At 71.9% G+C, this 55,906-nt stretch carries 54 protein-coding genes and 4 tRNA genes (2 of these 58 running past the window's edge); 34 read left to right on the top strand and 24 right to left on the bottom strand.

Annotated elements, in window-relative coordinates; all coding sequences use genetic code 11:
- From BKA00_RS13360 to BKA00_RS13325, 8 genes are all read left to right on the top strand, one after another.
- Nucleotides 1-688 carry the 3' portion of an extracellular solute-binding protein gene (locus tag BKA00_RS13360; RefSeq protein WP_185025200.1) on the top strand. It extends 671 nt beyond the left edge of the window, so only the last 688 of its 1,359 coding nucleotides appear in the window; its start codon lies off the left edge, out of view; it ends in the stop codon at nt 686-688.
- Nucleotides 689-778: 90 nt separating this feature from the next.
- Nucleotides 779-1,750: a carbohydrate ABC transporter permease gene (locus BKA00_RS13355; protein ID WP_185025199.1), complete on the top strand. Its 972-nt coding sequence runs from the start codon at nt 779-781 to the stop codon at nt 1,748-1,750.
- Entirely contained in the window at nt 1,747-2,538 is a 792-nt protein-coding gene (locus tag BKA00_RS13350; RefSeq protein WP_185025198.1) for a carbohydrate ABC transporter permease, read from the top strand. Before BKA00_RS13355 ends, BKA00_RS13350 begins: the two co-directional genes overlap by 4 nt.
- 19 nt (nt 2,539-2,557) lie before the next feature.
- The gene (locus tag BKA00_RS13345) at nt 2,558-5,248 is read left to right on the top strand and encodes a sugar-binding protein (RefSeq protein ID WP_185025197.1); all 2,691 of its coding nucleotides are present in this window, start codon (nt 2,558-2,560) and stop codon (nt 5,246-5,248) included.
- 166 nt (nt 5,249-5,414) lie between these two features.
- Nucleotides 5,415-6,533 carry a trypsin-like serine protease gene (locus BKA00_RS13340; protein WP_185025196.1) on the top strand — a complete coding sequence of 373 codons (1,119 nt, stop codon included), beginning with the start codon at nt 5,415-5,417 and terminating at the stop codon, nt 6,531-6,533.
- Nucleotides 6,534-6,644: 111 nt separating this feature from the next.
- The gene (locus BKA00_RS13335) at nt 6,645-7,211 is read left to right on the top strand and encodes a G5 domain-containing protein (protein ID WP_185025195.1); all 567 of its coding nucleotides are present in this window, start codon (nt 6,645-6,647) and stop codon (nt 7,209-7,211) included.
- Between the two features lie 93 nt (nt 7,212-7,304).
- On the top strand, nt 7,305-7,874 hold the full coding sequence (locus BKA00_RS13330) for a TerD family protein (protein WP_185025194.1): 570 nt from the start codon (nt 7,305-7,307) through the stop codon (nt 7,872-7,874).
- Nucleotides 7,875-7,880: 6 nt separating this feature from the next.
- Nucleotides 7,881-9,521 carry a TerD family protein gene (locus tag BKA00_RS13325; RefSeq protein WP_185025193.1) on the top strand — a complete coding sequence of 547 codons (1,641 nt, stop codon included), beginning with the start codon at nt 7,881-7,883 and terminating at the stop codon, nt 9,519-9,521.
- Here the strand turns inward: BKA00_RS13325 and BKA00_RS13320 are convergent, their stop codons facing one another.
- Entirely contained in the window at nt 9,522-10,001 is a 480-nt protein-coding gene (locus tag BKA00_RS13320; RefSeq protein WP_185025192.1) for a DinB family protein, read from the bottom strand.
- A gap of 18 nt (nt 10,002-10,019) precedes the next feature.
- Nucleotides 10,020-10,823, bottom strand: coding sequence for an ArsR/SmtB family transcription factor (locus BKA00_RS40425; RefSeq protein WP_338072123.1), 804 nt, complete (start codon nt 10,821-10,823; stop codon nt 10,020-10,022).
- 142 nt (nt 10,824-10,965) lie between these two features.
- On the opposite strand from BKA00_RS40425, the gene BKA00_RS13310 reads away from it, so the two are divergent.
- Nucleotides 10,966-12,450, top strand: coding sequence for a glycoside hydrolase family 71 protein (locus BKA00_RS13310; RefSeq protein ID WP_185025191.1), 1,485 nt, complete (start codon nt 10,966-10,968; stop codon nt 12,448-12,450).
- Nucleotides 12,451-12,633: 183 nt separating this feature from the next.
- Here the strand turns inward: BKA00_RS13310 and BKA00_RS39845 are convergent, their stop codons facing one another.
- From BKA00_RS39845 to BKA00_RS13295, 4 genes are all read right to left on the bottom strand, one after another.
- Nucleotides 12,634-12,759: a hypothetical protein gene (locus BKA00_RS39845; protein WP_268248235.1), complete on the bottom strand. Its 126-nt coding sequence runs from the start codon at nt 12,757-12,759 to the stop codon at nt 12,634-12,636.
- Nucleotides 12,760-12,973: 214 nt separating this feature from the next.
- A tRNA-Val gene (locus BKA00_RS13305) sits at nt 12,974-13,045 on the bottom strand.
- A 31-nt stretch (nt 13,046-13,076) separates the two neighbouring features.
- Nucleotides 13,077-13,147: transfer RNA gene (locus tag BKA00_RS13300), tRNA-Cys, on the bottom strand.
- A 40-nt stretch (nt 13,148-13,187) separates the two neighbouring features.
- Nucleotides 13,188-13,259: transfer RNA gene (locus BKA00_RS13295), tRNA-Gly, on the bottom strand.
- Nucleotides 13,260-13,386: 127 nt separating this feature from the next.
- On the opposite strand from BKA00_RS13295, the gene BKA00_RS13290 reads away from it, so the two are divergent.
- The 9 genes from BKA00_RS13290 (at nt 13,387) to BKA00_RS40420 (ending at nt 24,209) form a co-directional block, all read left to right on the top strand.
- Nucleotides 13,387-14,091 (top strand): ArsR/SmtB family transcription factor, encoded by a 705-nt coding sequence (locus BKA00_RS13290; protein ID WP_185025190.1) that lies wholly within the window; start codon nt 13,387-13,389, stop codon nt 14,089-14,091.
- Nucleotides 14,088-15,104 (top strand): chorismate-binding protein, encoded by a 1,017-nt coding sequence (locus tag BKA00_RS13285; RefSeq protein ID WP_230299019.1) that lies wholly within the window; start codon nt 14,088-14,090, stop codon nt 15,102-15,104. Before BKA00_RS13290 ends, BKA00_RS13285 begins: the two co-directional genes overlap by 4 nt.
- Nucleotides 15,055-15,891 (top strand): aminotransferase class IV, encoded by an 837-nt coding sequence (locus BKA00_RS13280; protein WP_230299018.1) that lies wholly within the window; start codon nt 15,055-15,057, stop codon nt 15,889-15,891. Before BKA00_RS13285 ends, BKA00_RS13280 begins: the two co-directional genes overlap by 50 nt.
- A gap of 80 nt (nt 15,892-15,971) precedes the next feature.
- The gene (locus BKA00_RS13275; protein WP_185025189.1) at nt 15,972-17,396 is read left to right on the top strand and encodes an extracellular solute-binding protein; all 1,425 of its coding nucleotides are present in this window, start codon (nt 15,972-15,974) and stop codon (nt 17,394-17,396) included.
- Nucleotides 17,368-18,354 (top strand): carbohydrate ABC transporter permease, encoded by a 987-nt coding sequence (locus BKA00_RS13270; protein WP_185025188.1) that lies wholly within the window; start codon nt 17,368-17,370, stop codon nt 18,352-18,354. Before BKA00_RS13275 ends, BKA00_RS13270 begins: the two co-directional genes overlap by 29 nt.
- Nucleotides 18,351-19,178, top strand: a complete 828-nt coding sequence (locus tag BKA00_RS13265) for a carbohydrate ABC transporter permease (RefSeq protein WP_185025187.1) — start codon at nt 18,351-18,353, stop codon at nt 19,176-19,178. Before BKA00_RS13270 ends, BKA00_RS13265 begins: the two co-directional genes overlap by 4 nt.
- Nucleotides 19,178-20,305, top strand: a complete 1,128-nt coding sequence (locus BKA00_RS13260) for an ABC transporter ATP-binding protein (RefSeq protein WP_185025186.1) — start codon at nt 19,178-19,180, stop codon at nt 20,303-20,305. The genes BKA00_RS13265 and BKA00_RS13260 overlap by 1 nt, the downstream gene beginning before the upstream one ends.
- Nucleotides 20,302-21,498: a CehA/McbA family metallohydrolase gene (locus tag BKA00_RS13255; protein ID WP_185025185.1), complete on the top strand. Its 1,197-nt coding sequence runs from the start codon at nt 20,302-20,304 to the stop codon at nt 21,496-21,498. Before BKA00_RS13260 ends, BKA00_RS13255 begins: the two co-directional genes overlap by 4 nt.
- Entirely contained in the window at nt 21,489-24,209 is a 2,721-nt protein-coding gene (locus BKA00_RS40420) for a glycoside hydrolase family 38 N-terminal domain-containing protein (protein ID WP_185025184.1), read from the top strand. The genes BKA00_RS13255 and BKA00_RS40420 overlap by 10 nt, the downstream gene beginning before the upstream one ends.
- Here the strand turns inward: BKA00_RS40420 and ppgK are convergent.
- From ppgK to BKA00_RS13235, 3 genes are read right to left on the bottom strand one after another with little or no spacing between them, the layout of a single operon-like run.
- On the bottom strand, nt 24,206-25,009 hold the full coding sequence (gene ppgK / locus BKA00_RS13245; RefSeq protein ID WP_185025183.1) for a polyphosphate--glucose phosphotransferase: 804 nt from the start codon (nt 25,007-25,009) through the stop codon (nt 24,206-24,208). The genes BKA00_RS40420 and ppgK overlap by 4 nt on opposite strands.
- Nucleotides 25,010-25,037: 28 nt before the next feature.
- Nucleotides 25,038-25,358: a DMT family transporter gene (locus BKA00_RS13240; RefSeq protein ID WP_185025182.1), complete on the bottom strand. Its 321-nt coding sequence runs from the start codon at nt 25,356-25,358 to the stop codon at nt 25,038-25,040.
- On the bottom strand, nt 25,358-26,101 hold the full coding sequence (locus BKA00_RS13235) for an SDR family oxidoreductase (RefSeq protein ID WP_185025181.1): 744 nt from the start codon (nt 26,099-26,101) through the stop codon (nt 25,358-25,360). Before BKA00_RS13235 ends, BKA00_RS13240 begins: the two co-directional genes overlap by 1 nt.
- 109 nt (nt 26,102-26,210) lie before the next feature.
- On the opposite strand from BKA00_RS13235, the gene BKA00_RS13230 reads away from it, so the two are divergent.
- Nucleotides 26,211-26,888, top strand: a complete 678-nt coding sequence (locus BKA00_RS13230; protein ID WP_185025180.1) for a TetR/AcrR family transcriptional regulator — start codon at nt 26,211-26,213, stop codon at nt 26,886-26,888.
- Here the strand turns inward: BKA00_RS13230 and BKA00_RS13225 are convergent.
- Nucleotides 26,820-27,407: a TetR family transcriptional regulator gene (locus BKA00_RS13225; RefSeq protein ID WP_221493141.1), complete on the bottom strand. Its 588-nt coding sequence runs from the start codon at nt 27,405-27,407 to the stop codon at nt 26,820-26,822. The two genes, BKA00_RS13230 and BKA00_RS13225, sit on opposite strands and share 69 nt — an antisense overlap.
- Nucleotides 27,408-27,502: 95 nt before the next feature.
- Here BKA00_RS13225 and BKA00_RS13220 point away from each other — a divergent pair, with 95 nt between their 5' ends.
- Nucleotides 27,503-28,375, top strand: a complete 873-nt coding sequence (locus tag BKA00_RS13220) for an SDR family NAD(P)-dependent oxidoreductase (protein WP_185025179.1) — start codon at nt 27,503-27,505, stop codon at nt 28,373-28,375.
- An 89-nt stretch (nt 28,376-28,464) separates the two neighbouring features.
- Nucleotides 28,465-29,868 carry a Si-specific NAD(P)(+) transhydrogenase gene (gene sthA, locus BKA00_RS13215; RefSeq protein ID WP_185025178.1) on the top strand — a complete coding sequence of 468 codons (1,404 nt, stop codon included), beginning with the start codon at nt 28,465-28,467 and terminating at the stop codon, nt 29,866-29,868.
- On the opposite strand, the gene BKA00_RS13210 is transcribed toward sthA, so the two are convergent.
- A complete protein-coding gene (locus BKA00_RS13210; protein ID WP_185025177.1) occupies nt 29,865-30,278 on the bottom strand; it encodes an SsgA family sporulation/cell division regulator in 414 nt (137 codons plus the stop codon). The genes sthA and BKA00_RS13210 overlap by 4 nt on opposite strands.
- Nucleotides 30,279-30,565: 287 nt before the next feature.
- Here BKA00_RS13210 and BKA00_RS13205 point away from each other — a divergent pair, with 287 nt between their 5' ends.
- Nucleotides 30,566-30,991, top strand: coding sequence for a TIGR02611 family protein (locus BKA00_RS13205; protein ID WP_185025176.1), 426 nt, complete (start codon nt 30,566-30,568; stop codon nt 30,989-30,991).
- A gap of 85 nt (nt 30,992-31,076) precedes the next feature.
- Nucleotides 31,077-31,148 (top strand) — tRNA-Val (locus tag BKA00_RS13200).
- 417 nt (nt 31,149-31,565) lie between these two features.
- Here BKA00_RS13200 and BKA00_RS13195 read toward each other — a convergent pair.
- The 9 genes from BKA00_RS13195 to BKA00_RS13155 all read right to left on the bottom strand — a co-directional run bounded on the left by BKA00_RS13195 (nt 31,566) and on the right by BKA00_RS13155 (nt 39,796).
- Nucleotides 31,566-32,453 carry a fumarylacetoacetate hydrolase family protein gene (locus BKA00_RS13195; RefSeq protein WP_221493139.1) on the bottom strand — a complete coding sequence of 296 codons (888 nt, stop codon included), beginning with the start codon at nt 32,451-32,453 and terminating at the stop codon, nt 31,566-31,568.
- Nucleotides 32,450-32,866 carry a RidA family protein gene (locus BKA00_RS13190; RefSeq protein WP_185025175.1) on the bottom strand — a complete coding sequence of 139 codons (417 nt, stop codon included), beginning with the start codon at nt 32,864-32,866 and terminating at the stop codon, nt 32,450-32,452. The genes BKA00_RS13195 and BKA00_RS13190 overlap by 4 nt, the downstream gene beginning before the upstream one ends.
- 61 nt (nt 32,867-32,927) lie before the next feature.
- Nucleotides 32,928-33,461 carry a cupin domain-containing protein gene (locus BKA00_RS13185; protein ID WP_185025174.1) on the bottom strand — a complete coding sequence of 178 codons (534 nt, stop codon included), beginning with the start codon at nt 33,459-33,461 and terminating at the stop codon, nt 32,928-32,930.
- Nucleotides 33,454-33,846 carry a cupin domain-containing protein gene (locus BKA00_RS13180; RefSeq protein WP_185025173.1) on the bottom strand — a complete coding sequence of 131 codons (393 nt, stop codon included), beginning with the start codon at nt 33,844-33,846 and terminating at the stop codon, nt 33,454-33,456. The genes BKA00_RS13185 and BKA00_RS13180 overlap by 8 nt, the downstream gene beginning before the upstream one ends.
- Complete coding sequence (locus tag BKA00_RS13175) at nt 33,833-35,470, bottom strand: FAD-dependent monooxygenase (protein WP_185025172.1); 1,638 nt, start codon at nt 35,468-35,470, stop codon at nt 33,833-33,835. The genes BKA00_RS13180 and BKA00_RS13175 overlap by 14 nt, the downstream gene beginning before the upstream one ends.
- 4 nt (nt 35,471-35,474) lie before the next feature.
- Entirely contained in the window at nt 35,475-36,206 is a 732-nt protein-coding gene (locus tag BKA00_RS13170) for an SDR family NAD(P)-dependent oxidoreductase (RefSeq protein WP_185025171.1), read from the bottom strand.
- A 28-nt stretch (nt 36,207-36,234) separates the two neighbouring features.
- A complete protein-coding gene (locus tag BKA00_RS13165; RefSeq protein ID WP_185025170.1) occupies nt 36,235-37,869 on the bottom strand; it encodes a phytoene desaturase family protein in 1,635 nt (544 codons plus the stop codon).
- Nucleotides 37,862-38,956: an Ldh family oxidoreductase gene (locus BKA00_RS13160; protein WP_185025169.1), complete on the bottom strand. Its 1,095-nt coding sequence runs from the start codon at nt 38,954-38,956 to the stop codon at nt 37,862-37,864. The genes BKA00_RS13165 and BKA00_RS13160 overlap by 8 nt, the downstream gene beginning before the upstream one ends.
- Before the next feature lie 105 nt (nt 38,957-39,061).
- Complete coding sequence (locus BKA00_RS13155; protein WP_221493138.1) at nt 39,062-39,796, bottom strand: SDR family oxidoreductase; 735 nt, start codon at nt 39,794-39,796, stop codon at nt 39,062-39,064.
- A 104-nt stretch (nt 39,797-39,900) separates the two neighbouring features.
- Here BKA00_RS13155 and BKA00_RS13150 point away from each other — a divergent pair, with 104 nt between their 5' ends.
- The 9 genes from BKA00_RS13150 (at nt 39,901) to BKA00_RS13110 (ending at nt 50,902) form a co-directional block, all read left to right on the top strand.
- Nucleotides 39,901-40,842: a LysR family transcriptional regulator gene (locus BKA00_RS13150; RefSeq protein ID WP_185025167.1), complete on the top strand. Its 942-nt coding sequence runs from the start codon at nt 39,901-39,903 to the stop codon at nt 40,840-40,842.
- A gap of 424 nt (nt 40,843-41,266) precedes the next feature.
- The gene (locus BKA00_RS13145; RefSeq protein WP_185025166.1) at nt 41,267-42,382 is read left to right on the top strand and encodes a sugar ABC transporter substrate-binding protein; all 1,116 of its coding nucleotides are present in this window, start codon (nt 41,267-41,269) and stop codon (nt 42,380-42,382) included.
- Nucleotides 42,375-43,880: a sugar ABC transporter ATP-binding protein gene (locus BKA00_RS13140; RefSeq protein WP_185025165.1), complete on the top strand. Its 1,506-nt coding sequence runs from the start codon at nt 42,375-42,377 to the stop codon at nt 43,878-43,880. Before BKA00_RS13145 ends, BKA00_RS13140 begins: the two co-directional genes overlap by 8 nt.
- Nucleotides 43,877-44,929 (top strand): ABC transporter permease, encoded by a 1,053-nt coding sequence (locus BKA00_RS13135; protein ID WP_185025164.1) that lies wholly within the window; start codon nt 43,877-43,879, stop codon nt 44,927-44,929. The genes BKA00_RS13140 and BKA00_RS13135 overlap by 4 nt, the downstream gene beginning before the upstream one ends.
- A gap of 123 nt (nt 44,930-45,052) precedes the next feature.
- On the top strand, nt 45,053-46,405 hold the full coding sequence (locus BKA00_RS13130; RefSeq protein WP_185025163.1) for a cytochrome P450: 1,353 nt from the start codon (nt 45,053-45,055) through the stop codon (nt 46,403-46,405).
- On the top strand, nt 46,402-47,409 hold the full coding sequence (locus BKA00_RS13125; protein ID WP_230299017.1) for a PDR/VanB family oxidoreductase: 1,008 nt from the start codon (nt 46,402-46,404) through the stop codon (nt 47,407-47,409). The genes BKA00_RS13130 and BKA00_RS13125 overlap by 4 nt, the downstream gene beginning before the upstream one ends.
- A 42-nt stretch (nt 47,410-47,451) precedes the next feature.
- Nucleotides 47,452-48,240 carry an alpha/beta fold hydrolase gene (locus BKA00_RS13120; RefSeq protein ID WP_185025162.1) on the top strand — a complete coding sequence of 263 codons (789 nt, stop codon included), beginning with the start codon at nt 47,452-47,454 and terminating at the stop codon, nt 48,238-48,240.
- Between the two features lie 100 nt (nt 48,241-48,340).
- Nucleotides 48,341-49,279: an amidohydrolase family protein gene (locus BKA00_RS13115; protein ID WP_185025161.1), complete on the top strand. Its 939-nt coding sequence runs from the start codon at nt 48,341-48,343 to the stop codon at nt 49,277-49,279.
- Nucleotides 49,280-49,291: 12 nt separating this feature from the next.
- Nucleotides 49,292-50,902 (top strand): phytoene desaturase family protein, encoded by a 1,611-nt coding sequence (locus BKA00_RS13110; RefSeq protein ID WP_185025160.1) that lies wholly within the window; start codon nt 49,292-49,294, stop codon nt 50,900-50,902.
- Nucleotides 50,903-50,950: 48 nt separating this feature from the next.
- Here the strand turns inward: BKA00_RS13110 and BKA00_RS13105 are convergent, their stop codons facing one another.
- The gene (locus BKA00_RS13105; RefSeq protein WP_185025159.1) at nt 50,951-52,075 is read right to left on the bottom strand and encodes a glutamate ligase domain-containing protein; all 1,125 of its coding nucleotides are present in this window, start codon (nt 52,073-52,075) and stop codon (nt 50,951-50,953) included.
- 180 nt (nt 52,076-52,255) lie between these two features.
- Nucleotides 52,256-53,806: a sensor histidine kinase gene (locus BKA00_RS13100; protein ID WP_185025158.1), complete on the bottom strand. Its 1,551-nt coding sequence runs from the start codon at nt 53,804-53,806 to the stop codon at nt 52,256-52,258.
- A 52-nt stretch (nt 53,807-53,858) separates the two neighbouring features.
- Between BKA00_RS13100 and BKA00_RS13095 the strand changes: the two genes are divergently transcribed.
- Nucleotides 53,859-54,557, top strand: coding sequence for a response regulator (locus BKA00_RS13095; protein ID WP_185025157.1), 699 nt, complete (start codon nt 53,859-53,861; stop codon nt 54,555-54,557).
- Between the two features lie 235 nt (nt 54,558-54,792).
- Here the strand turns inward: BKA00_RS13095 and BKA00_RS40415 are convergent, their stop codons facing one another.
- Nucleotides 54,793-55,005: an aromatic-ring hydroxylase C-terminal domain-containing protein gene (locus BKA00_RS40415; RefSeq protein WP_338072198.1), complete on the bottom strand. Its 213-nt coding sequence runs from the start codon at nt 55,003-55,005 to the stop codon at nt 54,793-54,795.
- Nucleotides 55,006-55,187: 182 nt separating this feature from the next.
- Between BKA00_RS40415 and BKA00_RS13090 the strand changes: the two genes are divergently transcribed.
- Nucleotides 55,188-55,502, top strand: a complete 315-nt coding sequence (locus BKA00_RS13090; RefSeq protein ID WP_185025156.1) for a hypothetical protein — start codon at nt 55,188-55,190, stop codon at nt 55,500-55,502.
- Nucleotides 55,503-55,560: 58 nt separating this feature from the next.
- Here BKA00_RS13090 and BKA00_RS13085 read toward each other — a convergent pair whose 3' ends face one another.
- A protein-coding gene (locus tag BKA00_RS13085; protein ID WP_185025155.1) for an aldehyde dehydrogenase family protein crosses the window boundary here: on the bottom strand, nt 55,561-55,906 show its 3' end. 1,091 nt of this gene lie beyond the right edge of the window; only the last 346 of its 1,437 coding nucleotides appear in the window; its start codon lies off the right edge, out of view — the gene reads right to left on this strand; it ends in the stop codon at nt 55,561-55,563.

Here is a 55,906-nt window from a genome sequence, read left to right as displayed (position 1 = left end):
CGCGATGCAGCTGTACGGCATCCTCCAGGACGGCGCGGCCGACAAGGAGGCCGTCCGCAAACTCGTGTTCGGCAGCGGCGGCTCCTGGACCGACGCCCCGAACGTCCAGGCGGCGCAGAAGCTCGCCGACTGGTCGAAGAAGGGCTACTTCACCAAGGACGCCAACGCCGTCAAGTGGGACGACACCCCCGTCAACTTCGCCAAGGGCGACGGCGTGTTCATGTTCGGCGGGACCTGGTGGGCCTCCGAGCTCAACGACAAGATGAAGGAGAAGGTCGGCTTCATGGCGCCGCCCCCGGCGCAGGCCGGGTCGCCGTCGGCGACCATGGGCGGCGAGAGCCTGCCCTGGTCGATCACGTCCAAGAGCAAGAACCCGGACGTCGCCGCCGCCTACATCAACTTCATCACCTCCCCGGAGGCGATGGACGTCTCGGTCGAGACCGGCAACCTGCCGGCGCTCGCCGCCCCCTCCAAGCAGCCGGCCGAGCCGCTGCTGAAGGAGGTGTCGACGGCGTGGGCCGAGCTGAGCAAGAACGACGGCATCACCCCGTACCTCGACTACGCGACACCGACGTTCACCGACGCGTTCGGCGGGCCGCTGCAGGAGCTCATCGCCGGGCGCAAGCCCGCCGACGAGGTCATGAAGGCGGCCCAGGACGACTACTCCGCCTTCCAGAAGAAGAAGTAGGGATCGGCCTTGCCCGCCCCCGGCCGCGCCTCGCCCGCGGCGCGGCCGGGGAGCGGGACGGCGCCGGACGCACGACCAAGGAGCCCGCACATGACGACCGTCGCGCGGCGTAAGACCCCCAAGACCAGGCGCGAGGCATCGGCCCCGCGCGCGGCACGGCGGCCCGGCCGCGCCTTCTCCGGGTCTCCCGGGGAGCCCGGCCGGATCGGCTGGCTCTACACCCTGCCCGCCCTGCTCGTCTACGGCGCGTTCCTGCTGTGGCCGCTGGCGCGGGGGGCGCAGTTCTCCCTCTACCACTGGGACGGCCTGGGCGAGGCGACGTGGGCGGGGTTCTCCAACTACACCGCCACCTGGTCGGACCCGTCGCTGCGCGGCGCGTTCGGGCACCTGCTCGTCCTCGTCCTGTTCTACTCCGTGCTGCCGTGCTGCATCGCGTTCGTGCTGGTCGGCGCCATGTCGCGGACGAAGATCCGCGGCCTGACGTTCTTCCGGACCGTGCTTTTCCTGCCGCAGGTGGTCGCGATGGTCGCGGTGGCCGTGGCGTGGCAGTGGGTGTACTCGGCGGACGGGCCGGTCAACACCGTCCTCGGCTGGCTGCACGCGCTCGGCCTGCCGGACTGGCGGCGCGGCTGGTTCGGCGACTTCACCTTCGCGCTGCCCGCGGTCGGGGCCGTCGGCACGTGGGTGGGGATCGGCCTGGCGATGGTGCTGTTCCTCGCCGGTGTCCAGAAGATCCCGCGGGAGCTGTACGAGGCCGCGCGGATCGACGGCGCCGGGCCCGTCCGCGAGTTCTTCGCCGTCACCCTGCCGGGGCTGCGGCGCGAGCTGGCGGTGGCGCTCACGCTGACGACCATCATGGCGATCCGCAACTTCGACCTCATCTACATGGCCACCGCCGGGGGGCCGGGCAACGCGACGAAGGTCCCCGCCTACGAGGTCTACAACCGCACGTTCAACACCGGCGAGGTCGGCCTCGGCTGCGCGATCGGCGTCACGCTGGCGGTGCTGGCGTTCGCCGTCACGGCCGGCGTCCGGCGGCTCGTGGAAGGGAAGGACGCATGAACGTCCGGGCGGAACGGTTCGTCAACCACGCGATCCTCGTCCTCTTCTCGGTCATCGCGGTGTTCCCGATGGTCGGGGTCGTCGCGCAGGCGCTCCAGCTGCCGCACGCGGACCTGTCCACGTTCGGCACGGCCTGGCGCGAAGGCCACTTCGCGACCTACCTGCGCAACAGCGTCATCGTCACCACCGTCACCGTCGTCGCGTCCGCGGTGCTGTCGATCATGGCGGGGTACGCGCTCGGCACCATGCGGTTCCGCGGCTCCGGCGCGCTGTTCCTGCTGTTCGTGGCCGGGCTGACGATCCCGACCGAGGCGATCGTCGTCCCGCTGTACTTCGACCTGAGGTCGGCCGGGCTCGACAACACCTACGCCGGGCTCATCCTCCCGCAGGTGGCCATGTCGGTGGCGTTCGGGACGTTCTGGATGCGCGCCTACTTCCGCAGCGTCCCCCGGTCGATGCTGGAGGCGGCGCGCATCGACGGCGCGTCCGGCTGGACGACGCTGTGGCGCGTGCTCGTGCCGATCGGCCGCCCGGCCATCCTCACCATGGTGCTGCTGACCACCATGTGGACCTGGAACGAGTTCCTGCTCCCACTGGTGATCGTCAACTCCGACGAGGCGCTGCGCACCGCACCGCTCGGGCTGTCCTTCTTCCAGGGCACCCACAAGACCGACTACTCACTGCTCATGGCGGGCGCGCTGATCATCGCCGCGCCCATCGTGATCGTCTATGTCTTCCTGCAGCGCCAGTTCATCGCAGGAATGCTCTCGGGGGCCGTCAAGGAGTAGGGAAAGAACAGGAGAGTTCATGCGAAGACTCGCCCTACCCGCAGTACTGTCCGCCGCGCTCGCGGCCATGTCCGTCGCCTTCGCGGGCCCGCCCGCGCAGGCGGCCGGCCCGGGCGGCGCCGGTTCCGCCGACGGCCGGCTCGACGTCCTGTTCGTCGGGGCGCACCCCGACGACGAGGCGGGCGCCCTGTCGACCCTCGGCCAGTGGAACGAGTACGACAAGGCGAAGATCGGCGTCCTCACCGTCACCCGCGGCGAGGGCGGCGGCAACGCCTCCGGAACCGAGGAGGGCCCGGCGCTCGGGCTGCTCCGCGAGAACGAGGAGCGCCGCGCCGTCGGCAAGGCCGGCGTCACCGACATCCACTACCTCGACAAGGTCGACTTCTACTACACGGTGAGCACCCCGCTCACCGCCGAGACCTGGGACCACGACAAGACCCTGGAGAAGGTCGTCAGGCTCGTCCGCGAGACGCGCCCGAAGGTGATCGTCACCATGGTCCCCGCGCCGCTGCCGGGCCAGCACGGCAACCACCAGCAGGCCGCGCGGCTCGCGACCGAGGCCTACTTCGCCGCGGCCGACCCGAAGGCCTACCCCGCGCAGCTCGGCCGCGAGGGGCTGGGCACCTGGGCGCCGGGCCGGCTGTTCCAGACCGGCGGCGCGTCGGGGCCCGCCGGCTCCGGCTGCGCCGCCGCGGGGACGCCGTCCGCCGCGGGGTCGGTCGCCTACGGGGTGTGGGGAGGACGCGCGTCCGCCCGCAACGGCGGCAAGACGTGGGCGCAGGTGGAGCGCGAGGCCCAGCGGACGTACGTCAGCCAGGGCTGGGGCGGGTTCCCGGACGTCCCGTCCGATCCCGCGCAGATCGGTTGCGACTACTTCCGGCAGATCCACAGCCGGGTCCCGTTCACGCTCGGCGGCACCGCGCCGTCCGCGATGCTCGAAGGCGCGGTGGTGCCCGCGAAGGGCGGCCTGCCCCTCGGCAGCCGGTTCTCGCTGACGACGGACGCGTTCGGCGTGACCGCGGGACGCCCCTTCACGGTGACCGCGCACGCGAGCTCGCCCGAGCGGCTGCGGGCGGCGAGGGCGACGCTCGCCGCGCCGACGGGTTGGAACGTGACAGGCTCCGGTGAGCTGGGAGCGGTCGGCACATCCGAGCGCACCGCGACCTTCACCGTCACGCCCCCGCCCGGCGTCAAGGCCGGGCGCGCGCAACTCGCGGCGACGCTCACGTCCGGCGCCGCCAAGGGCCAGACGGCCACGTCCGTGGAGGTCCGGCCCGCCGTCACCGGCGTCCTGGAGCCGCTGCCCCGGGTGTCGGACTTCGACACCTGGGCGGACAAGACGGGCGTGCCGGAACTGACGGGCCAGGTGAAGCGGGTGCTGACGCTGGGGTCCGGCGCGTCCCGCCAGGTGCGCGTGGACCTGTCCAACACGACCGCGTCGGCGCAGTCCGGCGCGGTCAAGCTGGGCCTCCCGGCGGGCTTCACCGCCGACGCCGCGTCCAAGCCCTACTCGCTCGACGCGGGCAAGACGGGCTCGGCCACCTTCACCGTCACCAACACCGACAAGTCGCTGCCCACCTCCAACGAGGGCGGGACCGACGGCGACTACGGCCTGACCATCACCACGACCTCCTCCTCGGGCGACACCGACGTGCAGAACGGCGCCCTGGAACTGGTCCCGGTGGCCGAACTGCCGAAGGCGTCCGCCGCGCCGGCGGTCGACGGAAAGGAGTCGCCCGGCGAGTACCCCGGCCCCGAGCTGAACCTGTCCCGGCGCTGGGAGGGGTCGGCGTGCGAGTCCGCCGACGACTGCTCGGCCACCGGCAAGGTCACCTGGACCGACAAGGCGCTGCACGTGCTGGTCAAGGTCCGCGACGACAAGCAGGGCACGGTGCTCGGCGCCGACGACTGCAAGCGTCACTGGCGCACCGACTCGGTCGAGATCGGGATCGACCCGCGCGGCGACTCCGAGAACACCTCCACCACGTTCAAGACCGGCATCTTCCCGAAGATGTCGGACGGGAAGCCGTGCTTCGAGCGCGACGCGGACGCGCGGCAGGGCCCCGGCGAGGAGACCGCGCCCGGTATGCGGGTCGCCTCGACGGTCGCCGACCCCTACGACGGATACGTCATCGAGGCGGAGATCCCGTTCACGGCGCTGCCCACCGCGGTGGACCCGCGGCGCATGGGCCTGAACGTCTTCGTCTACGACTCCGACACCCAGGACAGGACCGGCCAGACCCGGATCGGCTGGTCGACCTGGGGCGGCGTCCAGGGGGACCCGTACCGGTGGGGCCTGGTGTCCCTGCCCGGCCACACCCCGCCGTCCGGCATGCCGACCACGCCCCCGCCGCCGGTCATGCCGACCGACGCGACGCGGTCGGTGAACGCGCCTGAGTCGATCATCCAGGCCGTGCGCACGGGCGTCCCGCTCGCCGCCGGTCCCGCGGCGCCGCGCTCGGACACGGCGAAGATCGCGGGCCGACCCGCGGTCTCGGGCGGCTCGACCACCGTCAGGCTCCTGGCGACCGGGCCGGGCACCGCGCACGTCCACGTGTGGGACGGCAGGCTGCTCGGCACCAAGGAGGTCCGGATCCGCAATGCGGGCACCACCACCGTGACCGTGCCGGGCGCGACCGGCACCCTCACCGTGGCCTTCGAGGCGGCGAAGGGAGGAACGGCGAGCAGCGCCGTCCGCCTGGGCGGCTGATCAGACCCCGCCGGGCCGGGGGAGCGGACACGCCCCCCGGCCCGGCGGCATGCCGCATGAACACACGGGCACCGGGGCCCGTTGAACTCCGTCCCGCCGGGGCGCGTACCCCCACGCGTAGATCGACACCCCGGAACCGGGAGGGTTCATGAGGCGCCGGAAGAGCGTGAGGAACAGTCGGCTGCGCACCGCGGTCACGACGACCGCGGTGGCGGCCGGGTCCGCCGGGCTCCTGGCCGGCTCGCTGTACGTCGTGCACGCCGAGGGACGGTCCGGCGGCCGGGAGGCCAGGCTCGCGGGCGACGCGCGGACCGGCCGGAGGACCGCGCCGCCGCCCGCGGGCGAGGCCGCCGCGAAGGCCGCCCGGATCGCGGGGCGGCTCGGCGATCGCACGACCGGCGCCTACGTCGACTCCGCGGGGCGCCCCGTCGTCACGGTCACCAACGCCGCGGACGCCGCCGCGGTGCGCGCCGCCGGGGCCGTCCCGAAGACGACGCGGCGCAGCCCGGCGGCGCTCAGGCGGGTGACCGGCGCGCTGCGCGCCTCGGTGTCGGACATACCCGGCACCGGATGGGCGGTGGACCCCGCGACGTCCAGCGTCACGGTGTGGACGGACGCCACGGTCACCGGCACGCGGATGGCCGCCGTCCAGCGCACCGTCCGCCGGATGGGGGCCGCCGTCCGGATGGTCCGCGTCCCGGGCAGCCTGCACACGCTCGCCCTCGGCGGCGACGCGATCTTCGGCCAGGGCGCGCGCTGCTCGCTCGGCTTCAACGTCAGGCGCGGCGGGGAGGACTTCTTCCTCACCGCGGGGCACTGCGGCAACGAGGTGCGGAACTGGGCCGCCGACCAGCAGGGCGCCGAGGCCCTCGGGACGACGGTGGACAGCGACTTCCCCGGCAACGACTTCGCGCTGGTCCAGACCGAGCAGGGCGGGGCGGGCCAGAGCGCGGTCAACCTCTACGACGGCCGGGCGCAGCAGATCACCCGGGCGGGCGAGGCCGTGGTCGGCCAGCGCGTGTTCCGCAGCGGCAGCACGACCGGCGTCCACTCCGGCAGCGTCACCGCCACGGGAGCCACCGTGAACTTCGCGGAGGGGACGGTCACCGGCATGATCCAGACGACGGTGTGCGCGGAGCCGGGCGACAGCGGCGGCCCCCTGTTCGCGGGCGGCACCGCCCTCGGCCTCACCTCCGGCGGCTCGGGCGACTGCCGGACCGGCGGCGTCACCTTCTTCCAGCCCGTCTCCGAGGCCCTCCAGGTCCTCGGAGCCCAGATCGGTTGACAGCCGCGTCGAAGAATCCCGGGCCGGATCCGGCCCGGGATTCTTCGACGGTGCCGTTGACGCGGATTAACCGGCAGGCGGACGATTTTCCCCTACATCTGGGGGGAAATCATGAACCGCGCCATTCTTGTCGTGCTGGCGTCCGCCGTGCTCGTGCCGCTCGGCGCCTGCGGGACAAAGGACGCCCCGGTCGAGGCGGGCCCGTCGAAAGCCGCGGCGAACGCGGCCCCCTCCACCGGCGCGAGCACGAGCGCCGCGGCCGCTCCGGCGGCGACGAAACGCACGGTCACGCAAACGCGGAAGATTCCGTTCAGGACGAGAAAGGTGAACGACGCGTCCCTCGCCAAAGGCGCGACCAAGGTGCGCACTCACGGGGCCGCGGGACTGAGGACCCTGACCTATGAGGTCACCGTCACCAATGGCGTCGAGACGAATCGGAAACTGATTCGCGCGGTGGTCACCAGGCGCGCGGTCGCCCGCGTCGTCGCCGTGGGCACGAAGCGGGCGCGGCGGTGCGACCCCAACTACACCGGCGCGTGCGTGCCGATCGCGAGCGACGTCGACTGCGCGGGCGGCAGCGGCGACGGCCCCGGCTACGTGGCGGGGCCCGTCCGCGTGGTGGGCAGCGACATCTACGACCTGGACCGTGACGGCGACGGCATCGCCTGCGACACCTGAGCCGCGAATCGGATGACAACGAGCGGATCGGCTGAAAGGCTGTGCGCGCACCGTGTTCGGGGTGCCTTCAGGAACAGCGAGGAGGCGACGGTCGTGACCGTCTCAATGGTGAAGGGTCAGCGGATATCGCTGGAGAAGCCCGGTGGCGCGCTCAGCATGGTCCGGATGGGCCTCGGCTGGGACGCGGTGAAGAAGAAGGGCTTCTTCGGCTCCCGGGAACGGGAGATCGACCTCGACGCGTCCTGCGTGCTCTTCGCCGACGGCACCCTCGCCGACGTCGTCTACTTCGGCAAGCTGGTCAGCGACGACGGCTCCGTCCGGCACACCGGCGACAACCTCACCGGGGCGGGCGACGGCGACGACGAGTCGGTCATCGTCGACCTGGGCAGGCTGCCCGTGCACGTCACCTCGCTGGTGTTCACCGTCAGCTCCTTCAACGGGCAGACGTTCAACGAGGTGGAGAACGCCTTCTGCCGCCTCGTCAACGAGATCGACGGCGGTGAGCTGGCCCGCTACACGCTGACCGGCGGCGGCGCCCACACCGCCATGGTGATGGCCCGCCTCTACCGGCACGGCGAGACCTGGAAGATGAACGCGATCGGGGAGCCCTGCCACGGCCGCACCTTCCAGGACATGCTGCCCACGATCACCGGTCTCGCCTGACCGCCCATGGCCGAACTGTCGCCCGGCGCCAACGCACCGCTGCCCGCCCGGCGTGTGACCGCCACCGCGTCCTGCGCCGTCCCCGTCGACGTCAGCGCCCTGCTCGTGGGTCCCGGCCTGCGGGTGCGCTCCGACGCCGACCTGGTGTTCTACAACGCGCCCGAGGCGCCCGGCGTGCGATGGTCCGGCGACGGACGCCAGCGCGTCGAGGTCGATCTGGACGCGGTCCCCGCCGACGCCGCGGCGGTGCTGATCGCGGTCAGCCTGACCGGCGCGACGACCTTCGGCACGATGCCGCCGCCCCGGCTCTGCCTGGCCTCCTCGACCGGCGACCCGGTCGTCGAGTTCACCGTCCCGGGCCTGGGCCCGGAACGGGCCATCATCGGGCTGGAGCTCTACCGCCGCAACGGCCGCTGGAAGGTGCGGGCCGTCGGCCAGGGCTACGCCGGCGGCCTGGCCGAGCTGCTCGAGGCGCACGGCATCGAGGTGGACGACCCGGGCGAACCCGAGCCCGCCCCCGCCGTCGGCCCGCCCCCCGCGGCGCCTTCGCCCCCAGTGCCGCCGCCCCCAGTGCCGCCGCCCGCGGTCCCGCCGCCCGCGGTTCCGCGGCCCGCGGACGCGCGGCCGCAGTCCCCGCCGTCCTCCGAGGTCGGCTACGTCGAGCGGTGCTGGCTCGTCTGGGAGGACGCGAGCCGCTCACTGGCGGCGTTCCGGTCCTCGACCGAGCACGCGCTCGTGGTGCGCAACGAGGAGATCGCCGGACGCAAGCCGCCCGGCGGCTTCCAGCGGCTCATGGAGGCGGCCGACCAGCGGCTCCGCGCCGACGCCGCGCAGCTCCGCGACGAGCTGGCCCGGGTGGAGCCGCAGGTGACCCCGGAGGCCGCGCCCTTCGACGCGCCGGCCTGGCTCACCTGGCAGCCCCGCGCCGACCTGGCCGAGGGGATGCTGCTGGGCCGCCTGTCCACCGCCGAGCTGCCCGCCCTGCGGGTGCCTCTCGTCCTCCGGCTGCCGCTGCGGCGCGCCGTCTGGATCTCGCGGGGGACCATGCCGGGCGACTCGGCCGCCTACGCGTGGTCGCTGGTGACGCGGTTCCTGGCGGCCGTCCCGCCGGGCCTGGCCGGCCTGGAGGTGATCGACGCCGCGGGCCTGTCGGGCGCCGGCTGGCTGCACGGGTTCGACCCGTCCACGACCGCCCGCCTGCTCGGCGGCGGCGTCGCGACCGGCCCCGCGGCCGCAGAACGCCTCCGCCGCCTCCTCGACCTGGTCGACCTGCGCCGCATCGGCGGCGACGACGCGCCGGCGGCGGGCCCGCCGCTGCGCATGGTCGTCGTCCTGGACGCCGGCGCCGCGCTCGACGGCGAGGAGGCCCACCACCTCCTGCGCCTGGTGGAGGACGGCCCCCTGGTCGGCGTCCCGGTGCTCCTGGTGGAGACCGACACCCCCGCGGCGGATTCCGTGCGCACCATGCGCGTCCGGCAGTCCTGCAACGACCTGCCCTCCAGCGAGGGCTCCCTCGGCGACTCGTGGGTGGGCGCTGAGTGGACGCTGACCCCCGACGTGCTCCCGGACACGGTGGGCGGCTCCCGGGCCCCTGCCCTGTTCGCCCACGTCCTCGGCATCCACGCCCGCACCGGCACCGCGCCGTAGTCAGCCGGGGCCGCTCGGCGCCAGGGCGAGAATCTGCCGGGTGTGGCCGGGCAGTTCCGTCTCCGCGAGACCGCCGAGCAGGTCGCGCAGAGGAACGGGCTGATCGACCAGCAGGTCGCCGTTGGACACCAGCCGGGTGGGCACCGGCGTGTCGAGTTCGGCGTCGCCGAGCATCGGCCCGAGCACGCAGAGAGCGTCCGCCTGGAGGGCGATGCGGTCGCGGAGCCCCGCGCCGCCGCCGGCCTGCGCGATGACGCGCTCGATGGTCCAGGGCTCCTGGGCCATGCGGTTGTCGTAGGTCGCGATCGCGGCCGAGGCGACGGCGGAGACGGCGCTGATCGTGACGGCGCTGACGATGCTGACGTGCGCCAGGGTCTGCTCGACGCTCCACTCGCCCGGCGGCGGCACGGCGCCGGATCCGGCCGTCGCGGCGGCGTCCAGCAGGTCACGGTAGGCGTCCCGCAGCGGAGCGGTGTCCATGATCTCTTCCTTCCCGGCTCAGGCCCGCGTCCCGGCCATCTCCCACGGCACCTGCGGGAGGACGTCGCCGGTCTCCAGCAGCGACTTGAGGTTCGCCACGACCGCGGGCCACCCCTGCGAGATGCCGTTGAGCATCTCCTCGTTGGGAAGGTTCTCGTGGGTCACGGTGAGCCGGACGATGTCGTGGTGCGGCTCGACGAGGAAGGTGACGACCGACGCCTCCCTGGGCGGCTCGACGCCGGGGGAGTCCTCGAAGGTGATGGACAGGCGCGTCGGAGGCTCGGCCACCAGCACGCGTCCTACGCCGTCGACCACCCCGGACCCGTCGGAGCGCCGGTGCTCCCAGGGCGAGCCCGGCTGCCAGTCCGAGATGTTGGCGTGCCCCCAGTAACGCGCCGTCAGGTCCGCGTCGGTCAGGGCGCGCCACACCTGCTCGGCGCTCGCGCGGATGTAGGTGACGTAGACATACGTCGGGACGGTCGTCGATTCGCGGGCCATGGCGTACTCCTCTGCCTGGGTCTTGATGGCGCTGAGCGCTTGCAGGCGGGGCCTGTCGAACTCCGAGATCCAGCGCTCCTCGATCTCGTGGATCGGCGCCGGATTGAGGTAGTGGACCCGCTCCCGCCCCCGCCTGACGACGGTCACGAGACCGGCCCCCACGAGGACGTCGAGATGCTGCGTCGCCGACTGCCGCGCCATGTCCAGCCGCTCGCACAGCTCACGCAGCGTCTGCCCGTTCTGCTCCCGCAACCGGTCGAGCAGAAGCCGCCGCGTGGGATCGGCCAACGCCCTGAAGACCGAATCCATCCCTTCCGAACTCACGCCCTCATTGTGCAGGTATTTACCTGCCTAATGTCAAGCGCGGATGCTGGGCCGACGCCGGGGCCGGGGCGGCCGAGGGCCGCGACACCATCTGGACCGATCTTGAGATGGCGGCGCGGGGGGTGCAGTACCGTGCGGGCCCATGAAGATCATCTTTTCGCGGGCCGCGGGAGCCCTCCTCCTGGGAGGGCTCCTGGCGGCAGGGTGCGGGCTGACCGCGCGGGAGCCGGTGCCGGTCAAGGGCGTGGCCGAGGCGAGCGCCACCACCGCCCTTCCGTTCGACCTTCCGGCCACCGCCACCCTGCGCGCGTCCAATCAGAAGGTGTTCGCGCACTACTTCACGCCCTATCCGGTCTCGCTGGACAACAAGGCGCCCGAGTCGGACTACTACGCCCGCAACTACCTGAGTCCAGCCGGTGAGGGCGGGATCCACCAGGCCTACGGCGGACTGCTGCGCGACCGTCCGGCGCCCCGCGCACCGATCAGCGGGGACTACCAGCTGGAGGACATGAAGAGGGAGATCCGCACGGCCGTCGCGGCGGGTCTGGACGGCTTCACCGTCGACCTGCTCAACCTGTCCGCCACCAGCCCGCACCGCAAGCGCGTGGACCTGCTCATCAAGGCGGCCGAGCAGGTCGACCCGGGGTTCAGGATCGTGCTGATGCCCGACATGACCGCCACCCAGATCAAGGGGCTGGACGCGGCTGGCCTCGCCTCGGAACTGGCCGGGCTCGCCAAGTCGCCGGCGGTCTACAAGCTGCCCGACGGGCGCGTGGTCGTCTCGCCGTTCAAGGCCGAGAACCGCACCGCCGACTGGTACGCGGCGCTGAACACCGCCATGGCGGGCCTGGGCGCGAAGCCCGCGCTCGTCCCGGTGTTCCTCAACTTCGGCGCCAACTACAAGAACTACGCCTCGGTCAGCTATGGGTTCTCCAACTGGGGCAACCGGAGCCCGAACCTGCAGGGCGGCATCGGCGGCAACATCAGCGCCTCGCACGGCCTCGGCAAGATCTGGATGCAGCCGGTCGCCGTCCAGGACGAGCGGCCCAACCAGGGCATCTACGACGAGGCGAACAACACCGAGAACCTGCGGACCACCTGGCAGAACGCCATCGACGGCGGTGCAGACTGGGTCCAGCTCACAACCTGGAACGATTTCTCCGAGGGCACCCAGTTCGCGCCCTCCCCGCACAACGACGGCGCCTACCTGGACTTGGCGTCCTACTACCTGACCCGGCTCAAGACCGGGAAGTGGCCGGCCATCGCGCGCGACACGGTCTACCTGACTCACCGCACTCAGACCGCGGCCCTCAAGCCCACGTCGGGCGGTCAGACCAAGTTCATGGTTCCGCGCTCCGGCACCGCGACCCCGCGCGACAAGGTGGAGGTCCTCACCTTCCTCACCGCCGCCGCCCAGGTCAAGGCCACCATCGGAGGGACGGCAAGTACCTACGACGCGGCGGCGGGCCTCCAAGCGCGCCTGTTCCCCCTGGCGACCGGCGCCAACGCCGCGTCGGTGACCCGCAACAGCACCACCACGGCCACGGTCACCTCTCCCTTCGCCGTGACCGCGACCCCACCGGTACAAGACCTCCAGTACCACGCCGTTAGCAGCGGCCGCCCCTGACCCGAGACGCCGTGACGCCGCTCCTGGCCCTGGATTCCGGGAGCGGCAAAGGCGGTGACCAGGCATGCCGGAGCACGTGAGTTGCCGTTTCTCCCGCCAGATTCGGATGCGGACGCACGAGGAAGTCCAGCACGGTGACGAAGCGGCCCCAGCCGCCGAAAAGGACGGGCCGACCGAATTTGCTCACTGCCTGCCGGTGGCGTGTTCGCCGTAGGCGCCCCGGAGAAGCGACGAGGCGGCAGGATCGATCGAGGTGACCGAGGAGGGCGCGCAGCGCAGCGGCGCGAGCCGGGATCTCAGGGTGTCCACGAAAACCCCAGCCCGCACACGCAGGGGGCGTGGGGGACGGGGCCCCACAGCGGGGGTCTGGGGGTCGCTCCCCAGGTAAGCATTGCGGGCCATCGGGGAAGGCGCTAAGCGCCGACCATGATGGCCCGATTCGGGGGTCTGGGGGTCGCTCCCCAGGTAAGCATTGCGGGCCATCGGGGAAGGCGCTAAGCGCCGACCATGATGGCCCGACTCGTGGGCGATACTGGGATTGAACCAGTGGCCTCTACCGTGTCAAGGTAGCGCTCTCCCACTGAGCTAATCGCCCGGGTCCGTGTCCTCCGGAGAGGTACGGGTTGAGGTGGAGACGGGATTTGAACCCGTGTACACGGCTTTGCAGGCCGTTGCCTCGCCTCTCGGCCACTCCACCAGAAGGAGACCTTCTGGTCATAGCCTGAAAGGCCCCTCAGAGCGGAAGACGGGATTTGAACCCGCGACCCTCACCTTGGCAAGGTGATGCTCTACCCCTGAGCCACTTCCGCTTGCGCCCTGCGGCGACGTGGAAAACATTAGCGCGTCCGGGGCGGTGACGCGAACCGGATTGCGGGGCGGGGCGGGGGGCGGATGCTTCGGCGCTGGTCGAAGGGTGGGTCGCCTAGGCTCGGTCACATGGGTTCGGAACAGGTCGTGGGTGTGGACATCGCGCCGGTCGCGGCTCTGCTGGCGGACCGGGCGCGGGCCGCGATGCTGACGGCGCTGCTGGACGGGCGTCCGCTCGCGGCGGGGGAGCTGGCGAGGACGGCGGGGGTGAGCGCGCAGACGGCGAGCGCGCATCTGTCGCGGCTGCTGGACGGCGGGTTCGTGACGGTCGTGAAGCAGGGGCGGCACCGGTACTACCGGTTGCGGGGCGGCGAGGTGGCCCAGGTGATCGAGGCGCTGTCGCGGATCGGCCCGCCGGTGCGGGTGAACAGCCTGCGGCAGTCCCGGGACGCGCGGCGCCTGCACGAGGCGCGGACGTGCTACGACCATCTCGCCGGCGTCGCCGGGGTGACGTTGTTCGCGGCGCTGGTGGACGGCGGCCTGATCGAGCCGGCCGACGGCGACGCCTACGAGGTGACGGAGAAGGGCGAGGAGCGCCTTGAGGCGCTGGGCCTGGATCTGGAGGCGTTGCGGAGGGGGCGGCGGAGGTTCGCCTGGCACTGCCTCGACTGGACGGAGCGGCGGCCGCACCTGAACGGGGCGCTGGGGGAGGCGCTGACCAGCCGGATGATCGAGCTGGGCTGGTTCGAGCGGGGCAGCACGCGGCGGGTGCTGGTCGTGACCGAGACCGGGTTGGCGGGTCTGGCCGATTCGTTCGGGTGCGTGCTGGGGTGAGTTTCGCCTATGCCGGGGGGCTGCTGGCCACCGGGCTCGTGGATGTGACCTCCGACCTGGGGGCGCTGGATTCGCGCGGTTGGTGGGCGGTCGTGGTGACCTATGAGGGCAAGGTCACGTGTGCCCGGTTCGAGAGGGTCAGGCCGGCGCCGCATCCGGGGGGCGCGTGGACCGGCCCGGGGGAGTGGACGAGTTCGCTGGACGAGGCCGCCTACGTCGCGGGCGTCGAGCGCATCCGCGGCGCGATCGCGGACGGTGTCGTCTACCAGGCCAATCTCTGCCGCGTGCTCTCGGCGGAGCTGCCCGGAGGTGCCGGCATCGCCGGGCTGGGGGCGAGGCTCGCCGAGCGCCATCCCGCGCCCTACTCGATGACGCTGGTGCTGCCGGGCCTGGAGGTCGCCTCCGCCTCGCCGGAGCTGTACCTGCGGCGGGACGGCCGGGTGGTCGAGTCGCGTCCGATCAAGGGGACCGGGCGGACGGCGGACGACCTGCTGCCGAAGGACCGCGCCGAGAACGTGATGATCGTCGACCTTGTCCGCAACGATCTCGGGCGGGTCGCGGAGACCGGCTCGGTGAGCGTGCCGGAGCTGTGCGCGCTGGAGGAGCATCCGGGGCTCGTCCACCTGGTGTCGGCGGTCCGGGCGCGGCTGGCGGGGGGCGGCTGGCCGGAGCTGATCGCCGCGACGTTTCCTCCCGGTTCGGTGACGGGCGCGCCGAAGTCGAGCGCGCTGAGGCTGCTGGAAGAGCTCGAACCCGTCCCCCGGGGGCCGTACTGTGGGGCCGTCGGCTGGGTGGACGCGGACTCCCGGCGCGGCGCCCTCGCCGTCGGCATCCGGACCTTCTGGGCGCAGGACGGCCTGCTGCGTTTCGGCACCGGCGCCGGCATCACCTGGGGGTCCGACCCATTTCGCGAGTGGCGCGAGACCGAGCTGAAGGCGGCTCGGCTATTGGAGGTGGCTTCCGGTGACGGAGCAGGCCAGGATCTGGCTGAACGGGGAACTGCTCGACCCTGAGCGGGCGACGGTGTCGGTCTTCGACCACGGCATGCTCGTCGGGGACGGGATCTTCGAGACCGTGAAGGCGACGAACGGGGAGCCGTTCGCGCTGACCCGGCATCTGCGGCGGCTGGCCCGTTCGGCGGCGGGTCTCGGGCTGCCCGAACCCGACCACGACGCCCTGGCGCAGGGCACGCTCGAGGTGCTCGCGGCGGCGCCGAAGTGGCCGCTGGCCCGGATCCGCATCACCTACACCAGCGGCCCGGGCCCGCTCGGCTCCGCGCGCGGCGACGAGGGCCCCACCGTGTCGATCATCGCCGGGCCGCAGGACCCGTTCCCGGCGACGGCGGACGTGACGGTCGTGCCGTGGCCGCGCAACGAGCGGGGCGCCCTGGCCGGCCTCAAGACCACCTCCTACGCGGAGAACGCCCTCGCGCTGGCCTACGCCAAGGAGCGCGGCGGCGGCGAGGCGATCTTCGGCAACACCGCGGGGGACCTGTGCGAGGGGACGGGCAGCAACATCTTCGTCGTCCTCGGCGGGCGGCTCGTCACGCCGCCCCTGGCGTCCGGCTGCCTGGCCGGGGTGACGCGGGCCCTCGCGCTGGAGTGGTGCGGCGGCGAGGAGGAGGACGTCGCGCTGGAGGACCTGTACCGCGCGGACGAGGCGTTCCTGACCTCCACGACCCGCGACGTCCAGCCGATCCGGGCCGTGGACGGGACGGTCCTCCCGGCGGCCCCGGGCCCGATCACGGCGAAGGCCATGGAGGCGTTCGCGGCCCGGTCCGCCGAGCTGATGGACCCCTGAACCAGAAAAACGATCTCCGAGTCTTTACGTGATCGAATTCTTCGTTCACGTTATGTGGTGACGCTTGTAGGAGGTCACCCATGGTCTTCTCCAGTAGGGACTTCTCCAGGAGGCGGATCGGCGCGGCGGCCGCGCTCGCTCTGGCGGGCGCGGCGCTCGCCGGGTGCGGCGGCGGATCCACGGCCGACCCCGACCGGGGCAAGGACGCCAAGAACCTCTCCCTGACGATCACCCGCAACGCCATCGAGGGCGGCAAGAACAGCGAAGAGGCCGTGTGGATCACCAGGACGGTGATCCCTGAGTTCGTCGCGGCGCAGAAGGCCAAGGGCGTCACGGTGAAGGTGACGTTCCGCGGCCAGGGCGTGGACGACGAGGTGTACAAGACGAAGCTGGCGCTCGACCTGAAGTCGCGCTCCGGTGCCGACATCATGGACATCGACGGCATCTGGGTCGGCGAGTTCGCCCAGGCCGGCTACATCCTGCCGCTGTCGAAAGCGGTCGGCGCCCCCGCAGGCGCCTGGGACGGCTGGTCGCGGATCCCCGGATCGGTGCAGCGGCTGGCGACGTTCGAGAACGAGCGCTACGGGGTCCCTCCCGGGACCGACGGCCGCCTCGTCTTCTTCAACAAGAAGCTGTTCGCGCGAGCAGGCCTGCCCGCCGACTGGCAGCCGAAGAGCTGGCAGGAGATCGTCGCGGCGGGGCGCGCCCTGAAGAAGGTCCCCGGCGTGACCCCGATCCAGCTCAACGCGGGCACCGCGATGGGCGAGGCCACCAGCATGCAGGGGGCGCTGCCGCTGCTGGCCGGGGCGGGCGCCGAGATCTGGGCGGACGGCAGGTGGACGGGCGGCGGCCAGGCGCTCAAGCAGGTCCTCGGCCTGTACGCGCAGGTCTACGGCCGCGAGGGCCTCGGCGACCCCAAGCTCCAGCAGGAGGCCAAGGGGCGTGACAAGTCGTTCGAGGAGTTCGCCGCCGGCAAGATCGGGATCCTGTTCGAGGGCGACTACTTCTGGCGGGACGTCCTCAACCCGAAGACCGGCGTGGCGAAGATGGCGACCCGCGACCAGGACGTCGGCTACGCGCTGATCCCCGCCGTCTCCCAGGGCCGGGGGGTGCGCGGGCAGTCGTTCGTGAGCATGTCGGGGGGCTCGGTGACCGTCCTCAACCCCAACACCGATTACCCGCAGCAGGCCTTCGAGTTGCTGGCCTTCATGAACTCCCCGGAGATGGTCAAGGCGCGGACGGCCGGCACCCCCGAGATCACGTCCCGGACGGACGTCAACAAGGAGATCCTCGCGGGCGACCCTTTCCTGACGTTCGTGTCGGAGAAGGTGCTGCCCGTCACGTCCTATCGCCCGGGGCTCTCGGCCTACCCGCAGGTGTCGACCGCCTTGCAGGAGGCCACGGCGAGCGTGGTGTCGGGCAAGAGCCCCGACCAGGCCGCCGCCGAGTACGCCAAGAAGCTGGAGGGGATCGTCGGTGGCGCCTCCCACGTCACCCCGCGCTGACCTCGCGCCCGCGGCCGCGCCGTTCTTCGAGGGCGACGCGGCCGGGCTGGGGCGGGGGCGCGCCGCCGCCTTCGTCGCGCCCGCGCTGGTCCTGGTCGCCGTGTTCCTGGTGTTCCCCGCCCTCTGGACGCTCTACCTGGGCACGACCGACTACCGGCTCACGGGCGTCGCCGCCAGCGAGCCGCGGTTCGTCGGGACGGACAACTACCGGACGGTCCTCGGCGACGGGGACTTCCACCGGTCGCTGTGGCTGACGCTCCAGTTCGTCCTGGGGTCGGCGGTGATCGGGCAGACCGTGCTCGGCTTCTCGATCGCGTGGGTGATGCGCGACCGGCCGGGCCCGGTCAGGCGCCTGGTCGAGGGGCTGGTGCTGCTGGCCTGGATCCTGCCGTCCTCGGTCATCGCGTTCCTGTGGATCGCGCTGCTCGACCGCGACGGCGGGACCCTCAACGCCGTGCTCGGCACCCCGGGCACGGCGTGGCTGCTCGACCACCCGATGGCGTGCGTCGTCGTGTTCAACGTCTGGCGCGGGACGGCGTTCTCGATGATGCTCTACGGAGCGGCGCTCGGGAACGTTCCACCGTCCCATCTGGAGACGGCGCGGCTCGCGGGCGCCTCGACGTGGCAGACGCTCCGCGACGCGGTGTTCCCGCGCATCCGCGGCCATCTGCTGACGAGCCTGCTGCTGGTCAGCCTGTGGACGTTCAACGACTTCACCCCGTTCCTGATCACCGCGGGCGGCCCGGACGGGCGCTCGGAGATCATGTCGGTGTACGTGTACCGGACGGCGCTCGGGGACGGCCGGCTCGGGTTCGGCGCCGCCATCTCGCTGATCATGATTCTGATCAACCTGGTGATCGCGCTGCTCTACCTGCGGGCGCTGCGCGACCGCGGGCGCGCCCGCACGGCGGAGCCCGGTGGGGCGGAGGCCGGCGCGGCGCGGGGGGCGGCCGCGTGAACGGCACCGTACGGGAGCTGCTGCGCCGCATCGGGCTGGCGGTGTTCGTCTCGGCCGTCCTCGGGTTCTTCGCGCTGCCGCTGCTCTGGCTGGCCTTCGCGCCGTTCGACGCGAACCCCGGCATCTCGGCGTCGCTGCCCGAGTTCACCCTCCACAACTTCCGGGTCCTGCTGGACAACCCCTACGCGCTCGCGTCGCTGCGCAACTCGGTGCTGCTGGCCGCCGGGACGGCCGCGCTCGTCGTCACGACCGCGTCGCTGGCCGCGTACGCGCTGAGCCGGGTCCGGGTGCCGGGCCGGGACCTGCTGCTCTACGTCCTGCTCCTGCTGTCGTCGATCATCACCGGGACGGCCGCGATGGTGCCGGTGTTCCTGCTGGCCTTCAACCTGCACCTGATCGACTCGCGGCTCGGCGTGATCCTGGTGCTGACCGGCGGGCTGCTGCCGGCGGCGATCTTCCTGCTCAAGGACTTCACCGACGCCACGCCCACGTCCTACGAGGAGGCCGCGCGGGTGTTCGGCGCCTCGCCGCTGCAGGTGCTGCGGCACGTCGTCCTCCCGGTCATCCGCCCTGGGCTCGCCACCGTGGCGGTCTGGACGGTCGCGCAGGTGTGGGGCGACTTCCTCATGCCGTTCCTGCTCCTGCGGAACCCGGACAAGGCCCCCGCCTCGGTGATCATGTACACGTTCTACACCGAGGGCGGCCAGCCGGACCTGCCCCTGATCTCCACGTTCTCGCTGCTGTACTCCCTGCCGGTCGTGCTCATGTACCTGTTCGTCAGCCGCCGGTACGGGTTCCGCTTCCACGGAGGGATCAAGCGCTGATGGGGTCCATCACGATCCGGCGGCTGACGAAGGTGTACCCGGGCGGCGTGCGGGCCCTGGACGCGCTCGACCTCGACGTCGCGACGGGTGAGTTCTTCGCGCTGCTCGGCCCGTCCGGTTGCGGGAAGACGACGCTGCTGCGCACGGTCGCCGGCCTGGAGGCGGCCACGGGCGGGACGGTCCGCCTCGGCGACGAGGACGTGACGCGGCTCCAGCCGGGGCGCCGCGACGTCGGCATGGTGTTCCAGGACTACGCGCTGTTCCCGCACATGAACGTCATGGACAACATCGCCTACCCGCTGCGCGTCAGGAGGCTGGGCCGCGCCGTCCGGTACGCGCGGGCGGCGGAGGCCGCCCGCGAGCTCGGTCTCCAGGGGCTGGAGCGGCGGCGTCCGGGGGAGCTGTCGGGCGGCCAGCAGCAGCGGGTCGCGCTGGCCCGCGCGGTGGTGGCCGATCCGCGGGTCCTGCTGCTGGACGAGCCGCTGTCCAACCTCGACGCGCGGCTCCGCCTGGAGGCCCGCACGTTCCTGAAGAGGTTCCAGCAGCGGCTCGCGTTCACGTCGGTGTTCGTCACGCACGACCAGGCGGAGGCACTGGCGCTCGCCGACCGGATCGCGGTGATGGAGTCGGGGCAGATCCGGCAGATCGGCACACCCGCGGAGGTGTTCCGGCGGCCGGCGAACCTGTTCGTGGCCTCGTTCATCGGTTCGACGCCGATGAACCTGCTGCCCGGCACGGTCCGCGGCGGGGCCGTCGCGGTCGCCGGGACCGAACTGCCCGTCCCGGAGGAGGCGCGCGGCCTCCTACCGGACGGGCAGGAGGTCGTGTGCGGGGTACGTCCCGAGTACATGGAGTTCAGCACCGAACCGGTGGACGGGGCGTTCGGCGGGAGGGTGTCCGTCGTGGAGAACCTCGGCGCGTCCTCGCTCGTGACCCTGGACGTCGGCGGCGAGACGGTGCGGGTCGTGGTCGGGGAGGGGGCTGAGGTCCAGCTCTCAGCGGAGGGATGGGCGTCGCCGCGTCCGGGACGCGTCCTGCTCTACCGGGACGGCGGGCTGGTGACGGGCGCCGCCGACGGGGCCGGGCGGGCCGCGGCGCCCCTGACCAGGGACGGGAGGAGCGGATGACCGTGCACGGCGGACGGTGGAGCCTCGAAGACCGTCTGGAGCAGGGGCTGCGCGAACTCCCCTTCGAGGTGCCGCCGGGGACGGCGTCCGTCACGGTCGAACTGTCCTTCGACGGCGGTGTGATCGACCTGGGCTGCCATGGACCCGACGGGTTCCGCGGCTGGTCCGGTGGGGCGCGCCGCCGTTTCACGATAGGCGCCGACTGGGCGACGCCCGGCTATCTCCCGGGCGAGCTGGAACCCGGCCCGTGGCACGTCTGGCTCGGGCTGCATCGGATACCACCGGACGGCGTCCCGTACGAGGTCACCGTCACCACGTCTGGGCGGAGCCCGAAGCGGCCGGACGAGCCGCCGCCTCCGCGCCCGGAACGGCCGTCCCGCCCGGAACTGCCCGCCCCCGAAGGGATGCGCTGGCTCGCCGGTGACCTGCACTCGCACACCGTCCACAGCGACGGCACGCTCACCGTCCACGAACTGGCGTGCCTCGCGGCCTCCCGCGGCCTGGACTACCTCGCGGTCACCGACCACAACACCGTCAGCCACCATTCCGAGCTGCCCGCCGCCGCGGCGCACGCCGGGATCCTGCTGCTGCCCGGCCAGGAGGTCACGACCGACCTCGGCCACGCGAACGTCTTCGGCGACACCGGCTGGATCGACTTCCGCGGGCCGAGCGCCGACTGGGCCGCCTCCGCCGCCGCGCGCGGCGGGCTCATGTCGATCAACCACCCGCTCAGCGGCGACTGCGCCTGGCGCCGCCCGCTGCCCGCCGAGCACCGGCCGCGCTTCGCCGAGATCTGGCATTCGTCCTGGTGGGACCGCCGATGGGGTGCCCCGCTGGCCTGGGCGCAGGTGTGGCGGCCGCGGGGCGTCGTCCCGCTCGGCGGCAGCGACTTCCACGACCCGGCGCAGACGAAGAACCTCGGCGAGCCCGTGACCTGGGTCCTCGCCGAGGGGCAGGACGTGCTGGGCGGGCTCGCGGCGGGCCGGACGGCGGTGTCCGCCGGCCTGGACGCGCCGGTGCTGCTGCGCGCCGCCGGCGAGCTCCACGCCCTCGGCGCGGACGGGACCGTGCTGGTCGGGCCGGACGGGCGGCGGACCGCCGTCCGGGGCGACCGCGTCCGGATGCCGGCCGGCGCGCCGGGCATGCACCGACTGGAGACCCACGAGAACGAGGTGATCGCACTGTGCGGGTAGAAGGCCGGACCGAGGGCTCAGAGATCGTCGTCGTGCCGCACACCCACTGGGACCGCGAGTGGTACCTGCCGTTCCAGCGCTTCCGGCTCCGCCTCGTGTCGCTGCTGGACGGCGTCATCGACGGGATGGAGGCCGACCCGCGCTGGCACTTCACCCTGGACGGGCAGATGGCCGCCGTCGACGACTACCTGGAGATCCGTCCCGAGCGGCGCGAACGGCTGGCCGCGCTCGTCCGGGAGGGCCGGCTGGCCGTCGGGCCCTGGCAGATCCTGCACGACGAGTTCCTGTGCTCGGGGGAGAACATCGTCCGGAACCTGGAACTCGGTCTGCGGCGCGCGGAAGAGCTGGGCGCGGCGATGATGGTCGGCTACCTGCCCGACCAGTTCGGGCACTGCGCGCAGACACCGCAGATCCTCAGGCTCGCGGGGATCGAGCACGCCTGCGTGTGGCGCGGCGTCCCGGACCGGGTCCGCACCCGCGCGTTCGCCTGGGAGGCGCCGGACGGGACCGCGATCCGCACCCAGTACCTCCCCGAGGGCGGCTACGGCAACGCCGCGTCGATGTTCGAGGAGTTCGAGGACGGCGCGTCCCTGCTGCCCGGCCGCGTCGCCGGGTTCGCGGAGGCGATGGGCCGCTGGTACCCGGGCGGCGGCCCGCTGCTGGCCATGTACGGCGCCGACCACACCGCGCCCGCCGCCGACCTCGCCGACCGCGTCGCCTCCGCCGGGCTCCCGATGCGGCTGGACACGCTCGCCGGGTACTTCGCGGACGAGAGGACGTCCGTGGACGGCCTGCCGCACGTCCGGGGCGAGCTGCGGTCGCACGCCCGCGCCAACATCCTGCCGGGCGTGCTGTCGGCCCGCGTCCGGCTCAAGCAGCTGATGGGACGCGCCGAGCGGCTCGTGGAACGCTACGCCGAACCCCTCACCGCCCTCTGGTACACCGGCGACGCGCAGCGGTTCCTCGACCTCGCCTGGCGGCGCCTCATCGAGGTGAGCTGCCACGACTCGGTCACCGGATGCGGCAGCGACGAGACCGCCGAGCAGGTCGCGGCGCGCATGGCGGAGGCCGAGCAGCTCGGCCGCGCGGTCTGCGACCTCGTCACCGCCGAGCGCGCCGCGACGGTGCCGCTCGGCTCGCACCTGGTGTTCAACCCGACCCCCGCCCCGCGGACCGGCCTCGTCACCCTCGACATCCCGTGCGAAGGGGAACCCGGGCTCGTGACGGGGGACGGGCGCCCGGTCCCCGTCCAGACGCTCGACGTCGCTCCCACCGTCCTGGACGACGCCGTCCACCCGGTCTCCGAACTGCCGATCCTTCTGGAGCGCGTGTACGGGCGGGTGCTGTTCGGGCAGGAGATCCGCGACTGGACGGTGTCCCGGGAGGACCGCACGCTCACCTTCCACGTCACGTCCCGTGCCGACGTCCCGTTCGACATCGGCGAAGTGCGGGACGCGCTGCGCGACGCGGACGGGGACTGGCGCGTCCGGATCCTGGCCGATCCGCGCCGCACGGTCGCCGCGCTGGTCGAAGTGCCCGCCCTGGGCATGGCCGCCGTCCGGCCCGCCGCGCCGGGCGGTACCGGGGAAGGGCCCGTGAAGGCCGAAGGGAACGTCCTGGACAACGGGCTGCTGCGCGCCGAGGTCCGGGAGGACGGCACGCTCCAGCTGCGCACCCCGTCCGGCCACGTCGTCGAAGGGGTCGGCCGCGTCGTGGACGGCGGCGACCTCGGCGACTCCTACAACTACGCGCCGCCCGTGGAGGACCGCATCGTCGGCGATCCCGTGGCGGTGGACGTCCGGCCCGTGTGGGACGGGCCGCTCGTCGCCGCGCTCGCCGTCGTCCGGACCTACCGGTGGCCCGCCTCCGGAGACGTCCCGCGCGACGCCCGGTCCGACGCCGAAGAGGACGTGACCGTCACCACCCGCGCGGAACTGCGCGCCGGGGAGCCCTTCCTCCGGCTGCGCGTCACGTTCGACAACCGGTGCGACGACCACCGCGTCCGGCTGCACATGTCACTGCCGCGCCACGCCGACTCGTCCTTCGCCGAGGGCCAGTTCGCGATCGTCGAGCGCGGGCCCACGGCGGAGGGCGGCTTCGGCGAGCGGCCGGTGCCGACGTTCCCCGCGTCCGGGTTCGTCGCCGCGGGCGGCCTCGCCGTCCTGCTGGAGCACGTCACCGAGTACGAGGTGCTCGGCGGACGGGAGCTGGCGCTCACCCTGCTGCGCTCGATCGGCCACCTGTCGCGGGACCGCAACGCCTACCGCGACCAGCCCGCCGGGCCGCAGCTCCCCACCCCGCGGGCCCAGTGCCGGGGCGAGCGCGCGGTCGGGCTCGCGATCATGCCGTACTCCGGCGAGGCCCCCGGAACCGATGTCCTGCGGGCCGCCGAGACCTACCGCCACGACCTGCTCACCGCCGCCGGCTACGGGCGGGCCGCCACACCCCTCCCTGCCTCCCGGGAGGGCCTCTCGATCACGGGCGACGGCGTGGCGATGACCTCGCTCCGCCTCCGCGACGGCTGGACCGAGGCCCGGATGGTCGCCCAGTGCGCGCGTCCCACCACGGCCGTCCTGCGCGGCGACCTCACCGAGGCGACCCGCGTCGACCTGCGCGGACGACCCGGCATCCCGCTCGACGTGCATGACGGCACGGCCACGCTCGCCCTGCGCCCCTGGGAGATCGCGACGATCCGCTTCCGGACGGCCTAACCCGCGGCATGGGCGGCCTCGGCCGCCGCGTCATGAGCGGTTTCGGCCGCCGCGTCATGAGCGGCCTCGGCCGCCATCGCCGCCCCCACGATGCCCGCGTTGTTCACCAGCCGCGCCGGGACGATCTCCGCCCGGACCCCCTTGATCAGCGGGATGAAGTGCTCGGACTTCTTGCTCACCCCGCCCCCCACGACGATCAGCGAGGGGGAGATCAGCGCCTCCAGGTGGGCCATGTACACGCTCAGCCGCTTCGCCCACTTCTTCCAGCTGAGGTCCTCCTCCTCCCGCGCCTTCGCCGCCGCGCGGACCTCGGCGTCCTCGCCGTCGATCCGCAGGTGGCCGAACTCGGTGTTCGGGACGAGGACGCCGTCGGTGAACAGCGCGCTGCCGATCCCCGTCCCCAGCGTGAGCACGACGACCGTCCCGCGCCTCCCGCGTCCCGCGCCGAGCCGCATCTCCGCGATCCCCGCCGCGTCCGCGTCGTTGAGCAGCGTGACCTCCCGCCCGGTCGCGTCCGCGATCAGCGCGCGCGCCTCCAGCCCGATCCACCGCTTCGACACGTTCGCCGCCGACATCGTCACGCCGTCGACCACCACGCCGGGGTAGGTGACCCCGACCGGCCCGTCCCACCCGAAATGCTCCACGACCTGCGCGAGCACCTTCGCGACCGCCTTGGGCTTCGACGGCTGCGGCGTGTCCACCCGGAACCGCTCCCGGGTGAACGTCCCGTCCGACAGGTCGACCGGCGCGCCCTTGATCCCCGACCCGCCGATGTCGATCCCCAGCATCTCCCTCGCCATGCCCCCACTCTGCCCGATCCCCACCCCGCTAAGAGCCCTCCAGCACCTGCAGGCCGATCACCCCGACCACGATCAGGCCGAGGAACGCCAGCCGGGCCGGTGACGCGCTCTCGCCGAACGCGACCATGCCGACGAGCGCGACACCGAGCGCCCCCAGCCCGACGAACACCGCGTACGCCGTCCCGACCGGCAGCGTCCGCAGCGACAGCGACAGTACGACGACGCTGAGCAGCGCCACCGACAGGCCGATGACGGTCGGCCAGAGCCGCGTCAGGCCGTCCGACTGCTTCAGCGCCGTCGCCCACACCAGCTCCGTCAACCCCGCGATCAGTAGGAAAACCCATGCCATCAGGCCGCAAACCCCCCGTCCACGGCGATCGCCGCACCGGTCACATAGTCCCCGCCCGGGCCCGCCAGATGCGCGACCATCGCGGCGATCTCGTCGACCCGCCCGTACCGGCCGAGCGCCGCGAACCCGCGCTCGAACTCGGCGTCGGGGGAGTCCGCGGGGTTCATCTCGGTGTCGGTCGAGCCCGGCTGCACCACGTTCGCGGTGATCCCGCGCGGCCCGAGATCGCGGGCCAGGCCCCGGGTGAGGCCGGTGAGCGCCGACTTGCTCATGGCGTACAGCGTCCAGCCGGGATAGGGGACGCGCTCGGCGAGGCTGCTGCCGATGTTGATGATCCGCCCGCCCGGCCCGAGATGGCGGGCCGCCGCCTGCGCCGCGACGAACGCCGCCCGGACGTGGATCGCCAGCGTCCGGTCGAGTTCGGTGGCCGACACGTCCTCCAGCGGCCCGTAGGGCGCGATCCCGGCGTTGTTGACCAGGATGTCGAGGCGGCCCAGCTCGGCCGCCGCGCGGTCGACGGCCGCGACGACGGCCGCGGGGTCGGCGGCGTCGGCGGCGATCGCCAGCCCGCGCCCGCCCGCCGCCTCGATCTCGCGGACGACGCCCGCGGCCCGTTCCGGGGCCCGCACGTAGGTCACCGCGACGTCGGCGCCGTGCCGCGCCAGCCGCCGCGCGATCGCCGCCCCGATGCCGCGCCCGCCGCCCGTCACCAGCGCCGCCCGTCCCGTCAGATCCGTCGTCATCTCAACTCCCACGTCGCTAACCGGAAAAATCTCCGCTTAGCGAGCTTAACCGGAGAACATTCCGGATACAAACCCGTTACGCTGATGTGCCGTGCCGAGAGGGGGCTGGATGCGGGAGCTGCCCGTGGTGGGGCGGCCGCCCGCCGAGCGCGCGGACGCGACGCACAACCGCCGCCGCATCCTGCGCGCGGCCGCCGAGCTGATCGCGACCCGCGGGCCCGAGGCCGTCTCCATGGACGAGGTCGCGCGTGCCGCCGGGGTCGGCGTCGGCACCGTGTACCGCCGGTTCGGGGACCGGGCCCGGCTCGTCTACGCCGTGATCGACGACCGCGAGCGCGACTTCCAGGCAGCCTTCATCCAGGGCCCCGCGCCGCTCGGCCCGGGCGCCGCGCCCGCCGAGCGCGTCCGCGCCTTCCTGCACGCCCTGGCCGACCGCACCGAGGCCCAGGCGGACCTGCTGCTGATGGCCGAGTCCGACCCGCCCGAGGCCCGCTTCCGCGAGGGCTCCTACCTGCTCTACCACCGGCATCTGGAGATCCTGCTCCAGGAGATCCGCCCGGACGCCGACGCCTCCTACCTGGCCGACGCCCTCCTCGCCCCCCTCGCCGCCAACCTGTTCCTCCACCAGCGCCGGACGCGCGGCATGCCCCTCGACCGCATCAAGGCCGGCCTGGACGCGCTCGCCGGAGACCTCACCGCGCCCAGGAAGCGACCGGTCTCAGAGACGCGGCGCCAGCAGGGTGAACGCGTGGTCGATCAGGGCGGCGCGGTCGGCCGTCCCGTCTGAGCGCAGCCACTCGCGGGCGGCCGCGTCCAGGGCGGCGCCGGCGGCGGCGGTGAGCAGCTCGGCGGTGAAGGCGTCGAGGGAGGCGCCGGGCCTTTCCCTCAGCGCGGCGGTGACCCGATCCCGCAGCTCGTCGCGCTTCTGGTGCAGGCGCGCCCGCAGCGCCGGGGTCGTCTCGATGAGACGCATGCCGGCCAGGTCGCGCTGGGCGGCGTGGACGCGCGGCTCCCAGTCGCGCAGTACGGCGTGCAGGCACGCCCAGGCATCGCCGTCGCAGGGCCGCGCCCGGATGTCGTCGGCGATGCGTTCGGCGAGGTCGTCGACGTCGCCGAACACCACGTCCTCCTTGGTCGGGAAGTAGCGGAAGAAGCTGCGCTTCGACAGACCCGCCGCGGCGGCGATGTCCTCGACGGTGGTCCGCTCGTATCCGCGTTCGACGAACAGTCCGAGCGCGAGCTCGGCGAGTTCGGCGCGCACCGCGCGCCGTGTCCGCTCCCGCAGCCCCATCTCCGCACGTGTCATGCACCGAGGATAGATTATGGCACTTGGAGTTGCATATGACACCGAGTGTCATATTCTGCGTTCGTCAGCGATGGCCTGCGGGTGAGGAGAAGACGATGCGCGGCAAGACCGTCCTGGTGACCGGAAGCACCGCGGGGATCGGCCGGGAGACCGCCCGGCGGCTGGCCCTGCTCGGCGCCGAGGTGATCCTCGTCGGGCGCCACCCCGAGCGCGCGAGGGCCGCCGCCGCCGAGATCTCACGGGAGGCCGGCGAAGTCACGGCGCTGACCGCGGACCTGTCGGACCTGGCCGGTCTCCGCCGTCTCGCCGACCAGGTCACCGAGCGGTACGACCGCCTGGACGTCCTGGTGAACAACGCCGGGGGCATGAACGCCGAGCGGCGGCTCACGCGGGACGGCGTCGAGGCCACGTTCGCCGTCAACGTCCTCGCGCCGTACGCCCTCACCTGCCTGCTCCTGCCGACGCTGCGCGCGGCGGGCGCGGCGCGCGTGGTCAACCTGACCGGCGGCATGCCCGGCGGGACGATCGACCCCGGCAACCTGCAAGGAGAGAAGAAGTACCTCGGTTGGAGGTTCGCGCACTACAACCACGCCAAGACGGCCCTGATGGCGATGAGTCACCGGTTCGCCTCCCAACTGGAAGAGGGAGGGGTGACCGTCAACGTGGCCTATCCGGGCCACGCCTACACCCCCGGGAACCAGGCCACCCCCATGCGCGCGTTCCCCTACCTCTACCGCCCCGCCGCCCCGCTGATCAGGCTGCTCGGGCCGCTGCTCCTGTCGAACATGACCAAGGCCTCGCGCTCCAGCGTCCACCTGGCGTCCAGCCCGGAGATGGAGGGCGTTACCGGGGCATATGTCGACGCCAAGGCGCGCCGCGCGGCGTGGCCGTCAGGCGCGCTCGACGAAGGGGGGCAGCAAGCGGTGTGGTCGGAGTGCGAACGCCTCAGCGGCCTGACCCCAGGATGAAGAAAGGCGGCCGCACGGGCCGGGGCCGGTCGCACGAATCGTCCGCCGAAGCCCTTATCGGACGGACCGCCAGGCGTCACACTGGCGGAGTGAACGACTTCGATCTCCTCGTCCTCGGCTCGGGGCCCGGCGGTCAGCGCGCCGCCATCGCGGCCGCCAAGCTCGGCCGCAGGGTCGGCATCGTCGACCGCCGTGACATGATGGGCGGCGTCTGCATCAACACCGGGACGATCCCGTCCAAGACGCTCCGCGAGGCCGTCCTCTACCTGACCGGGCTCAACCAGCGCGAGCTGTACGGGCAGAGCTACCGGGTCAAGGACGAGATCACCGTCGCCGACCTCGGGATGCGCACCCGGCACGTCATCGGCCGCGAGACCGACGTCGTCCGCAGCCAGCTCGCCCGCAACCGCGTCACCGTCCTGCCCGGCACCGGCCGCTTCCTGGAACCCGGCACGGTCGCCGTCAGCGGCACCGGCGAACGCGGGCAGACGGTCACCGCCGACCGCATCGTGATCGCGACGGGCACCCGCCCCGCCCGCCCCGAGACCGTCGACTTCGACGACCGGACGATCATCGACTCCGACGGCATCATCCACATGGACCGCATCCCCGAGACCATGGTCGTCGTCGGAGCCGGCGTGATCGGCATCGAGTACGCCTCCATGTTCGCCGCGCTCGGCACCAAGGTCACCGTCGTCGAGCGGCGCGAGCGCATGCTCGACTTCTGCGACCTGGAGATCGTCGAGGCGCTGAAGTACCACCTGCGCGACCTGGCGGTCACCTTCCGGTTCCGCGAGAGCGTCGCCTCCGTCGAGCGGATGGCGCACGGCGCGATCACCGTCCTGGAGAGCGGCAAGCGGATCCCCGCCGACACCGTCATGTACTCCGCCGGACGCCACGGCATGACCGGCGACCTGTGCCTGGAGGCCGCGGGCCTCACCGCCGACCGCCGGGGCCGGATCAAGGTCGACGAGCACTACCGCACCGAGGTCCCGCACATCTACGCGGTCGGGGACGTGATCGGGTTCCCGTCCCTCGCGGCCACCTCGATGGAGCAGGGCCGCCTCGCCGCCCACCACGCCTGCGACGAGCCCGTCTCGCAGATACACGAGACCCAGCCGATCGGCATCTACACGATCCCCGAGATCAGCTTCGTCGGCCGCACCGAGGACGCCCTGACCGAGGACAAGGTCCCCTTCGAGGTGGGCGTGTCCCGCTACCGCGAGCTCGCCCGCGGCCAGATCATCGGGGACTCCTACGGGATGCTGAAACTCCTCGTCTCACCGGAGGACCGGCGCCTCCTCGGCGTCCACGTCTTCGGCACCGGCGCCACCGAGCTCGTCCACATCGGCCAGACGGTCATGGGGTGCGGCGGCACCGTCGACTACCTGGTCAACGCCGTCTTCAACTACCCCACCTTGGCCGAGTCCTACAAGGTCGCCGCCCTGGACGCGATGAACAAGATGCGTCACATCGCGCGCCTGTCCGGCTAGGACGGCCAGAGCAGGTTCTCCAGCTCGGCGTCGATGTCGATGAACTCACTCTCCTGGCCGGCGGGCACCGCCTGGTACGTCCGGTGGAGGAAGTCGGCGAGAGGGGAGAGCGGCACCTCGAACAGCGCGTCCCCGAACGGGGAGGACAGCGCGATGTTGAGCGTGCCGTCGTCCTCGCCGGGCCAGACCTCGACGTCCCCGGCCCCGACCTTGCGCACGATGCCGACGGTGAGCAGCTCCCGAGCGAAGATCCACTCGACCGGCTCGTCGTCGCCCACGTAGAAGGCCATCCGGATCGCGTACGGGTCGTCGGCCGCGTACTCCAGCCCGGCCAGCAGAGGGACGGTCGTGCGGTCGGGGACGACGAGACGAAGGCCCAGCTCTGCTGAGACGGTGGTACTGCTGTTCATGGCCATTCCCTCTTACGTCGGTCCCGCTGGCTCACGGGGTGCCTCGGTGGCGGTACTCCTTCCCACCGACATCCCCGCGATCTATGACGCCTAACTGCCTGAACTCGGCCGAACATTCCGGCGCCCCCGGCGTTTGTGATCCATCCCACCATAGCAAAACCTGCGTCTGACCTGGGCAAAAGCGGATCATTCGCAACTTTCCTTCGTCCCGCCCCGCCTGCCCCGCGCCCCGATCCGCACGCCCCCACGGGCCCCCGCTGGCCCATCCGCTGCCTTAGAGTAAAACCGTGGCAATAAATCATGAAAAGGACGCCCCGTCGCCGGAACCGCGCCTCTCCCACCGCTTCCGCGCCCGGATCCGGCGCAACCCGCTCCTCAACACCGCCTGGCGCGCCGGCGTCTTCCTCACCGGCGCCGCCGTCCTCGCCACGGGTCTGATCATGATGGTGACCCCCGGCCCCGGCCTCCTCGGCATCGTCATCGGCCTCGCCATCCTCGCCACCGAGTTCGCCTGGGCCCAGCGCGCCCTCCACCGAGCCCGGACCGCCGCCGACCGAGCCAAGGAAAAGGCCCTGGACCCCCGCGCCCGCCGCCGCAACACCATCCTCGGCGTCCTGACCGCCGCCGCCCTGGCCGCCGCCCTGACCGCCTACCTGGCCGTCTACGGCACGACCCTCCCCTGGAACATAGAAGACCCCACCTTCTGGACCTGAACCCCAGCCCCACCCCCGGAAACCGGCGCGCGACCACCCCCGGAGATGCGCTAGAGTTTCCGACGTCGGAACACGCGTTCCGCAGGGGCGATTAGCTCAGTGGGAGAGCGCTTCGTTCACACCGAAGAGGCCACTGGTTCGAACCCAGTATCGCCCACCCCAAGTTTCCGCAGGTCAGAGCGTTGTCCACGGCGCGATCTCGTGTGTCCCGATGACCGCTTCGTAGTCTCGGGAGCCAGCCGGGGAGCCAATTCATACGCTTCGCAGATTCCCGAAGCGCTCACACAGACAGTCCATCATTGCGACCGCGTTGTCCTGGTCGGCCGAGTTCGGCGGCGGAAGTCGCACTGGCCGCCTTGGGACCGCGCGAAGAGCCGGACGGCTGACTTCGACGCCGCCTGCGTGTCGGCCGGCTATCGGGTCGGCGTCAGTCCCGCAGGCGGGCGCATCTAAGTCGTATGGAAGACGCCGGAGGCGGACGGGAACCGGACGAGGCGAAGCGGACGCGCTCAAGGCGGGTCCGCCTCGTCGAGGCCGAACTCGGTTTCCCGGCGGTTCGAACCGGCATGGAACTTCAGGTCAGGACGGTGCGCGCGACCCGGTTCCGCAGTTCGCCGAGGCGGTCGACCCTGGTGACGACGACGTCGCCGTCGGCGAGGAAGATCTGCGGGTCGCGGGCGTTGCCGATCCCGCTCGGCGTGCCGGTGAGTACGACGTCGCCGGCCCGGAGCGTCATGCCCAGGGAGAGTTCGGCGATGAGCCGTTCGAAGCGGAAGGCGACCTGCCCTGTCGAGGCGTCCTGCAACAGCTTCCCGTTGACCTCGCACTGGACGCGCAGCGCGTAGGGGTCGGCGATCTCGTCAGCGGTGGTGATCCATGGTCCGAGCGGCATGGTCGCGTCGACGCTCTTCCCCTTCAGCCACTGCCCGCCGTGGGCCCGTTGCAGGTCGCGCTGCGACACGTCGTTGGCCACGCAGTAGCCGAAGACGTGGTCGAGCGCGGTCTCCTCGGGGATCGACCGGCCGTCCTTCCCGATCACGATCGCGACTTCGGCCTCGTAGTCCCATTTCATGGACAGGTCCGGGTCGAAGGCGATGTCGTCGTACGGTCCGATCACGGTGCCTGGGCCCTTGCCGAAGAAGGTCGGCCGGGTCGGCCGCGACTTCGGGTCCTGCCCTTCGCGTTTCCCGAGCGACTCGTCGAAATGGTCCCAGTAGTTCCAGCCCGTAGCGAGGATGTCGCGGTTGAAGTGCCGCAGCGGGGCGGTGAGCGTCACCTCGGCCAGGGGGCACGCCGGGGCGCCCATCGCCGCCGCGGCGAGCGCATCCAGAGCGGGCGGGCCGCCGCGGACGGCATCGTCGAGGGTGCCCAGCCCCGGGGGGAGCAGCGCGATCGTCTCACCGTCCGCCGCTACCAGCCCGATGTGGGCCGCGCCGGCGTGGTGCACCGCGGCGAGCCTCACGTGCCCTCTCCCTGGCCGTCTTGGAGGACCGCGATAGCGTTGATCTCGATCAGGTAGTCCTTGTTCACGAACTTCGAGACCTCGACCAGCGTCGACGCGGGAGGCACGCCGGTGAAGTACTGCCTGCGTACGGCGTGGATCGCTTCGAAGTCCTCCATGTTGCGCACGTAGACGTCGACGCGCACGATGTCGTCGAGCGTGCCCCCGGCCGCTTCCATGGCGGCCATGATGTTCCGGCACACCTGGTGAGTCTGCGCGGTGATGTCTCCGATCCCCTCGACCGTGCCGGATCTGGTGCGAGCGGTCATCCCGGAGACGAACACCAGTCGCCCTTGGGAACTCGCTGACACGGCTTGGGCGAAATGGCCGTTCGGGACGGCCAGGTCGACGGATCTCACTTCCTGCTTGGGCATGGACGCCCGCCTTTCGGGTGGGTTGCGAACGTGGTCGCTGGAGGCGGCCGGGTCTCCGTGGCTACCGTGCGTCGGCGGGGTCGGTGTACCACTCGGGTTGAGTCGGATAGTGCGGCCCGTCGTAGGTCTCAAGGAGGATCGAGTCCTCTTCGGCGAGGGTCGGACCGTGCATGCTGCCCTTCGGGTTCCAGTAGAACGAGCCCCGGGTCAGCGTCAGCCCGGTGGGCGAATACGTGTACCGCCCGCTCAGGCAGAACATGAACTGGTTGGACGCGTGGGAGTGGCGGGACGGGATCCCGGCACCCTTCAGGAACCGGACGAGAGCGATGGACGCGCCTGTCGCGTCGTCGCGCCACAGCAGCCGCTGGGAGAGCCCGGCCAACGTCTTGTCCACCCACTCCAGGTCGTCCGTCCGAAGCAGGACCTCACGGAATCGGCCGAGGAGCTTCCCTTGGCCGTTCGTGACGAGCTGTTCGCGGGACCGGTCCGGTGCCGCACCGGAGTACGCAGCGGGATCGGAAACGTTGTCCGCCCATTCGTGCTCGGACACACCCGCGGGGCATGGCGGGCGCGGCGTGACCAGCGGCTCAGCCATGCCCGGGTCCCCCTCCGGCCTCGCGCGAACCGTCTGCCGCGTCCTCGCCGGACGTCTTCAGCTCGACGAGCCTGCTGTGGTATCGGGTGTTCCCGCGGTTCGTCAGCATGTGGACCTCGCCGGGCTCTCGGTACACGACGCCGCCGAACGGCTCGTGCACCAGACGCGGCTCGCCGCCGTCGAGGGGATCGATCCGGTTGTCCGCGGCGGCCAGCGCGATGACCAGGTAAGGGTTGCCGTGCCGGTGCCACGTCTGCTGCTCGCCCGGTTCGAGGACGATGTCCCAGACCCGAACGCTGGCGTTCTCGAAGACGACCCTCTGACCGACCTTGCCGAGGGTGACCTCGGAGCCGTCCGGAGCGATGGCGATCTCATCCGCTGACATGGGCTTCCTCTCTTTCGGATTGCTCGGACGCGACGGGGACGGGGCGGCCGACGGCGCGGGCGTACAGCTCGGCCGCGACGTCGCGCCCGGAGTGGGGGGCGAACGACGCGATCGCCGCCACGTGCGCGTCCGGCCGGACGAGCACGACGGTGTCGGGAGGTACACCGAACCGCTGTTCGACCCGGCCGCCGGGATCGAAGAGCGCACGCCGCCGCAGGCCGGAGTCGTGCGGCGCGTCCCACCGGCTGACGGCGAAGCGGCGCAGCCCCGGAGACTCCGGTCCGAGAATGCGCGGCCCGCGGCGCGTGTCGGTGAAGTACAGCGCGACGAAGCCGTCCGCGACCAGGTCGTGCAGGAAGAGCATTCCGTCGTGGCCGAAGAGCGGGAGGTCGGGCGCGCGGTCCCCCGCCCGGACCGCGCCGGGCGCCGACCCCGACTTCACCATCGACCAGTCGCCGGTGCCGTCGACGTCCAGGCGGACGCCGAGGAGAGAGCGGGTGAACGCATTGCCCCAGTCGCCGTCGCCCATCGCCTCGACGCCGTCGGAACGCCGTGCCATGTAGGTGCGTGCGGCCTCGGCCATCTGCCCGGCCCCCTGGACGGCGACCGGTGCCTGCTCGCTCTCGTATCCGTCCAGCAACTCCTCGCCAGCCCAGCCGCGCAGCACCCACGCCAGCCGCCAGGGCAGGTTGGAGGCGTCGAGCACGCCCGTGTTGAGCCCGAGCGCCCACATGGGCGTGATCAGGTGGGCGGCGTCGCCCACGAGGAACATCCGCCCGACCCGCCACCGCTCGGCCACCCGCTGGTGCACCGTGTAGACGTTGGTGCCGATGACCTCCAGCCCCGAGATGTCGCCGATGAACCTGCGGCATTTGTCCGCCAGCTCCCGCCGCGTGGGTTCGGGCCGGCCCGGCGCGAGGGGGTACAGGAACCGCCAGCAGTGCGGCTGGCGCACGAGGATCATCCACTCCTCCGGATCCCCGAAGTAGGCGAGGTAGGGATAGTCGCGGGGATTCGCCACGTCGAGGTCCACCTTGAGATCGACGAGCATGTAGCGCTCGTCCAGCGTCTTCCCGCTGACGGCGATGCCGAGCAGATCCCGCACCGGCGACCGCCCGCCGTCGCAGGCGAGCACGTATCGGGCCCGGACGGCGCGCGGACCGCCCGGGGTGTCGAGCCGCAGCTCCACATGGTCGTTCTTCTGGGTGAACCCGGTCAGCCGGTGGTTCATCCGTAGTGCGCCCGGGCACCGTGCGTCGAGCGCCGTCCTCAGCACCGGCTCCAGCTCGTGCTGAGGAATGTTGACCACGAAGGGGAACCGGGTGTCGTCGACGAGCGTGCCGGTCCGCACGCTGCGCGCCGACGTGTTGGTCGCGCGGTCGATGTCGCCGATCTCCTCCAGCCGCAACGACGCCCGGAGCACCCCGGGAAGCGCCCCGTACCGGTGCAGCACCTCCAGTGTCCGTGTGAGCACCGTTCCCGCCTTGGTGTCCAGTGAGAGGTCGGCATCTTCCTCGAAGACCGCTACGGGCACCCCGTAGTGGGCCAGCCCCAGGGCCGTCGTGAGGCCGACCGGCCCAGCCCCGATCACGGCGACGGGAAGGTCCTCCGGCGGAACGGTCATGGCGTCACTCCTTACTGAGGGCACGGTCGCGGCTCAGTTGGGAGCCGGTCATCGTGGCGGCGTCGGACAGCAGGAACATCAGTGGGCCGACCACGTCGTCGGGTGCGCCGATCCCCGTCGTCCGCCCCCAGTGCTCGCGCTCGCCGCCTTCCGGGTTGGCCAGACGGAACTGCGGGGTGTCGATCACCCCCGGGAGGACGATGTTGACCCGCACCCGGTGCTCGGCCACCTCCGCGGCGAGCGACCTGGCGAAAGGGATCAGCGCGCCCTTGCTCGCGGCGTACGCCGATGCCTGTGCTCGGCCGGCGTGGGCGAGACCGGAGGAGAACACCAGGATCGACCCCGACCGCCGCTCGATCATCGTCGGCAGCACGGCCTGGCAGGCCCACACCACCCCGTCGAGATTGACGGCCAAGGTGCGCCGCCACTCATCGGGGTCCATGGCCACCACGTCGCTGCGCGGCTGGATCGCCGCACCGGCGATCAGCCCGTCGATCCGGCCGTGCCGATCGAGCACGTCCGCAACGCAGGAGAACACGGCGTCCCGGTCTGCCACGTCCACCCGGTGCCGCTCGACACGATCGCGGGGCGGCGGGCCTGGGGAGGGCGCGGCGGTGTCGAGCACGACGGCCGTCCCGCCCGCGGCGGCGTAGGCCTCCGCGACCGCGGCGCCGATGCCGCTCGCACCGCCGGTGACGAGTAGTACCTCGCCAGTGGCGTCGAAGCCGACTTTCATTTGCGCCTCCTGGCGGTCGGTCGGGTGGTCAGCGGGCGGTGCGGCGGCGGCCGAGGCGCGCGGCGGCGCGGACGCGGGCACCGGCGGGGCGGGGCGCGGTCAGCGCCTCGGCCACGAGGTGCCCCGACGCGCCGTTGAGGCCCGCGCCCGGATGCGTCGAGGCCCCGATGTGCCAGAGCCCGCGCACGGGTGTGCTGTGGCGCCGGGCGCCGGGAAGCGGTCGCCAGAAGAAGTTCTGGTCCAACTCGGCGGAGCCGCCGTAGGGATCGCCGAACTCGGCGTTCGGGTTGCCCGCCGCGAGGTCGGCCGGAGTGATCACGTCGATGGCGAGGACCTTCTCTTGGAGGCCGGGGGCATGCCGTTCGACACGGTCGAGCACACGCGCGGCATACCCCCGGGCCAGTTCAGGGGTCCAGGCGCCCGCCGCGTCCAGTTCTCCGGCGGCGTCGCCGACCGGCGCGAAGGGCGTTTCCTGGAGCTGGAGCCACAGGGCGGCGGCGCCCTCGGGCACGCGGGACGGATCGAGCACGTCCTGACGGCCCACGACCACGGTCGGCCGGTCGGGGAGCAGTCCGGCCTCGGCCTGGGCGCAGGCGATGCCCGTGCTCGCGGAGCCGTCGGATACGTGCAGGAGGGGGACACGGGCCAGCCGCTCGTCGCGCCAGCTGGGCGGTGCCGACAGAGCGACATGGATGTGCATCTCGCCGCGTCCGTACCGGAAGCCGCGCGCCTGGCGCAGCACCGTGTCACTGACCGAGCCGGGCGGCAGCAGCCGCCCGTACAGCGCCGTCGGAGTCACGGACGCGACGATGGCGCGGGCCGCCCGCAGGGTCCGGCCACCGGCCACGACGCCGGTCGCGCGCCCGCCTTCGACCGCTATCCGCTCCACGGTCGTGCCGGTGAGGATCTCCACTCCGCGGGCGCGAAGGAGCGACTCGAAGGCCGCGACGAAGCGACCGGCGCCCCCTTCCACCACCGGCAGTCCGGATCCGTGCATCGTCGCCGCCAGGACCGGGATCATGAAACCGCCCGAGGCGTGGTCGGGGGAGAGCCCGGCGTGCAGCAGCCAAGGCGCCCACAGGTGGTCGACCTCCGGACCGTTGAACTCGCGGCGGCACCAGGCGCGGCCGCTGGTGGCCAGGTCACGCGCCCAGGCCTCCGCGCCAGCCCTTCCCAGGCGGCGGACCATCGTGCCGGCGTTCCGCAGCAGCGCGGTGGCGGTGATCTCCGATCCCATCAGCGCGCCGATCTGGTCGGCGTTGTCCGCGAGCCGTCCGAGCGACGCCAGGTAGCGCCGGCGGTCCTCGGCGTCCGCGAAACCGGCGGCGGTCGCCTCGGGGTCGCGGTCGGCGACCACGACGCGCCCGTCGTCTGCGACGCTCGCGGTGAGCGGGCCGTCTGTGTTGCGGTACGTCAGGCCGTGGCGGTGCAGCTCCTCGCCGAGTCGCGCGTAGCCGGGACCGGAGACGAACAGGGGGTGCCAGGCGGAGAACGTGTCGTGGAGGTAGCCGGGGAGCGTGCGCTCGTCCGTGGCGATGAAGCCGCCCAGCCGGCTGTTCGCCTCGACCAGCGTCACCGACCAGCCGGAACCCGCGAGCTCGGCCGCCGCGACCAGGCCGTTCACCCCGGAACCGATCACGATCGCGTCCGTCGCGTCACTCATCCGCTCTCCTCTCTCCGGCTGCTGCGCTCCCTGGCGGGAGGGGGAGGGCGAGCCCCACCCGCTCCGCCTCCTCCAAAAGTGCCCGCAGCGCGCCGTCCGAGACCGGCACGCCCTTCTCGCGGGCGGCGGCGGCACGCGACTCCTCCAACTGTCCCGGCAGGAGCAGCCGGTCCGTCCCCGGCGCCCGCCGGGCACCGGTGACCTGGCCGAGCAGGTCCTCGAGGCGCTCGGCGAACCGCCCGGGGTCGCCGAAGGCGGCCACGTCCAAGGCGAGGAAGAAGTGCGCGCAGTCGTTCGGCACAGCGGTGTCCTTGTACAGCCCGTTCACTCCCGAGCCGTACGCGCCGCCCGAGAGCACCCCCGCGAGCACGTCGATGGCCAGGGCGAGCCCGTAACCCTTCGGGCCCGCCGCGGGCAGGAGCATTCCGGCCAGTGCCGCCTGCGGGTCGGTCGTCGGCCGGCCTTGCGCGTCCGTGGCCCAGTGCGCCGGTATCGGCCGGTCCTCCTGCGCCGCGAGCCGGATCTTGCCGAGCGCCGCCTCGGACAGCGCCATGTCGAGCACGACCGGAGCGGCGCCGGAGCGGGGGACGGCGATCGCCAGGGGATTGTTGCCCGTTACCGGTTCCGCTCCTCCGGGAGCCGGCATCAGCGGCCGGGTGTTGGCCGTCGCGACCCCGACGCAGCCCGCGGCGGCGGCCGCCGCCGCGTACCGGGAGGCGGCGCCGAAATGGAAGGCGTGCCGCACCGTGACGGCGCCGACGCCGTGGGCGCGCGCCTTGGCCACCGCGATCTCCATGGCCTGGTCGCCGGTCAGCTGGCCCAGCGCATGCCGCGCGTCCAGGACGGCGACCGCGCCCCAGTCGACCACGACCTCCGCGCGCTCCCGGGTGGTCACCGAACGGTCGCGCAGCCGCCGCAGGTACATCGGGACCAGCAGCACGCCGTGCGAGGACGTGCCGCGCATGTCGGCGACGACGAGCGACTCGGCGACCGTCCTCGCGGCGCGCTCGGACAGGCCGCCGCCGCGGAAGACGCCGGTCACCGTATCGATGAGCCAGTCCGCCGGCACTGTCGTGGTGCCTGCCATGTTCCCCCCTGCGGATGCCTGCGAATGCCTGCGGATGCCTGTGGATGCCTGCGGATGGGGCGCCGTCGAGACGGCGCGCGGCCCTGAAGTGTGCGACCGGACTTCTCAGGTGAACGCCCGACCGCCGTTGACGTAGAGGTTCTGGCCGGTGACGAAGTCCGAGCCGTGGCCGATGAGGTAGAGCACCGTGCCGACCAGGTCGTCCTGTGTCATCTCGCGCTGGAGGCAGCGCTCCCTGATGATCGTTTCTCCCATGGCGGCGTCCTGCCGGGACGTGTACGCCGGATCGTGCGGAACGTAGCACGGGGAGATGGTGTTCACCGCGATTCCGTACGCCCCGGCCTCGCGCGCGAGAGCCCGGGTGAGCCCCACTATCGCGGATTTGGAGGCGACATAGTGAAGAAAGTGGGGAACGGCGGTGGCGACGGTCATCGACGAAGTGTTGATGATCTTTCCGTAACCGCGGTCCCGCATATAGGGAAAAACCGAGCGGCAGCACAGCCAGGTGCCGCGGACATTGACCTGGAATACCAGGTCCCACTCGTCGACGTCCAATTGGTCGAACGGTGTCTTCTCGATGGCGGAGAAGTATCCGGCATTGTTGACGAGCCCATCGATCCTGCCCCATCTTTCGGCGACCGCCTCGGCCATCCGGTACGTGGCCGCCTCGTCGGTGACGTCGACCTCGACGGCCATCGCCTCACCGCCGGCGTCGTTGATCAGCGCCACGACCTGCCCGGGGTCGGTGATGTCGGCGACCGCGACGCGGTAGCCGGCCCGGCCGAGCGCCTCGCAGTACGCCAGGCCGATGCCCTTGGCGCCGCCCGTGACGATGACCACTTCGTCGTTCTCTCGCCTGTGCTCCATCGGGCCGTCCTTTCGCCAGGTCTCGGCGATGAACGTACTGGTAGCGTTGGTGGATCAGAAACGATTGATATCGATGGATGTCATCGATCCGGCCGATGGTCTCGCTGGGGGGCGCCGTGGGGCTCGCGAGCATCGATCTCAACCTTCTCGTCGCCCTGGACGCGTTGCTCAGTGAATGCAACGTCACGCGGGCGGCCGAGCGCACCTCCGTCGGCCAGCCCGCGATGAGCGCGTCACTGGCCAGACTGCGGAGGCATTTCGACGACCAGTTGTTGATCAGGCAGGGGCGAAACCTGGTGCGGACGCCGCTGGCCGAGACATTGGTCGATCCGGTGCGGGAGGCGCTCTCCGCGGCGGAGGCGGTCTTCGTGCGCTCCCCGGACTTCGATCCCCGAAAGGACCACGCGGCGTTCACCATTATGGCGGCGGACTACGTCACCATGGTGCTCCTGCGCCCGCTGCTGGCAGCGATCGCGGAAGAGGCGCCGCACGTCCGTATCGGAGTCCAGTCGTTCGAGCGGGACTTCGCCGACCGGCTCCGCCGGGGCCATGCCGACATGGTCATCATCCCGACCGAGCTGTCCCGGGGCAGGGTCGCCTTTCCGTACGAGCCGCTGTTCACCGATCGTTACGTACTGATCGTCGACCGGGACAACCCCGATGTGGGGGAGACGGTGACGGTCGAGCAGCTCGCCTCCCTGCGGTTCGTCGCCTACAGCGCGGGCATCCTGTCGATCGTCGACTCGGAACTCGAGGCGCTCGGGCTGCGGCTCCAGGTCGACGTCACCGCGCAGGAGTTCGTGGTCGCCTCGTTCCTGGTCGGGGGCACCCGGCTGGCGAGCTTCGCGCTGGAGAGGCTCGCGAAGCAGCTCGCCGACGTGGCACGGCTCCGCATCGTCGACTGCCCGCTGCCCCTGCGCTCCATTCACGAGACGCTCTACTGGAACCCCCGGCGAACGGAGGACCCGGCCCACCGATGGCTGCGGGGCCGGATCGTCGAACTCGCGCGGAGCCTGTGACCCCCCGGCACCGAGGTCGCGCGAACCTCGCCGGCGGCCCCCGGAAGCGGCTCCCCGGTATCAGCGGTGGTGATGATGTGTATCGACAGCATGCGCTTCCGCCGCTGATCTGTCGGCCTTAGAGTCCGTGTCGAACGATAAGAGCGGAGAGCGGGCATCCCGGATCATCGATGATCTGACGCCCGCCACCATATCCGGGCGGACGTGACCCGGACCCCAGGACGACTCGCTGACCACTTCGTTCGGTGGGTGGCGCGCGGATGCCGAATGCCCGCCCCACGCCGGACCCCTCCCCCTGACGGGCTCCCCTCCGTTTTCTCCGATCGGCCGTCCCGGCCGGACAGAGTAGCCGCCGAGCCGGACGCCCCCCGTCCAGAGGTGCTGGACCATCCGATTCGCTGCGTGGTGACCTAGGAGGCTCGAAATGTATCGATGGAAAGGGGCGGCGGTGCTCCTCGCCGGGGCCCTCGCACTCGGCGGCTGCGCGTCCGGTGAGGGATCGGGCTCCGGTGCACCGGCCGGCGAGGCCGGCGGCTCGATCGTCCCCGAGGCCGTCAAGGCCGTCACCGCCGGGTCCGCGCCGGTGACCTCGCTGACTCTTCCGGACAAGTCCCCCAAGGCCCCGCGGAACAAGCGCATCGTTGCCGTCACGTGCACGAACGAAGGGGACGGCTGTCCGCTGTCCGCCCAGGCCGTCGGGGAGGCGACCCGCCAGTTCGGCTGGGAGGTCAAGGTCATCGACGGCAAGGGCGATCCGGCGGTGTGGAACTCGGCGATCCTCAACGCGATCACCACCAAGGCCGACGCGATCGTCCTGTCGGCGGTGGCGCCGGCGCTGGTGAAGGACGCCCTCGCCAAGGCCAAGGCCGCGGACATCCCCGTGGTGACGATGTTCCAGCCGGTCGTCGCGGGCGATGGGATCTACGGCCACGTCAGGCCCGACCATCCCGCTCAGGGCGAGCTCGCGGCCAACTGGATCATCGCCGACTCCAAGGGCAAGGCCAAGGTCATCGAGGTCGTCGACGCGGAGTTCGTCGAGCTCGGCCAGCGCAGCACCGCGTTCAACTCCCGGCTGAAGAAGTGCGGCGGGTGCGAGGTGGTGGCGACCGTCAACTCGACGCTCGCGACGCTGTCGACCCGGCTGCCGGGCGCGATCACCGCCGCGCTCCAAAAGCACCCCGACGCCGACTACGTCGTGGGCGCCACGGACAACCACTCGCTGTTCGCCTCCCAGGGCATCCAGATGGCGGGCCGCGCCGGCGCCGTCAAGCTCGTCGGCTACGACGGCAACAGCCCGAACTACCGGCTCGTGCGGACCGGCGTCCAGGCGATGGACATCGTCGAGAGCTACTCGCTCCAGGGCTGGCTGGCCGCCGACCTGCTCATCAGGGCGCTGAGCGGCGAACCGGGACGGGACTACGTCCTGCCCAGCCGCCTGTTCACCAAGGGCACCATGCCGGCCGAGCTGTGGGAGACCGAGGCCGACTTCAGGAAGCACCTCACCGAGCGCTGGACGAAGGGCACGGCGGCGAATGACTGAACCGGCCCTGCGCGTCGACGGCCTGACCAAGTCGTTCCTCGGCCAGACGGTCCTGAACGGCGTGGACCTGCGGATCGCCCCGGGCGAGATCCACGCCCTGCTGGGTGAGAACGGAGCCGGCAAGTCCACGCTCATCAAGATCCTCGCGGGAGTCCATGCGGCGGACGCGGGCCGGGTGACCGTGGCGGGCAGGCCGCTGCGGCCGCGGCACCGCCTCGCCGACGCCGCCGCGGCCAGGATGCGGTTCGTGCACCAGGACCTCGGCCTCGTCGACGAACTGGACGTCACCGAGAACATCTGCCTCACGTCGGATTTCAGCTCTCGGGGCGGACTCATCCGCTTCGGAGCCTCGCGGCGCCGGGTCCGCGAGGTGCTCGGCCGGTTGGGCGTGGACATCGATCCGGGCCGGCGCGTCGGCGACCTCGCCCAGGCCGAGAAGGTGATGGTGGCGGTCGCGCGGGCCTTCTCGGCCGAGGCGCGCCTCATCGTCCTCGACGAGGTGACCGCCAGCCTTCCCACACCCGAGGTCGCGCGGCTGAAGGACCTGCTCCACCAGGCATGCCGGCAGGGCACGGCCTTCCTCTTCGTGACGCACCGGCTGGGGGAGGTGTTCGACATGGCGGACGCCGTCACGGTGCTGCGGGACGGGCGGCGCATCGCATCCGCGCGTCCCGCCGACGTGACGCACGACCAGCTGGTCGAATGGCTCGTCGGCCGGTACGTCGCCGCGCTGGCGCCCCGCAGCGGTGAGTCGCACGCGTCGGCGGGCACGCCGGTGCTGCGGGTCAAGGATCTGCGCGCCACCCCCCACCACGCCCCTCTGAACTTCACGGTCGGCGCGGGCGAGGTCGTCGCGTTCACCGGGCTGGTCGGCTCGGGTGCTCGCGAGGTGGTGCGCTGCCTCGCCGGGGCCCAGCGCCCCCAGGAGGGGACGGCGTCGCTGCGCGGGCGGCGGTTCCCCCTCGGCGACCCCGTGGGCGCGGCCGGCCGGGGCAGCCGCTACGTGGCGGGGGACCGGCAGGAGGGCATCGCGCCCGACCTGTGCGTCCGGGAGAACCTCTTCCTGGCGCACTACTGCCACGGCGGACGGGTCCTGCGGCCGCGCCGTGAGCGGCGGGCCGCGGACGACCTGATCGCCCGCTACGACGTCCGGCCGCCCCAGGCGTCCGAGTTGCCGGTGGTCACGCTGAGCGGCGGCAACCAGCAGAAGGTCGCGATCGGCCGGGCGCTTTCGGGCGCCCCCGGGCTGCTCGTGCTCGACGATCCGACCGTCGGCGTGGACATCGGGGCCCGGGTGGCGATCCACCGCCTCATCCGGCAGACGGCGGACACGGGAGTGCCGGTGGTGCTCGCCTCGACGGACTTCTCCGAGGTCGTGTCCGAGGCGCACCGCGCCGTCGTCATGCGCGACGGCCGGGTCGGCGCCGTGCTGAGCGGCGCCGACCTCACCGAACAGCGTCTGATCTCAGAGAGCTACCGAGCACGGGAGGTCGCATGACCACCTCAAGGGCCACGGCGAAGCAGGACGCGCCGACCGGATCGGCAGGCGGCGCGCAGGGGTCCTCCCGCGACCTCGTGGCCAGGATGGGCGCGCGGTACGGGCTGCTCGTCGTCTGGGCGCTTCTCATCGTCGTCTTCGCGGTCCTCAACACCGACGTGTTCCTGCGGCCGCTGACGGCGCAGACCATCGCCTCGACGAAGGCCGTCGTCGCCATCCTCGCGCTGGCCGCCCTGGTGCCGCTGGTGGTCGGCCAGTTCGACCTGTCCGTGGCCTCCCAGTTCGGGCTGGCGCAGGCGCTGTGCGCGGGGCTCATCGTGAAGCAGGGGCTACCGGCCGGGCTCGCGCTGCTGGTCGTCCTGGTGGTGGGCGGCGTCTTCGGCGTGGTCAACGGCTTGCTCGTGGCCGTCGTCCGGATCAACGCGTTCGTCACCACGCTCGCCACCGGAACGCTCGCCGTGGGGCTGACGCAGTTGTACACGGGCGGCGGCCAGATCATCGGGGCGTTCCCCGGGTCCTTCACCGATGCCGGCCGGTCGAGCGCGGCCGGGATCCCGTTGCCGTTCGTGTACGTCCTCGTCATCGTCCTGGCGTTGTGGGCCCTGCTGGAGTACACGCGCTGGGGACGGCGGGCGTTCGCCGTGGGCGGCAATCCCCGCGCGTCGCTGCTTTCCGGAATCAACGTCCGGCGGATGACGATCACGTCCTTCGTCATCGCCGGTGTCATCTCGGGGTTCGCCGGGATACTTCAGGTGATGATTCTCGGCGCCGCGAGTCCGGAGGTCGGCGGGCAGTTTCTGCTTCCGGCGTTCGCCGGTGTCTTCCTCGGCGCGGCGGTACTTCGCCCAGGCCGGTTCAACGCTTGGGGAACGCTGATCGCCGTATATTTCCTGGCGACCGGTATAACCGGGTTGCAGCAACTCGGAGCCGCGTTCTACATCGAGCAGTTCTTCAACGGCTGCGCTCTCCTGATCGCGGTGGCGATAGCGCAGTTCAGCGCGCAACGGCGCAGGCGCGCCGCGGCGTCGCTCGGGCAGGCGCGCGGCTAGGCCGCCCGGTCCGCCGCGCATATGGCGCCGGGATCCGTTGCGGTGGCCTGACCTGCTCGCATGCCGTCGATGGTCTTCATCCCCAGGATCATCATCGAGGTCAATGGCCGATATCGCTGATGATTGTTTCCGCGTGACGGGATTAATGCATACGCTGAGGAGAAGTGCGTTGATGTTCGTATCGAACGTCCCCGCACGAATTATTCTTCAATCGCGACCCGGAGGTGTCCAGTGATAAATGAGTGCCCGGTCCACTTCGACCCGCTCTCGCCCGAGCAATTGGCTGACCCCTACCCCCTTTATTCCCGGATGCGCGCCGAGTGCCCGGTGTTCTACGCGCAGGAGCACGATCTGTGGATCGTCACCCGGCATGAGGACGTGCTGGCGGTCGTCAGGGACACCAAGACTTTCTCTTCCGAGAACGCGGTGCGGGCATCGGTACGCCCCCTTTCCGCGTCGGTGCTCGCGGTTCTCGCGGAGGGATGGCCGCTGTCGCCGACCCTGACCGACAGCGACGGAGACGTGCACCGCCGCCTTCGGTTGCTGGTCTCGAAGGCGTTCACCCCCCGGCGCATCCAGGAGATGGAGGGCCCGGTCCGGCAGATGACAGACGAGCTCATCGACGGCTTCGCGGCCGAGGGGCGGGCCGACATCATCGAGCGGTTCGCGTGGCACCTGCCGCTGGCGACCATCGCCGACATCCTCGGCGTCCCCAGAAAGGACGTCCCGCTGCTCCACCGCTGGAGCTACAGCTGGCTGCGGCTGATGCAGGCGACCGATCCGCCGGAGGAGCTGATGGCCTGCGCCTCGGACGTCGTCTCCATGCAGCGCTACTTCATGGAGGAGCTGCGCCGGAGGGAGCGCGAGGGCGGCTCGGACCTGATGGCCGAACTCCTCACCGCCCGCATCGCCGGCCGCGAGCCGCTCACGACGGTGGAGGCGATGAGGGTCCCGATGAACCTCATCATCGCCGGTCACGTCACCGTGACCCGTGCCATCGGCAACGGTCTCACGACCTTGCTGGCCGCTCCGGAGCAACTGGAGATGGTTCGCCGTGACCCTGACCTGATCCCGACGATGGTCGAGGAGATCCTCCGGTTCGAGTCGCCGGCGCAGGGGCTGTTCCGCACCGTCCGCGAGGACACCGTGCTGGGCGGCGTCACCCTTCCGGCCGGAGCGCGGGTCATGGTGCACTGGGGCTCGGGAAACCGGGACCAGAGCGTGTTCCCCGATCCCGACGCCTTCGACGTCGCGCGAGACTCGGCGACCACCCACCTGGCCTTCGGGAAAGGCGTGCACGCGTGCCTCGGCGCGCCGCTCGCCAGGCTTCAGTTGAAAATCGCCATTCCCCGGCTCCTCGAGCGCCTTCCCGGTCTGCGCCTGGCCCACGGTGCGGACGCCGCCGTCCGGGACACCATCTTCTTCGCGAGGGGCTTCAAGAAGCTGACGCTCGTCTGGGACGCGGAGGCGGCGTGACCGCGAGTGTGATCACGAGTTCCGCCGCCTCGCGCGACCGCGAGCCCGCCGCGGGAACCGGCGAGGCCGAACTGTGCCTCCGCGTCGTTGGCAAGGCCGCCGTCGCACGCGGCGTGGTCGTCCTCGAACTCACGGCGCCGGACGGGCGGGTGCTGCCCGCCTGGTCTCCCGGCGCCCATGTCGACCTCGTGCTCGGGAACGGCCTGATCCGGCAGTACTCCCTGTGCGGTGATCCGCGCCGGAACACGGTGTGGCGGATCGGCGTCCTGAGGGAAGCCGACAGCCGAGGCGGATCCGCCTACGTCCATGACGTCCTCCAGGTCGGCGACGAGGTACGAGTGCGCGGCCCACGGAACAACTTCGCCCTCGCCACGGCGCAGCGGTACGTCTTCGTCGCCGGAGGGATCGGCGTCACCCCGATCCTGCCGATGCTGGTCGAGGCGGAGCGGCGGGGAGCGGCCTGGCACCTCTACTACGGCGGGGGATCCCGGGATTCGATGGCGTTCCTGGACGAGCTGGCGGGCTACGGCGACCGCGTGACGCTGGTCCCGCAGGACGTCTGCGGCCTGCTTGACCTCGACGCGATCCTGGAGGCCCCGGCGGACGGCACGCTCGTCTACTGCTGCGGCCCCGAGGGGCTGCTGGAGGCGGTGACGCGGCGCGCCGAGCCATGGCCGCGGGACACCCTCCGCATCGAGCGGTTCCGCAACCGTGCACCCGCGGAACCCGCGAGGGCCGCCCCGTTCGAGGTCGTCTGCGAGCTGAGCGGCGTCACGCTGGTCGTCGGACCCGGCGAGAGGATCGTCGACGTCGCCGAGGAGGCCGGGGTCGGGGTCATGTACTCGTGCTCGGAGGGAACCTGCGGCACGTGCGAGACCGCGGTGCTGGACGGGGCGGTCGACCACCGCGACGCCTACCTGACCGACGAGCAGCGGGCGGCCGGAGACCGGATGATGATCTGCGTTTCCCGTGCCGCCGGGCCGCGGCTGGTGCTGGACCTGTGATCCCGCCTACGGCCGTCAGACTGGTCCCCAAGGGAGAATGCGATGCGGGTGAACCACTGCTACGTCTCGGTCGGTGACCGCCGGACCCACGTCCTGCACGGTGACGGTCCGATCGACACGCTGTTCCTCCACGGCGCGGGCGGCTCCGCCTGGACGTTCGAGGCGACGATCGACGCGTTGCCGCGCACGCTCGGGTGGGCGTCGGCCGACCTGCTCGGCTACGGGGACAGCTCATGGATCGAGAACCGGGACTACTCGTCCGCCGCCCAGGCCGAGCAGCTCGCCGCGGTCATCGACCGGCTCGACCTCCGGCGGGTCCGGGTCGTCGGCTTCTCCTGGGGCGGGCTGATCGCCCTGGAACTGGCGAAACGCGACCGGCGTGTCGACAGGCTCGCGGTCATCGACATACCGCCCTCGTCGAGCCGGTCCGCCCTGGAGCTGCCGCCGCTGCGGGGGACGTTCCGCACCGTCGCCGAAGGCGTGCGGGCCGTCAGGGCCATCGCGCCGGGGGCGACGCCGGAGGTGGCCGAACGCGAGGCCTGCCTCTCGACGGCGCCCAGCCCTGAGGGGTTCCAGAAGAAGATCGATCCCGCGTTGCTCGTGCGGTGGCAGTTCCAGGACGAGGACCACTGGGAGACGTGGCGGCGCAATGAGCGGGAGACGCTGCTCATTCGCGGCCGGCACAGCTCCGTCCTGAGCGAGGAGGACGCGGGCCGGATGATTGGGCTGGGGAGGCGCGTGTCGCTGGCCGAGATAGCGGGGTGCGGTCATCTCGTCCCCTTGGAACGGCCCCGGGAGCTGGCGTCCGTGCTCAGCCGCTTCCTGGCCTGAGCGGACCGCACGGCTCGTGGATCACCGTCCGCCCCCGGCGCCGCGCGCACCGATCGTGCCATCGGCGGCAAGGGCGAAGACAAGGAGAACTGACCGCCCAATGCCCGGCTACGACCTGCACACCCATCTCGCCCCGGCTCTCCCAGAGCTTCCGCCGGGGATCGAGCGCGCGCCGGACGGCGCCCTCGCGGTCGACGGCCGTCCCGTCGGACCGGTCGACCTCTACCACGCGGAACGCCTGGAGGAGCACTTGGACAAGGCCGGCCTGGACGGCGCGGTGGTCTCGCTACCGCCGCCGTTCTTCCGGCAGACGCTGCCGATCGAATGGACGCCCGCCTGGGTGCGCGTGGTGAACGAAGGGCTGCTCGCCGCCGTCGCGGGGGCACCGCGGCTGGCCCCCTTGGCGTACCTTCCGCTGGAGCACCCCGAGGCGGCCCTCGCCGAGTACCGGCGCATCGGGCGAGACCTTCGGTTCGTCGGGGTGGCGGCGGCCGCCGGCGGCCTCTCGGTGTCCCTGGCCGACACCCGCCTGGACCCGCTCTGGGCGGCGCTGGAGGTCGACCGACGCCCGCTCATGCTGCACCCTGGGGCTTCGCCCGACATCCGGCTGCGCGAGTTCTACCTCGGGAACCTGCTCGGCAACCCGTCTGAGACCGGACTGGCGGCGGCGCAACTGGTGTTCGGCGGCGTGCTGTCGCGTCACCCGGCGCTCAAGGTGCTCCTCGTCCACTGCGGGGGTGTCGCGCCGGCCGTGGCCGGCCGGTGGCAGCGCGGTGCGGACACCGCCAGGCCGGGGATACCGTCCGAGACCGAACCCCCCGCGCACGCACTCCGGCGGCTGTTCGTGGACTGCTTGGCCCACGACCCTGCCGTGGTGGACCTGGCCGTCACGGTCTTCGGGGCCGACCGGATGGTGCTCGGCAGCGATTGGCCGTTCCCGATGGGGACCGCCGACCCGGTCGGCCTCGTCGCCCACCGCGGAACGGCGTTCACCCGGCGCGTCGGGGTGAGCAACGCCGAAGCGTGGCTCGGGTGGTAGAAGGGAAGGCAGATGGAAGAGTACGACGCCGTCGTCATCGGAGGCGGCCATAACGGGCTGGTGGCAGCGCTTTACCTGGTGCGCGCCGGATGGTCGGTCGCCGTCCTGGAGCAGGCCGGAGCCGTCGGCGGTGCCATCGCCAGCGGGGAGGTCACCCTTCCGGGGTTCGTGCACGACCTGTACGCCACCAACCAGAACCTCTTCGTCGCGTCCCAGGCCCACGCCGACTTCGGCCCGGACTTGGCCCGCCACGGGTTGCGCTTCCGGGTCTGCGACCGGCCGTTCGCCAACGCGTTCCCCGGGGGCCGGAGCCTGCGGGTCTACTGCGGGTACGAACGCACCCTCGACGGGCTGGCCGCGCACGACGCCGGTGACGCCGAAGGGTTCGCCGACCTGTACCGCTTCTACCAGCGGTTCGCCCCGCACCTGTTCAGGTTCTACGGCTGTGCCGTGCCCTCGGCCGCAGCCGCCCGTGAAGCGGCGCGCCTGCTGGCGCGGCACAGGCTCCGCGGGGCCGGTGAGCTGGTAAGGACGCTGCTGATGAGCACCCGGGAGCTGGGGGAGTCCCTGTTCGCCACCCGGGAGGCGCGGGCGATGGCGGCCTGCTGGGGGATGCATCTCGATCTCGCCCCCGATGTCGCGGGCGGCGCCGTCTTCCCGATCCTGGAGATCTTCTCTGACATGGAGACCGGGATGGCCGTGGTGGAGGGAGGGGCGGGACGCCTGCCCGAGGCGCTCGCCGCCGTCGTCGCCGAGGGCGGCGGCACCGTCCGCACCGGCGTGGAGGTCGACCGTGTCCTGTGCCGTAACGGGCGCGCGGCCGGGGTCCGCACGACCGACGGTACCCGCGTGGCAGCGCGTCGTGCGGTGATCGCCAACGTCGGGCCGCGCGCGCTCTACGAACGGCTGCTCCCCCCAGCGGGGGTTCCCGCGAGTGTCCGGCGCGGGATCCGCACCTACCAGTACGGCCCCGGGACGCTGATGCTCCACCTGGCCCTGGACGGGCCGGTACCGTGGGCCGCGGGCGGGGAGCTCTCCCGTTTCGGCTACGTCCACGTCGCCCCGTACGTGGACGACCTGGCCCGCACCTACGCGGAGGCCCAGGCAGGGCTGCTGCCCGCCGATCCGCTGCTCGTCGTCGGGCAGACCTCGGCGATCGACCCGGGCAGGGCGCCCGCCGGCCGGGACACGCTGTGGGTTCAGGTCCGCGCGGTGCCGGCGGAGATCCGCGGCGACGCCGCCGACGTCATCCGAGGCCGAGCATGGCCGGACGTCGCCGACGCGATGACCGAACGGGTGCTGGCCAAGCTCGAGCGGTACGCGCCTGGTGTCACCGGCCTGGTCGCGGCGTGCGCCGCGCTCACCCCCCGCGACCTGGAGGAGGCGAACCCGAACCTGGTCGGAGGAGACAATGGCGCCGGCAGCCACCACCTCACCCAGAACTTCATGTTCCGTCCGCTCGCCGGGCACAGCCGCTACCGCACCGCGGTCCCCGGGCTCTACCTGACCGGCGCGGCGACCTGGCCGGGGGCCGGTACCAACGCCACGTCCGGGCGGCTGACCGCGCGGCAGGTGCTCCGGGACGCTCATGGCGGCCGGCGACGGCTCCGCGCGCGCCGGTAGTCGTGGCCGGGCGACATCCCGGAGGCCGTGGGCCGACGGGCCCTCGGTTCAGGAGGCCGTCTGGTAGGCCCGGGGGCCCGTCTCACCGAGGCCGTCGAGAACCTCACCGGCGAGGTGCTCGGCGGGCGGCTCGGTGCCGAGGACCACGACTACGTCCCCCGGCCGGGTTTGCTCAGTGATCTCCTTGACCGCCCGGCCGATGTCGGGGCGACGGGCACCGGCGATGCGGTGGATGCGGTGCGAGGGCCTGGGAGGCTCAAGCGTCACGACCTGTTCGACGGCCTGCCGCGCGGAGACCGTGATGGTGTGCGCGAGCGCGGGATCGGCGACTGCCAGGACGCGTACCCGGCCCTGTCCGCCCGTCAGTTCCCGGGCGGCGGCGAGGTCCGCGCTGATCGAATCGTGATGGCGGGCCACCGAGTCGATCACGGTCACGGAGTGCGTCCGGCCCGCGATGGTGAGGTGCCGGTGCACCCCCTGGTAGCTCTCCAGGGCCCCGGCCGCCTCCATGGGGGCAATGCCGAGGGCCATGGCGGCGGCCAGCGCCGCCATGGCGTTGTCCGCGTGTGCCGGCACGGGCACGTCCGCCCAGAGGACTTCGCGGTTCGGGCCCCGGGCGACGATGCGGCACCCGCTCCCGGTCCACCGGGAGTCCACGGTCCAGGTAGCTCCGGGGCCAGGACCGTAGGTCACCAGGTTGTCGAGGCCTGCGCCTTTCGCGAGCCCGGACTTCTCACTGTGAGGGGCGATCACCGTGGCGACCTGGTCGATCCATGCGGGGACCTCGCCAGGATCGGTCCCGCCGAACACGCACAGGTCGGGTACGGACTCGGCCGGCACGGACGAAGTGGCCTCCAGTATCAGAGGACCGCCTGCGCCCTGCCCGACCCGTGACCGGAGACCGTAGCCGACCAGATCCGCCCCGAGGATCCAGGAAGGCGCGCTTTCAAGGACGCTCAGGATATGGGCGAGCATCGCGCCCGTGCACGTCTTGCCGCGGAGCCCGGCCACCCCGATGGACAGAGGGGAGTTCATGACCTCCTGAAGCGCCTGACCGCGGTCGAAGGTGTGGACGTCCGGGCCGCGGGCGAGGGTCTCCACCTCGCCCTCGATCTCGCCTTCCACCGCGCCGCCGCCTGCGACGGCGTGCTTGGGCAGGATGTTGCTGATCATGACGGTCCCTCGTTTCCAAAACGGGTACCCGGCCTGTGCGGGACGCGGGGATGCGGCCGCTGCCGGTCCCCTCGCACCGATGCGCCGGCGATACCGCCAGTCTGGTCGTTCGCAGGCCCTCGCGTCATCAAGGCCAGCCGCCAACCCTCAGCGGGGGTGGCCGGGTACGCGGAATACCTGCTAGCTGGTATGCGCAGCCGGAGCCGGGCCGGCGGGAAGTAGGGCTTCCAACCGGGTACCGCCGCCGGGAGGGCTGTTGATCGCGATCGTTCCTCCCAGCGCCTCGATCCGATCGATGAGTCCGATCAGTCCCGAGCCTGCCGAGGGGTCCGCACCTCCCAGGCCGTCGTCGCTCACGCACAGGGACAGTCCGTCGCCCCCGGCCTCCGCCCGCACATCGACGGACATCGCGCCCGCGTGCTTGGCGACGTTGGCCAACGCCTCCGCCACGAAGTAGTAGGCGGCGACCTCTGTGGCCTGAGGGAGCCTGCCCTCGATCCGCGCGTCGAGATCCACGGCGACAGGGCACCGCCGGGCCAGTGCCCTGAGCGCGGGCCGCAGGCCTCCCTCGCTCAGGATGGCGGGGTGGATGCCGCGGGAGATCTCCCGCAGTTCCTCCAGAGCGGCGGCCAGTCCGCCGGCGATCGCCGCGACCCTGGACCGCAGTTCGGGCTGTTCCGGTGGAACGAGGGCCTCGACGGCGCGCAGGTCCAGCGCCAGGGAGACGAGTCTTTGCTGGGTGCCGTCGTGCAGGTCGCGCTCGATGCGCTGGCGGGTCTGGTCGGTCGCCGCCACCACCCGCGCCCGGGAGGCGATGAGGTCGTCACGTGCCTGGGCGTTGGCGATGGCGGTGCCGAGCAGATCGGTGAAGCGGGAGAGCCTCCATTCGATCCCGTCGGGCAGGGGGTCATTGCGATTGGAGGCGGCGGCCAGCCCCCACACCCGGCCGTTGACGACGACCGGCACGGCCACCGCCGCGCCGATGTCGTACCGGCGCAGGGCCGCGGCGAGGTCACCGGGGGCGTCGGCGTAGCTGTCGATCCGGCTGGGCTTGCCGGTGCGAAGGACCTTGGCCGCCAGGTTCTGGCCTTCGGTCGACACCCGGGTGCCCACCGGGAGGCCTGATCCGATCCTGCTGTACCTGCCCACCACCAGGACTGTGCGGTCGGCCTCGAACCGCGAGAGGGAGGCGCCGTTGGTCCCCGCCGCCAGCGCGATCTCCTTGGCCATCGCGGCGTACACCTTGGACGGCGCCGCCCCGGATGCGACGAGCATCGCGACCCGCCGCAACGCGGCCTGCTCACCCTCGAAGTGTGGCTCCGCCGGGTGTTCTGCGAACATGCCGGGCTGGGCGTCCGGCGAGCGATGCGGGTGCAGGCCCCATGTGAGGCGGTCCTTGAACGTGCCCGAGTCGGAGGGACCGGCCGTGGGCCGGTCGGCCATGCCCGCCGTCCTTCGCCGCCGGGAGACGGCCCGGCGCAGGAGGCCGAGTCCCAGGCCGGCGAGCACAATCGACGTGATGGTGATGATCGAAACTGGGACGGTCAGCGAAGCCAGGGCCATCTCGACGACCGGCGCCTCGTGGGCGGCCGGCCACGGCGAGATCGCTCGCTCCGCTCCGAGGGGCGCCAGCGCGATGAATGCAGGGCGCAGATGGTGGGTCCCGTCCATGCCGGACACGCCGGACGGGAGCGATGTTCCCTCGCCGCGTCTTGTTCGGATCCCCGTCATCCGACCAGCATATTTCCTGGTTTCGGACAGACCCATATATGCTGTTCTTGGGATGGACGCAGTCGGAGACACCCGGACGACGCAGGGCGGCGAGGCCTCGGCGTCCACGCGCGTGGTGTTGGCGGACGACGATGTCCTGCTCCGCGAGGGCATCGCGAGCCTGCTGGGCCGGTCCGGCTTCGAGGTGGTGGGACAGGCGGAGGACGCCTCGCAGTTGCTCGCACTGGTCAGCGAGCGCCGACCCGACCTGGCCATCGTCGACATACGCATGCCCCCTACGCAGACCGACGAGGGCCTGCGGGCGGCGCGGACCATCCGGGACCGGCATCCCCAGATCAGCATCGCCGTACTCTCGGCGTACGTCGAGGTGGAGCCTGCGATGGAGTTGCTCGCCGGCGGGCGGGGGATCGGTTACATGCTCAAGAGCCGCGTCACCGACGTGACGGAGTTCATCGAGACGCTGCAGCGGCTCATCAGAGGCGGCTCGGTCGTCGACCCGTCACTTGTGCAGGAACTCGTCGCGGCCCAGCGGCGCGATGATCCCCTGGGGATTCTCACCCCGCGTGAGCGCGACGTGCTCGCGCTGATGGCACAGGGACTCTCCAACGTCGGCATAGCCCGCGAACTCTGGGTCGCCGAGGGAACGGTCGAGAAGCATGTGCACAGCATTCTTACCAAGCTCCCGCTCGGTGACACCAACGACGACCATCGGCGCGTCCTGGCCGTCCTCGCATACCTGGACGCCCGTTAGAAATCTTCCGGCGGGGCCTCCAGCGGCTCGGTTCCGCGTCTCTGGAACAGCGGCGAGAGCAACCGGAAGCGAGGCCCAGAGGAGAGCACCTCGCTGATCGTCATGGGCGAAACCGGTGATCCAACACCCTGAACTGAAAGCTGATCAACACCCCGGATTTTGGACCCTCCGAAGGATGCGGCCGAACGGCCGACGGCGTTCGGGCGTCGCGACCGTTCGGCTGCGTGCCGGCTGGTCAAGGTGTGGCGCGGGCGGGTTCGACGACGCCGAACCACCGCTGCAAGGCTGCCCGGAGTTCTTCCATTTCCGTGGGCTCTGGTTGGGGTGATGCGCATGCCCAGGCCACGTAGCAGTCTGGCCGGAGAAGCAGGGCGGTGGGCCCTGGGGTCTGGGGGCGCGCGGTCATGATGTCGACTCGGTGCTGCCGCAGGGCGAGCGTCTCCGCCAGCGATGCCTCTTCGGTGTGCGGCGCCGTCCTACTGGATCCAATATGCGCTCAACCAGCTTCATGATCTGGCGAAACAGTTGAGAGGGGATCCACCCCGTGGAAGTCTTCTCGAGGTTCAGCACGAGGAGGAGCGATGCCTGAAGCACGTCGGCGTGGTCGAAGGCGGGTTGAGTGCTCGCCGCATGTCCGCGCAGGTCCCGCGCCGGGTTGGACTGGAGGACGTCCTGTTGGGCGCCGGCCGGCCCGTCGCCATGACCGAACGAGCCGTCCGCTACCTCGCCAAGATGCGCGAGGGCGCCACCGCCACCGGCCATCTCGGCGGCACCGTCATCACCCGCAACGGAGATGACGTCCGCTGGTGGAACTGGGCCGGCTACCGGGCGAACGCCGTCCTCACCGTCACATCTCGCCGACCTGGACCGCGCTCGACCGATCCCGGCGACCACCCGGTCGATCGGCTCTTGGCCCGGTCTCGCCCCGGCCCCCGCCCGGACTGACGCGGGTGTCGAGGCTCCGCTTGGAGAACGAGCCCGGTTCGAGTCGTCGAGTGGAGCGTCAGTCGGCTGGATGCACGGTTGCGCGGAGTTCGGTGTAGGAGTCGAGTGCGTAGGTGCCGCCGCTGCGTCCCAGGCCACTGGCCTTGGTGCCGCCGAAAGGCAGGTCGCCTCGGCGGGCGCAGGTGTTGATGCCGACCTGTGCGGCGGCCAGCCGGGCGGCTATGCGGCGCGCCGCGTCGAGGTCGCGCGAGTAGACCTGGTCGGTCAGGCCGTAGCGCGTCGAGTTGGCGATGGCGACCGCCTCGTCGTCCGAGGACGACGGGGTGACGCAGATGACCGGGCCGAACGCCTCCTCCTGCATGACCGTCGCCTCAGGGCCGACGCCGGTCACGAGGGTGGCGGGG

The sequence above is a fragment of the Actinomadura coerulea genome (assembly GCF_014208105.1).
GTDB lineage: Bacteria > Actinomycetota > Actinomycetes > Streptosporangiales > Streptosporangiaceae > Spirillospora > Spirillospora coerulea.
This window is presented reverse-complemented; position numbering and strand designations above follow the sequence as displayed.

Excerpts from the sequence above, each read along its gene's own strand:
- BKA00_RS13345 (WP_185025197.1), top strand. The coding sequence starts at position 2,558 with ATGCGAAGACTCGCCCTACCCGCAGTACTGTCCGCCGCGCTCGCGGCC.
- BKA00_RS13175 (WP_185025172.1), bottom strand. The coding sequence starts at position 35,470 with ATGACCGTTCCGCCGGAGGACCTTCCCGTCGCCGTGATCGGGGCTGGG.
- BKA00_RS13260 (WP_185025186.1), top strand. The coding sequence starts at position 19,178 with ATGGGGTCCATCACGATCCGGCGGCTGACGAAGGTGTACCCGGGCGGC.
- BKA00_RS13320 (WP_185025192.1), bottom strand. The coding sequence starts at position 10,001 with ATGGACACCGCTCCGCTGCGGGACGCCTACCGTGACCTGCTGGACGCC.
- BKA00_RS13275 (WP_185025189.1), top strand. The coding sequence starts at position 15,972 with ATGGTCTTCTCCAGTAGGGACTTCTCCAGGAGGCGGATCGGCGCGGCG.
- BKA00_RS13100 (WP_185025158.1), bottom strand. The coding sequence starts at position 53,806 with ATGACGGGGATCCGAACAAGACGCGGCGAGGGAACATCGCTCCCGTCC.
- BKA00_RS13325 (WP_185025193.1), top strand. The coding sequence starts at position 7,881 with ATGGCCGAACTGTCGCCCGGCGCCAACGCACCGCTGCCCGCCCGGCGT.
- BKA00_RS13120 (WP_185025162.1), top strand. The coding sequence starts at position 47,452 with ATGCGGGTGAACCACTGCTACGTCTCGGTCGGTGACCGCCGGACCCAC.
- BKA00_RS13165 (WP_185025170.1), bottom strand. The coding sequence starts at position 37,869 with ATGAGTGACGCGACGGACGCGATCGTGATCGGTTCCGGGGTGAACGGC.
- BKA00_RS13185 (WP_185025174.1), bottom strand. The coding sequence starts at position 33,461 with ATGGCTGAGCCGCTGGTCACGCCGCGCCCGCCATGCCCCGCGGGTGTG.
- BKA00_RS13150 (WP_185025167.1), top strand. The coding sequence starts at position 39,901 with ATGTCATCGATCCGGCCGATGGTCTCGCTGGGGGGCGCCGTGGGGCTC.
- BKA00_RS13235 (WP_185025181.1), bottom strand. The coding sequence starts at position 26,101 with ATGACGACGGATCTGACGGGACGGGCGGCGCTGGTGACGGGCGGCGGG.
- BKA00_RS13090 (WP_185025156.1), top strand. The coding sequence starts at position 55,188 with ATGTCCGCGCAGGTCCCGCGCCGGGTTGGACTGGAGGACGTCCTGTTG.
- BKA00_RS13110 (WP_185025160.1), top strand. The coding sequence starts at position 49,292 with ATGGAAGAGTACGACGCCGTCGTCATCGGAGGCGGCCATAACGGGCTG.
- BKA00_RS13160 (WP_185025169.1), bottom strand. The coding sequence starts at position 38,956 with ATGGCAGGCACCACGACAGTGCCGGCGGACTGGCTCATCGATACGGTG.
- BKA00_RS13350 (WP_185025198.1), top strand. The coding sequence starts at position 1,747 with ATGAACGTCCGGGCGGAACGGTTCGTCAACCACGCGATCCTCGTCCTC.
- BKA00_RS13145 (WP_185025166.1), top strand. The coding sequence starts at position 41,267 with ATGTATCGATGGAAAGGGGCGGCGGTGCTCCTCGCCGGGGCCCTCGCA.
- BKA00_RS13095 (WP_185025157.1), top strand. The coding sequence starts at position 53,859 with ATGGACGCAGTCGGAGACACCCGGACGACGCAGGGCGGCGAGGCCTCG.
- BKA00_RS13105 (WP_185025159.1), bottom strand. The coding sequence starts at position 52,075 with ATGATCAGCAACATCCTGCCCAAGCACGCCGTCGCAGGCGGCGGCGCG.
- BKA00_RS13135 (WP_185025164.1), top strand. The coding sequence starts at position 43,877 with ATGACCACCTCAAGGGCCACGGCGAAGCAGGACGCGCCGACCGGATCG.
- BKA00_RS13140 (WP_185025165.1), top strand. The coding sequence starts at position 42,375 with ATGACTGAACCGGCCCTGCGCGTCGACGGCCTGACCAAGTCGTTCCTC.
- BKA00_RS13210 (WP_185025177.1), bottom strand. The coding sequence starts at position 30,278 with ATGAACAGCAGTACCACCGTCTCAGCAGAGCTGGGCCTTCGTCTCGTC.
- BKA00_RS13230 (WP_185025180.1), top strand. The coding sequence starts at position 26,211 with ATGCGGGAGCTGCCCGTGGTGGGGCGGCCGCCCGCCGAGCGCGCGGAC.
- BKA00_RS13310 (WP_185025191.1), top strand. The coding sequence starts at position 10,966 with ATGAAGATCATCTTTTCGCGGGCCGCGGGAGCCCTCCTCCTGGGAGGG.
- BKA00_RS13180 (WP_185025173.1), bottom strand. The coding sequence starts at position 33,846 with ATGTCAGCGGATGAGATCGCCATCGCTCCGGACGGCTCCGAGGTCACC.
- BKA00_RS13335 (WP_185025195.1), top strand. The coding sequence starts at position 6,645 with ATGAACCGCGCCATTCTTGTCGTGCTGGCGTCCGCCGTGCTCGTGCCG.
- BKA00_RS13255 (WP_185025185.1), top strand. The coding sequence starts at position 20,302 with ATGACCGTGCACGGCGGACGGTGGAGCCTCGAAGACCGTCTGGAGCAG.
- BKA00_RS13225 (WP_221493141.1), bottom strand. The coding sequence starts at position 27,407 with ATGACACGTGCGGAGATGGGGCTGCGGGAGCGGACACGGCGCGCGGTG.
- BKA00_RS13190 (WP_185025175.1), bottom strand. The coding sequence starts at position 32,866 with ATGCCCAAGCAGGAAGTGAGATCCGTCGACCTGGCCGTCCCGAACGGC.
- BKA00_RS13220 (WP_185025179.1), top strand. The coding sequence starts at position 27,503 with ATGCGCGGCAAGACCGTCCTGGTGACCGGAAGCACCGCGGGGATCGGC.
- BKA00_RS13290 (WP_185025190.1), top strand. The coding sequence starts at position 13,387 with ATGGGTTCGGAACAGGTCGTGGGTGTGGACATCGCGCCGGTCGCGGCT.
- BKA00_RS13170 (WP_185025171.1), bottom strand. The coding sequence starts at position 36,206 with ATGAAAGTCGGCTTCGACGCCACTGGCGAGGTACTACTCGTCACCGGC.
- BKA00_RS13115 (WP_185025161.1), top strand. The coding sequence starts at position 48,341 with ATGCCCGGCTACGACCTGCACACCCATCTCGCCCCGGCTCTCCCAGAG.
- ppgK (WP_185025183.1), bottom strand. The coding sequence starts at position 25,009 with ATGGCGAGGGAGATGCTGGGGATCGACATCGGCGGGTCGGGGATCAAG.
- BKA00_RS13355 (WP_185025199.1), top strand. The coding sequence starts at position 779 with ATGACGACCGTCGCGCGGCGTAAGACCCCCAAGACCAGGCGCGAGGCA.
- BKA00_RS13240 (WP_185025182.1), bottom strand. The coding sequence starts at position 25,358 with ATGGCATGGGTTTTCCTACTGATCGCGGGGTTGACGGAGCTGGTGTGG.